Genomic DNA, 44,613 nt, shown 5'->3' on the forward strand with positions numbered 1-44,613 from the left:
CAGTATTCAAAACAACAAGATCAAATTGCCCATCTAGAATCTTTCATAAATAGATTTGGTGCCAAAGCCAGTAAAGCTAAACAGGCACAAAGCCGAGTAAAACAGTTAGCAAAAATGGAAACATTGCTACCTGTTATGGCTGCCTCAGAATTTAGTTTTGAGTTTTTTACGCCGCCTAAGTTGCCTAATCCATTGATTAAAATGGAACAGGTAAAAGTAGGATATGGCGATACTATCATTTTAGAAAAACTGCACTTAAACCTAGTGCCGGGGAGTCGCATCGGTTTATTAGGAAAAAATGGTGCGGGTAAATCTACTTTAATCAAATTGTTAGCCGGTGAAAAATCGCCTATGGAGGGCTTGTACGAAACCTCTGCGGGTTTGCGCATTGGCTACTTTGCACAGCATCAATTGGAATTTTTACGAGGTGACGACTCAGCCATTGCGCATATGCAAAGGTTAGATAAAAAGGCTACCGAACAAAGCCTCAGAGATTATTTAGGCGGTTTTGGTTTTCGTGGTGATAATGCGTTAAGCAAGGTAGCACCTATGTCAGGGGGTGAAAAAGCCCGTTTGGTATTGGCTTTAACCGTTTATCAAAAGCCTAACTTGCTACTACTAGATGAACCCACTAACCATTTAGACTTAGATATGCGACATGCACTGAATATTGCGTTGCAAGGGTTTGAAGGTGCCATGGTTTTGGTTTCGCACGACAGGTTTTTGCTCACATCAGTTTGTGATGATTTTTATTTAGTGGACTCCAAGCAGGTGCAAGCCTTTGACGGTGATTTAGACGACTACAAAGACTGGATCCTCAAAGGTGACAAAGGCACTGCCGCAGTTAGCGATAAAACCAGTGTGAAGCCTGATCGCAAAAATACTAAACGATTAGAAGCAGAATTTAGACAAGCTACAAAACCCATCAGAAAGTCCATTGAGAAATACGAAAAAACCATGGCGGATGCGCAAAAAAAACTAGCAGCGCTTGAACAGCAACTCGGTGATACTGAGTTGTACAACGCCGAAAATAAAACTCAACTCAAACAAGTACTAGCCGAACAAGCCAATAATAAATCTACTCTAGAAGAGGCAGAAATATGTTGGTTAGAGGCCCAGGAAGAGTTAGAGATTAAACAAAAAGAATTCGATCTTGAAAGTGTTGGTTAACACGATGTTTAGCGGACATTTATAAAGGTGGATAAACCAATTTCTGGTTACCACAAAGACGAAGAGGGCGACTGGGTAGCTGAATTGGCGTGTGGTCATTTTCAACACGTCAGGCATAACCCGCCTTGGGTGAGCCGCCCTTGGGTCATCACAGAAGATGGCCGAAACTTAATGCTGGGGCATAAATTGCCATGTAAAAAATGTGATTTACAGGCCCCTGTGGATATTATTTAGAATCGGTAGGACTAAAGATTTTCCATATACAGAAACGTGAAGCTAAAAGAGATTTTTATGTTTTAGTCCAATTAGGGTACCCTATCTTAATATTAATCTATGCCTTTGTTGTTGATGCTTCTCAAACCCCAAACCAATCAAAATGTCCGTTATGGTGAAATAGTCGAAAGCGACTTTATACCACCTTGGTGGGCTAAAAATAGACATGTGCAAACTATCTTCCCGCGTTTTATCCAAAAACGTGTCAAGCTTGATTATCGCAAGGAAAAGTTGGTCTTACCTGATGGCGACTTTGTTAATTTAATTTGGGCGGGTGATGTACAAAAATCATCAGGTTTAATTACTTTGTTTCATGGTTTAGAGGGCTCAATCCGCTCACATTATACCAACGACATGATGGCGAATTTTGTCAAACAAGGTTATGCAGTGGTGCTGATGCATTTTCGTGGTTGTGGCGGTGAGCAGAATATCACGCCTAGAGCTTATCATTCTGGCGAAACTGGTGATGCTTGGTATTTTTTGAACTGGCTTGAGCAGAAATTCCCTGAAACACGCAAAGCGGCTATGGGTTTCTCCTTAGGCGCTAATATGTTGCTTAAACTCTTAAGTGAACAACCTAAACAACAAATTGTAAAAGCCGCGATGGCAGTGTCTACACCTTTCAATTTAGCGATTTGTGCGAATAGTATTAATCAAGGTTTCTCCAGAGTTTATCAGGCTTATTTGTTGAAAAGCATGGTTAATAACCTGTTGATTAAAATGCGCAATATGGATTATGCCAAGTTGCTCAAAGTTACAGAATCACAAATTAAGCAGTTTAAGAGTTTTCGAGATTTTGATGAACATATCACCGCACCACTGCACGGTTTTGCAGGGGCAGATGATTATTATCAAAAATGTAGTTCGCAGAACTTTCTTAAGGGCATAGCCACGCCAACTTTGGTTGTACATGCTAAAGATGATCCCTTTATGCATGAGTGTATTGTGCCTAGTGCCGATACCTTATCGCCAAACGTGTGCCTTGAAGTGAGTGAAAATGGTGGCCACGTAGGTTTTATGCAAGGTACACCTTGGCGGCCCAAAATTTGGATGCAGCAAAGGGCAAATACCTTCTTTCAACCTTTTGTTTCTGACAAGGCCAAAAATATACTTGCCGGTAATACACTATGATCATTCCGATTGCAGACTTAACCGAAGAGACGTTACTGAATATCATTGAAGGCTTTGTATTGCGCGAAGGCACTGAATATGGAGAAGCTGATGTGTCACTGGAAGACAAAGTGCAACAAGTGTTGGCACAGCTAAAGTCAGGAGATGTGTTATTAGTCTATTCTGAATTGCATGAAACAGTGAACATTATCCCCAAGCAGCAGCTAGGGGAATTTGAATTATCAGAGACTCAACAGCAATAACCCATTCAGCTAGTGGGCTAAAAAGACTAAGTTAAAGTTGACCGGCACGGTTAACCCAATTGAACTTAACCCCGCCAGTTTTTGTAAGGTTTCAATCCCAGTCGTTAAAGCAAAATCTGCAGACGAAATTAAAATTGGCTGAGTGCTGGTGGCCACTATTCCATTATCCGCTTTACGTGTGACTTGCACAGAGACGTTAATTGTTTTGCTGATACCCATAAGGCTTAATTCTGCTGGAATTGTAACTGCAATCGAACTACCTTTTTCAAGGGCCAAGACACTATTCGGCAATTGAGCAGTTAAATTAGTCGAAGGAAATTTATCCACTAAAAACAGTTTTTCGCGCATACGCGTATCACGGATTTCGATGCCAGAATCAATACTTGTTAGGTCAATCTTAATCTGCAATTTCCCTTCAGGACTAAATTCACCTTTCAGAGCTCTAAATTGCTGTATTTCACTCACATGCTGATTTTTAGTTGAGACAAAATTTAAGCTCGACTCGCTTTCAACTAACATCCAATGTGCATTGGCTGAAAAACAACATAAAGACAAGCCAATAAAAATAGTGCGTAAAAGTAAAAAATTCATAAAAAACTCATTTGGTAGAAATGATGCTGTTATAAAGGCTGGTTGTCGTTGCCAAATTCACATTTCACTATGCTTGGCCAATCGACACTCTGGTCGCCCGTAATAAAAAAATCAGGGTTGATAACACTAGTACGTAGGTTGTAGCTTAAAGGTGTAAAATCATGTGCTAGGATTTTACCGCCCGCTTCGACCACTATGCACTGCGATGCACCTGTATCCCATTCACCGGTTACTCCAAAACGTAAAAATACATCCGCTTTACCTTCTGCAATAAAACAGGCTTTAAGTGAACAACTGCCAGCGGGCAGGGTTTGATATACACGATCTTCACTTAGGCTAGACATCACTTTTTCACGAGCTTGTCTGCGGCTGATAGCAATAATAAGCGGATCTTCATTAGGGGCTTTTAAGTTACGCACAAAAATTTGTTTGTTTTCTACAGGACATTCCTTAAACGCGCCATGACCTTTCAATGCAGAATACAATGTTTCACCAGTGGGCCAGTAAATCACCCCCATAATAGGTACATTGTTTTCTATTAATGCGATGTTTACCGCAAAATCACCACTGCGAGCGATAAATTCTTGGGTGCCATCAATAGGATCAATAAGCCAATATCGCGTCCACGTTTTACGTTCCGCTAATTCACCTAATTCGGTTTCTTCAGACATGATGGGAATATCGGGTGTTGCTTCTTGCAACAACGCCATAATCACTTCGTTGGCTTTGTAGTCAGCGGTTGTGACAGGAGAGTCGTCCTCTTTTTGAAAACTAGTAAAATCGCCGCTGTCGTATATTTCTAATACCACTTTGCCTGCTTTTACCGCGGTTTTTTTAGCGATCTCTAAAAGTTGTTGTGCGTTTTCTGTTGGCATTAGCGCGCCCTCTTCCATTTTTCAGCGAGTAACAATGCAGCAATACATCTTGCTTCTACAAAATCATCTTTGGCTAACAAAGCGTCAATATCATGAATCGACCATTTAACCACTTCTAAAGGTTCAGGTTCATCACCGGGCAGAACTTCAGGGTATAAACCTTCGGCGATAAAAATAGTCATTTTTGCATCAAAAAATGCAGGAGCCATATTTAGGCTATGCAATGGATGCAACACTTTGGCACCAAAACCTACTTCTTCTTTTAATTCTCTATCGGCGGCCACTTCTGCTGATTCACCAGGGTCAATCAAACCTTTTGGGAAACCCAATTCATAAGTATGGGTTCCAGCGGCATATTCCTTTACTAACAAAAACTCATCATCATTGATAAAAGGCACTATCATCACGGCGCCCCTGCCACTACCGGCCATACGTTCAAAAATTCGGGTTTCACCATTGGAAAATTCCAAATCGACTTGTTCTATTTTAAACAGTCCGCTTTTGGCAACCACCTTGCGCGAGTGAATTTTTGGTAGTGATTTTTTATTGTCAGTGTTGCTCATGAATTTTTCGCGTTAACATAGCTGCCGATTACTTCTGTTCAAATATGAAATGAACTTTAAATCGATGAATTTTCTAGTATTTTAAATATACCTGTTAAATAGAGGACATGCCACTTGTCAAAGCTTGCTTGGAAAGATATTCACACTGTGTTGCTCGATATGGACGGCACCTTACTCGACTTGCACTTCGACAATCATTTTTGGTTAGAACATTTGCCCGAAAAACTGGCCAAGAAGCATGATGTTTCATTACAAAAAGCCAAAGATATGATGGCGATTGAGTATGAACAGGTAATGGGCACTCTGAGTTGGTATTGCTTAGATTTTTGGGCCGAAAAATTAGATATTGATATTGTTGAGGCCAAGCGAGAAATCGAACATTTGATCAGTATGCGAGATGATAGCTTACCTTTTATCGACGCACTAAAAGCTTCAGGGCGTGAGGTGATATTAGTCACCAATGCTCATCCTGAGAGTTTATCTTTGAAAGTTGAGCATACTCAGCTTGATCAACATATTGACCAGTTAATTTCGACCCACGAATTCGCGGTCACCAAAGAATCTCAAGTTTTGTGGCAAAAATTACAGGAAAAACTGGGTTTTGACTCACAACACACATTATTTGTAGACGACAGCTTAGGGATCTTAAAAGCCGCACAAGACTTTGGAATCAAACATTTACTGGCAGTTAGTAACCCAGATAGCAAACAACCAACCAGAGATATTGTCGATTATCCTTCAATACAAGATTATCGTTATTTAATGGATGATATTAAAGCGAATCCGATTATTGGCTGAACGCCAATCCAACATTACTGAGGGTATTAACTGCGTTAAAACTTAATCGGATAATACCCATCTGTACCAGGCTTGCCAAAAAACTGCGCAGCTTGATGGACTTCTTTGGGTAAGTTGGCTTCAGGTTTAAAGCGACCTTCCACTGTAAAGCTCATGTCAGCTGGAATAAGCGTTTTGGCGGTTAAACCAAAACGGTTAGGTGGTTTAACATCGACCACTATACTGCCATTTTCACAGCTTAAGTCAGCATTAAAGTTACCTAAGTCAATTACACCAGTGGAGCCAGTAAAGTTAGCGTTTAACCATTGGCCTTTACCTGTGAATGTTTGACAACCCGCCTCATAGTCCACTTCATCTAGTTGCACTTTAAAACGTCCGTCGGCCTGCACGGGAATAGGCAAAGGTAACAAACTGATCACTAAATCGGTGGGTATGTAAGCCAATAAGTTTTCAACTTCTAGATGCTGGCCTTTAAAACTAATGTATCCGTTTGCCGATATTTGTTCGACATCTCGTATATTGCCAGCTTTTAGCTGTGCGCTTATCTCGCCTAATAACAGTGGGAAAAAAGAAAGGGTCCAGTTGACATCAGATACAGGCAGACCATTTATTTGTGCTCTTTGCGCATGACCATTCCAAATGGTGCCGGATATGCCACTCACACTTACCCCTTTGCCCAGTTGAATTTTTGATAAAACTTGAACGGCAGGTAAGTTAACGATTAAAAATACAAAATAAACCACTAGGCACAAACTGATCCATTTCAAAGCTGATTTCATGACTTACCTAACTTTAAACGACGAATTTTAACTTGTCCGGGTAAAGCAGATTCCACAATATCGATATCTAATATACTGACGCCAGTTTTTTCCAAGGACTGTAACCAGCTGAGTACGTCATTAAAGGGGGCTTGGTCTATCCATACTTGTAATTCATCACCTTGAGGTTGCATCCTAGAAATGGCAATTTTCATGCGACTGGCTGATTGATTCACGGCTTGAGGCAAAGAGCCTGAAAAAGAAGCTTTATTGCCACTACTACTGCGCAGCTGAACTGCCTTGTTGGCATTTTTTTGTACCCAAGCGAGTAACTCTGTTTGATTGTTAACTGCGTTTTGAGCTTTGTTTATAGAGGTGTTGAGCGGCGACCAAACCCCCCAATAAAATATGGCAACTAACAGCATAACCGCTGAAATAATCACTAAACGTTGTTCACGTTCACTGAGTTGTAAAAACGTACTTTTGAGCTTGTCCATATTAACTCCTAATCGACAAAGAGCCGATTACCTGATTATCTTTTTGGTTAATAGAGCCTTGCTCAACTGTAAAGCCTTGGGCTTCCGCTTGGCGCTTAAACTTGTCTAAGGCATCAAAATTACTGGCCACCACTTGCAGTCGTAATTCTGCACGAATACCGTCAAAACGCATGGTTTGTGGTTTTACCTGTGATGCTGCAAATGCGGGTTCGAGTTGACTCAACATAATTAACATTGATGCACCACCACCACCTTGTTCCAAGGTTTTCATTTGACGTGTCATAGTAGTTTTAAGATCGCGATAAGCACCAGCGTTAGGGAATGCACGTTTGTACTCGCTACTCACTTGTACTTTTAATGTGCTAAGTTGTGCATTTAGTCGATTCTGTTCTAGGCTTTTATCAATCAAAGTGGTGAACAGTGCAATCACTGCCAAAACCGCGGCTAAACGCCATTTTTTCCATTGGCCACCGACTTTGTTGTTAATTTTGTATTCGCCTTGCAACAAATTGAATGTTGCTGATTTCACCCCTTGTGCTAAGACTTTCATGGGTAATTCAAGAGGTTTTACCGACACCTCTAGATTCTCTATATTGGCTAAATCTGTAGCAGAATAATCATTAACTAAAAGTGCTTGTTCGGTTTGTTTAGCATGTTGTCGAGCCAGATGGTTAATGGCTTGGATTAGCCAGTCTCTTTCACCCTGTAAGCCTGCCCAATCATCTTTGCGGACCAACAGTTGTTCACCCAAGGCTAAGATAGACCATGCGTCTTTATCTGCTATGGGCAAGGCTAAAACGTCGGGTATGAGTTGATCGCAGGCTAAACCAGCTTGTTCAATTATGTTTAGCCAACTTCTTAATTTTTCTTTGTTAACTACGGCGACAGCCTGCTTGTTGCCGTCTTTTGGGCCTAAAGCAAAAAATTGCTGGGAGATATCACCACTTATTTCTTCTTCTAAAATAAACGGAATAGCGGCTATGGCTTTTCGCCCAGCCTTAGCCGGTAACTCAACCCACTTGAGCAATATGTCGCTGGTGGGCACTAAGGCGCAAATCGGTCTTCTGCCGGCCCTGTCTGCTAACGTGGCCAATTGCGTTGCGTCTGGTAATTCACCAGAGGCAATAATTTCGTCTTGTTGGCTAGACCACACAATCCAATGAATCGGTTCTTCTGGATTGGCGCCTAGGCGAACTACTAGCTGTTCCATAAGGTTAAGATACCTTGTTGGTTGTTATGGATGAATAAAGTTATGTTGCTAAAAACCACTAAAGTCACGCCTGATGATACTGACATTGTTACTTGAGTCGACTTTAAATAACGTTTGCATAGCAAAGGTTGCATCATTGTACTTGGTCTTAGTGTGTAAAATAAAATGGAATGTTTTTACATTGAACCATGTTTTTTGATCAGCATTCAGATCCAAGGCTTGGATGCTGGGTAAGGTTAAAAACGCATTCACGTCTTGAAAGCCTTCTGGATCACGACTGGCCAGTATAGATTTAGCGTCAGCTAAACTTAGTCCAGTGGCAGCAGCGAGTACAGCGGCATTTTCTTCACTCACGGTATTTACGTTGATTTCAAACAAACTGTCATTGGGCAATACACAGACTAATTTAAGTAAATCCCGCAGCCAAGAGACTTCTACCCCGTTGATTAAGCGTAACTCTGACTTGTGTACCATATAATTATTGGCCGTAATATAAGGAAATTGACGGCTTTCGTATTCGCTATCTTCAGCCCCTAAATTCTGAGGATTATCGTCTTCGTCTAACCAATCCGCGAGGGAATCTTGAACTATGTCACTGTTATAACTTGGGATTGCTGGTTCAACATTATCTAACAAGCGTCTGAACGCTTCTTTTCGTTTAGGCAACAAAGGTGTGCTGCTAGATGGAGCGCCTGTTCCAGTCGCAGGTTCTTTTAAGGCATTAAGGTTAAAACAGCTTTGCATATCCACGAGTTGCGCTTGAATGCCGCCACCTTCTATCGGATAAACAAATTCCTGATTCCACGGTTGTTCGAGGTGAATAACATCGCCGTCTTCATCCATTAGTCTTTCAATAGATTTGCGAGCATATTGCTCAGCGCCCATTGCATACCAATAGGCTTGATTGTTTTCTTTTATGTTAGACGCGCGTTTAATTTGTAACTGTAAACGGCCACCCATTTCTGTCGCCAGCACACTAACAATAGCTACAATGAGTAACACTATGATTAAGGCTACGCCCTGTTGTTTGCGTTTAAATTGACTCATATGCTGTTTGCCAAGATAAATTCACGGCGAATTTCACCAAAGGTTTTACTGACTAAAGTGATAGAAATTGCGATGGGTAAGTTTGCATTGGCATAGTTTTCCTCCCACTCTTCAGGATCTTCTAATTGCTCGACTTCCGTTAAAAAGCTGACTCGAAAATCCTCAATATCAGATAAAAGAATTTTAACTTTAGGTTCGTAGCCAATCACATTATCAACATAGTTTCCGTACAAACGTTGCAACTGTTGCTCTTGCACGCGATAACCTATGGCTTGCAGGGTGCTGCGAGGTAACAACATTTGTGGGTTATGCCAGCCAGTTCGCACAAAACCAAGGCCGTCGGCATCACTGTTTAATACATCTTCGCCACCGGATATCACCAATCCTATTGCTTCGCCGTTAACGCGCAAAGCCCGAGGCACAATTTGTAATATATCGCGCTCAATGGTCAGCATGGCCCTTTGTAATTCTTCCAACTTGGCAAAACGCTCAGAAGACAGTTGGTCGCTGTTAATGACTGAATTAAGCACGCCAGTACTCGCCAAACCAATAATAGAAAATATCGCCATGGCGACCAGTATTTCAATAAGGGTGAAACCGCGGCGGTGATGATTGGGTAGGTTGGTCATTTTGTGGTTTGCTTAGCAATAAAGGTGCTTGCTGAGGTCACCGAACCTCGATATTGCTGGTCTAATCCAACAGATACTAGTACTTGCACCATATCATTGTCATTGGTTTTGCTGACTCGCTGTTGCCAAAACCATTTTCGGCCAGCCATTTCTTGCTCACCTTTTTGATTGTTTTTTAATGGCCAAGTTTTATTTATATGAAGCTGCGTAAGACGATTGTTGGCCACCCAAGTGGCAAAGGTAATATCTTCAATTTGTCCAACCCCGGTTAGATGATCGCTAGCTGCCTTCATAATGGCTGTGCCGGTTAGCGCAAAAATGAACAATGCAATCAGGACTTCCAGCAGTGTCATTCCCGTTATGAATTTACCTTGCTTTGTAGGCTTAGTTGGGCGCATCTAACGGCCCTTCGCTGGTTAAAGGCGTACTGTCTTGGCCATCAATGCGATAATAGGCTGGTAACTCATTACTGAATTCTGGTTCATAGGCCAAGGTGATTGAAAAGGGGGTGATTTCGCCACTAGAAAAAATAAACACTTGTGGCGGGTCGAGTTTTTTTTCTTCTTCATTACCGATTTCTACCCCGTCACTGGATACCGACAGGTCTTCATCAAATACACCGCTACTAAACAGGCTTTCTTCGGTTTCCCAAGGTAAGTCGGTTAAAGATAATTTCAAACTGAATAACTCGGGTAGTTGATGCTCAGCAAAAGTGGTATCGAGTTCAAGCTTTTGCCATTCTTGTTCTTCATCGAGGTACATAAAATAGTAGCTGTTGTTTTCATCCTCGACCCGCAAACCCAATTGTCTTTGGTTTAGCACTGCGTAGTCTGATGCCATATTGAATACAACTTGCAAACGTTGAGTCTGTTTTTTGAGTAAATCTTTACCGTTTTCGCCAGAATAACTGAGTACCACAGCCCCCATTGCTAATCCCATGATAAGCAGCACCAGCATCACTTCAATTAGGGTGAAGCCAGTATATTTAGCAAAAGAAATGCGGCGAGTTGTCATTTTAGTGGTTGTTCAATTTATCTAATTTAAGTAGTCGTTTAGATTCCAATTCCCAATGTCGTCTTCAGTACCAGGTTCGCCATCAGGGCCATTAGAAAAAATGTCGATTTGGCCAAGCTCACCGGGGCTAAGTAATTGGTAAGGATTGTTCCAAGGGTCATTAGGCAGGCGGGTTATATAACCGTTTGCCCTGTAATTGCGAGGGATAGGGTCAACGGTAGGTTCGCTGACTAAGGCCTCTAATCCTTGCTCAGTAGTAGGAAACACATTGTTGCTCAACTTATACTGGGTTAACGCATTTTCTAAACTTTGAATATCAATAGCAGCAGTTTTAATTTGCGCTTCTTCTTGGTTGCCCAATATTTGCGGCGCGATCATGCCCGCCATGATGCCGATAATCAGCAATACCACCATGACTTCAATTAGGGTAAAGCCTTTGTTTTTTCGTTTGTACTTGTTTAAAGAATCAAGTTGTTTCATTAGATATTCACCATAGAGTTTAAAGCCATAATAGGTTGCAAGATCGCCAGTACAATAAACAGTACAACGGTTGCCATTGTTACGATTAATATAGGTTCGAATACTTTGAGTGATACACCGACCAAAGATTCAAATTGTCTGTCTTGATTATCTGCCGCGCGCCCGAGCATTTGTTGTAACTCACCACTGCGTTCACCCGATGCAATCATATGCATCATCATGGGCGGAAACATTTTGGTTTGTTCAAGTGAGGCTCTTAAGCTTGAACCTTCTTTAACAAACCCAGCAGCGGTATTGACCGCCGCTCTTATCTGTAAGTTCTCAAGTACTTCACTGGCAATGCGCATACTTTCTAACAGTGGCACAGCGCTTGACGTTAAAATGCTTAATGTACGAGCAAACCTAGCGGTGTTTAAGCCTTTTGATAATTTGCCAATAAAGGGTAAACCCAGAATAAACTTGTGATAGCGTTTTTTCATCACAGGTTGCTGTAACACTCGATTGACTATGACGATTAATATCACCAGCACTATGCCCAGCGCTAAACCATAAGCTTGTAAAAACTCACTCACATCAATCAATATTTGGGTAATGGTAGGCAAGTCTTGCCCCATATTTTGAAACTGTCCGACAATTTTCGGCACTACTACTGTTAACAGCAATAAAACGATAGCAAAGGCAAAAAACATCATGATGCTTGGGTACACCATGGCCTGAGTTATTTGGCTTTTGGTTTGTTGGCGTTTTTCGGTGTAATCAGCCAATCGATTAAGTACGGTATCAAGATGCCCAGACTTTTCACCTGCGGCAACCATCGCCCGAAATAAATCATCAAAGACGTGGGGAAATTCTGCCATAGCATCAGCCAAGGTATGGCCTTCAACAACTTTACTGCGTACCGCCATCATCATATTTTTTTGACGAGGCTTTTCACATTGTTCGGCAACCGCTAGCAAAGCCTCTTCAATAGGTAAAGACGCTTCAACTAAGGTGGATAGTTGGCGGGTAAGTAGCGATAAATCGGCTGCAGATATGGTGTTTTTAAATAAGCTAAACCCCGCTTGTGACTTGCGCTCTTTCTCAGCCACTTGGTCAACTTGCATGGGTATTAAACCTTTCTCACGCAATTGCTGACGTATTTGTCTTGGGTTATCGCCTTCTAAAACACCATTTTTGGTTTTGCCACCTTTATCCATGGCTTGATATGCATAAGCAGCCATTTAATCTTCCCTTGTGACTCGCAGCACTTCTTCAAGTGAGGTAAAACCTAACAATACTTTGCCACAACCATCATCACGAATACTCGGCGTAGTTTGTCGAATATGTTTTTCTATGGCTTGCTCACCATGCCCATTATGGATCAGTTCTCGTATACCTTCGTCTACCACTAATAATTCGTGAATACCGGTTCTGCCACGGTAACCAGTTTGATTACACGCTGCGCAGCCTTTAGGTGAATGAATGGCATGATTAGAGGCATCCGCTAATTTTATACCTAAAATTTCACACTCTTGCTCATTGGGAATATGTGGGGTTTTACAATCTGGGCATAAGGTACGTACTAGACGTTGGGATAAAACCGCCAACAAACTAGAAGATAATAAGAAGGGTTCAATACCCATATCTTCCAAACGTGTTATTGCGCCGGCAGCGGTGTTGGTATGCAAAGTCGACATAACCAAGTGACCAGTTAAACTGGCCTGTACACTGATTTGTGCAGTCTCTAAGTCGCGAATTTCACCTACCATCACTACATCAGGATCTTGACGCAATATGGCTCTTAATCCGCGAGCAAAGGTCATATCCACTTTTGCATTTACTTGGGTTTGACCAATGCCTTGTAAATCGAACTCTATGGGGTCTTCAACCGTTAGGATATTTCGGTCTTTAGAATTAATTTCACTTAATCCTGCATACAAGGTGGTCGATTTACCAGAACCCGTAGGACCTGTGACCAAAATAATGCCGTGGGGTTTACGTACTAAGCTAGAAAAGAAATCACGGTTGGTCTGGGTCATACCCAAATCTTTTAAGTTTAGGCGTACGTTGTTTTTGTCGAGCAAACGTAAAACCACTCGTTCACCATGGCTAGACGGCATAGTAGATACACGCACATCAACCGCTCTGCCTGCAATACGTAAGGTAATACGACCATCTTGCGGAACACGCTTTTCGGCAATATCCATTTTCGACATGACTTTAATTCGGGAGACCAACATCGAGGCCATTTTGCGATTCGGACGTAAAATCTCTCGTAATACACCATCGACTCTAAAACGTACTAAAAGTTGGGTCTCAAAGGTTTCGATATGAATGTCTGAAGCGCCTTCTTTGATGGCTTCGCCCAGCATTGCGTTAATAAGTTTGATTATAGGTGCGTCATCTTCACTTTCTAACAAATCTTCGGTATCGGGTAATTCTTCGGCAAGACTAAACAAATCACTTTCGTTGCCTATGTCTTCCATTAATTGTTTTGCGGCTGATGAATCTCGCTGGAAAGCATTCGTTAAAATGGATTCAAACTTATCAAGTTCGATTTCCTTAAGGCGAAATTCTGCACCTAAAAAACGCCTGACTTCAGCAAAAACCTGAAATTCAGTATCTTGGGTATGGTACAAAATAGCCGGGTTTTCGCCGGTATCAAGTAATACCTGATGACGCTTAGCAAAACTAAACGCCAATTGTTTGTGCTCGGGCTCGTCAATCGGCGTATCTAGATCGGTGCCGGACTCCAACAATGCCTGCTCTTCGGCTTCCGCTGCGCTTAGATGGGCGGCTGGCATAACTAGTCGTTATCCTTTTCTTGGTCTTTATTAAGAAGATAATCTTCAAATGACGGCGGTAAGCTGAGCCTATCATCCCATTCTGGAAGAGTTGGGCCATCAGTATTTGGCATTAACGGAATGCCTTGCGACTGACGATCTAACTGCTGAGCACGAATGTACTGATATTTCTTGTGACTAATCTCATTCATAGTCACACCATCACGTATTATGGTGGGACGAATAAATACCATTAAGTTACGTTTGCGCACACTGGTAGATGTCGACTTAAACAAGTGACCAAGAAGAGGTATGTCGCCTAATAATGGGACCTTAGAAACACTTTCTTGTACATCTTCATCGATTAACCCACCAAGCACTATCGTGCCACCGTCATCTACTATAACCGAGGTTTTAATTTCACGTTTATTGATAAGGATATCAACTGAAGTAGCGCCGCTGACGCTAGACACTTCCTGTTCAATTAATAACTGCACTGCATCGCCTTCATTAATCTGTGGGGTGACTTTAAGTTTTATTCCTACTTCTTGACGCTCTACAGACTGAAAAGGGTTTGAATTACTAGAACCCGTTGTTGAACCGGTAATAATAGGCACTTCTTGACCGACTATAAAAAACGCTTCTTCGTTATCCATAGTTGTTAAGTGTGGGGTAGCTAGAATGTTTGAATTAGTGTCTGTACTCACAGCTTGTAATACTGCACCCCAACCGCCTGAGACGCCACCAAGTAGAAATCCGTTTACGCCACCAAGTAAGGAGGCTAAAGAGGTTAAATCACCGAGCTGCGTTTTTTCCGTGGGTACAACTACCGTATCACCGTTAGACGTTGTGGTTATGGAATCTACAATAACTTTGTCTTGTGCTTGATCAACCGCCACAGCAAGGGACCCAATACCCACTACACCATTGTTAAATTGTGTACCGCCACCTTTTTCGTTAGCCCATTGCACACCTAATGTGGTGCCGTCGCCTTCAAATACTTCAACAATAATCGCTTCAACTTGCACTTGAGCACGGCGTACATCTAACTGACGAATGACTTCTTCAAGTGAACGCATCATATCTGGTTCAGCTGTTATTACTAATGCGTTTGAATCTTCATGTGAATCAATGCTGACATCACGACTGGTGGTCTGACGCCCCTTAGTTGAGCCCTTTTCTTCTGCTTGAATACTGGCGCTGACACCTTGTAGTACTTTGACTAAATCTTCTGATTTAGCGTAATTCAAAAAGATGACTCGCGTATTACCACTGGTTTCTAGTTCAGAATCCATGCGCTCAATTAAATTAATTAGGCGTTTACGGGCTTTTATATCACCACTGACGATAATGCTGTTGGTTCTATCATCAGCCACTACCCTTGGCGCTGATTTACCTGCTGTATTGGCTTTGCCTTGAGATTTATTAATGCTGTCGATAATACGCACTAGTTCTGTGGCTGAGGCATATTTCAATTTAATAATTTCGACTTCTTCGTCACCTGCTTTGTCTACTCGTTCAATTATTTCAACTAAACGATTAACCACGGCAGCGCGGCCGGTGAGCATCATGACGTTTGAGGCATCGTGACTGACTACATTACCACCGCCAGCAGTGTCGTTAAGCTGGCGTAACAAAGGGGCAAGCTCGCGAACTGGTACGTTATATACTGGCATAACGCGAGTGATCATCTCGTCACCATCAAATGGGCTACCTTCGACTACAGGTATGTTCGACGCTTTGGCATCTTTAGAACGAATAACTTTGATTACACCACTGGACATTGTCACTGCGGAATAGCCATACACTTGAAGTACATTTAGGAAAAATTGGTAGTACTGCTGTTCATTTAACAAATCATAACTACGAACGGTAATTTTACCGCGCACATTAGGATCAACAATGATGGTTTTTTTCAGGTTTTTACCCACTATATTGATAAATTCACTGATTTCAGTATTTTTAAAATTCGGGGAATAATCCGCTGCGGCCACTAGGCTTGAAACAGCAAAAAACGCACTGCCAATAACTAAGAGTAATCCTTTAAATACATTGGCGCGATTGCGTGACATACACTTCATGTTTCTGGTTCCTCTTCCCCATCGGGTAGATCAAGGTAAATAGTAATAAGTTCATCTTCGCGCTGTACTGACATTTGCAAAGATTGAAGTTCTTTAAGCATGTTCATTGCTTCCAAAGCTTGTTGCATATCAGTTAAATCTAAGCCATTTATATCGGTAATAACATCACCTGATTTTAGGCCTGCAGCTTTAAACAACGCTGGCTTTTTACCCGGACTGACACGATATCCTGCCAATTCGCCATCAGGGCGATGGGGTGAGACTGCAATGTAATCTATAAAACTCGCGGGTTGGTTTTGTAATTCTCTACTGGCTTGAATGGCGTCTTTAGATAACGTTCGGCGTTCTGGACCTCGGACACTGACTTGTGAACGCGTGGTTGGAGCCTGACGTGGTTGCTTGGTGTTTTTATTATATTCCACACCATCTAACATCAATGTTTCATTAGTCGGGCCATTTTTAATAATTACCCTGTCGGCATACACTTCTTTTAACGATGCGTTAGTGCCTTCAATTTTTTCACCTATACCATAAGTTTGTTGTTGGTTACGGTTTTCAATTATCGCTGCTCCTTGGTCTTTTGTTGAGCTAGCGACAACACCTGTTAAGGTCAAATTAAGTCTAGTAACGGGCGCATCTGTTACTACTTTCTCTGCCACTGGTTCGGCATTATAATCGCCAAATAAATTAAGCCGTTTGATGTCTGCTAAATTTAGTTTGTTATTCGAATTCTTTTGAGCAACTGATTGCCCAGTCGAAACATTTGCTATTTTGCCGTTGTCTGAGGGTTGAGGTAATAATCGCCAAGTTAATTCTGCTGCATAAGAAAGCAGAAAAATTGCCAATAGCACCACCACCAACATATTTATTTTTTGTTGGTTTTTGACTATTTGGAGCCATAATTGATTAGCGGTATGATTAACGACTGTCATTGTCTCTCGGTGAGATGTTTAAAAAACGTAACTTGTTCATGATAACCAGTAGGAACAGGTGCTACAACTTTAATCCACCTTCGTTACAAAAAAAGCACAAATTTAAAGAGTCTAGCCTATGCAAAAAAATCTCGAAGAAAGCAAAAGCGTTCGCTTAGATAAGTGGCTTTGGGCTGCTCGTTTTTACAAAACACGCTCCATAGCCAGAGATGCGGTGCAATCTGGCAAAGTACAATATAATGGACAGCGCAGTAAACCCGGTAAAATAGTAGAGTTGGGCGCTAGTATAAAAGTTCCCCAAGGTTTTGACCTTAAAAACGTAATAGTGCTGCAAGTAAAAGATCAACGACTTGGCGCACCCCTTGCGCAATTAATGTATGAAGAAACCCAAGAAAGTGAGGCGGTACGTGCAAGTAACATAGAAGCACGTAAACTAAGCGCTTTCCATAGTCCTAAACCCGACCATCGCCCCGATAAAAAACAGCGCCGTCAAATCATTCAATTTAAGCAACAGTAATTTTAAGGTAACCCACATGGCATTTGACCAACTTCATCGATATATATTTAACAAAGCCAACGTCCGAGGTGAGATGGTGCGTTTAGAGGCCAGTTATCAAGCTATTTTGGACTCGTATCATTATCCAAAGGTTATTCAAACGCTTTTAGGGGAATTGATGGCAGCCACTAGCATGTTGACCGCTACGCTAAAGTTTGAAGGTGATATAGCCATTCAAATCCAAGGAGAGGGTGCCCTTAGTTATGCTGTAATCAACGGCACGCATAAACAAGAATTACGAGGCGTGGCTAGGTGGGATGAAACACTTGAAGAATTGCCAAAAGAGTTCAGTGAGTTGGTGAAAAAAGGGGTGTTGGTAATTACCATTACTCCAGAACAAGGTGAACGTTATCAAGGTATGGTGGCACTGGATAAACCTACCTTGGCTGAATGTATCGAAGGGTACTTCGAACAATCAGAGCAATTAGCCACTAAGGTGATTTTACGCACTCAAATGAAGAATAATAAAGGCAAAGCCTGCGGCATGTTTTTGCAAGTTTTACCCACCAGTAGTCAAACAACTAATAAAGCCGACACTGACTTTGATCACCTGAGTACGTTAACCGATACCATCAAAGATGAAGAATTATTCGAGCTACCCGCGGAAGAAATTCTGCATCGTTTGTATCATCAAGATGATCTTGAATTATATCCGGCTAATAAAGTGGTATTTAAATGTAATTGCAGCAAAGAGCGCAGCGCAACGGCACTTTCTGGATTAAGCAAAGAGGAATTGTTGGACATTGTTGCCAAAGACGGTGACATTAAAATGAATTGCCAATACTGCCATACTGAATATAGCTTTGATGCGATTGATATAGAGAGTATTCATGCGGGCACCTTTAATATTCCGGTTGGGCAGAGTTAGTCATAGAGCTGTTCAGGAATTTTTGATAATAACGATTAGCCAGGCTCAGATATGAGTAAGGAAAGTTGAGTATTTATTGAAAAAATCAGGCATGAGATAACATTAAAAGCAGCCTTTTTAATGTTTTTCATGACGTCAGTGGCCACCATCATTAGGCCCATGATGATTGAGCAAGATATCTTATTTACTTATATCGGGATATTCAATTCACTGGTGATGGGGAGCGTATATTTTTATATAAAATACACCAAACCTAAATCATGGTATCCCATGTTATTTGCCTGTGTAGGTATGTTGGTATTAACTCCTATTGCGTTTGTTTCTGGCGGAGTGAATAGTCAATTTTCTTATATTCTTCCTATTATTCCTATTTTTATTGCCTTGGTCAGTAACGCTAAATATACCTGGCTGACTGGGTTTATGGTGATCATTGTGGTGATAGGTCTGTACTTAGGCGCCCATTTTTTTACAGATTTTACTTATGAAAATGTGCCTCAGAATAAAACCGCTTCCAGAGCTTTATGGTTATGCCTAGCAGCCTTAATGAGTACTAAATTAGGTGTTGAATTTAATCGGATTTATGGTGCTTTAGGTAACAAAATTAGTGAGCAAGCCGAGACTGACTTGTTAACCGGCCTTAAAAACCGCCGTTCTGTGATGGACTTTTTACAAACTTCGATCGACCAAGCCAAAATTGAAAATAAGCGTTTGTCGGTGATGATGATAGACCTCGACCACTTTAAAACTATCAATGACTCACATGGTCATTTGGCTGGAGATCTGTGTTTAAAACAGGTTGCGCAATTGATAAAGCATAATGTACGTAATGCCAGTGATTTGGCAGGGCGGTTTGGTGGTGAAGAGTTTATTGTGGTGATAAAAGATATCGACCCACAAAAAGCTAATGACATTGCAAATAATATTCGCACTAGTATTGAACGCGCAACAATCAGTTTAAACAATAACATTGAATTAAAAGTTACCGCCACTATAGGTATTTGTACACTTAATGCTGATCAACTCTCCTCTATTGAACATTGTGTGGATTTAGCTGATAAAGCTTTATATCAAGGTAAAAAAGACGGAAGAAATCGAGTCGTAATGAACTAAGGAAGTCAATTGAGTACAAACACAAACGATTTCAAATTGCCTGAATTAAATATTATTAAGTAACTTATGTGGAGAGCAATCTCAAACAGGTTAAGATGTTTGTCATACCAATACAGCATTGAATCATATGATGAAAATTGACCTCAGCACCTGGAATAGAAAAGAACATTTTGAATTTTATTCCACGTTTAAACAACCATTTTTCAATGTGTGTGCAACGATAGATATCACTAAAACTCTAAATTATTGTAAACAAAATCAGCTATCTTTCTTTATCTGTTCTCTGTTTCTTCTCGGATACACCGCAAATCAAATAGAATCATTTAGGTTGCGCATTAACAATGGCGAAGTCGACATTCATGATGCATTGGAAATAAGTTGTACTGTGTTAAACACTGATGAGAGTTTTAGTTTTTGCGAGTTTGGCGGGATGAGTAACTTTGATTTATTTTATCAGCGGGCGGTTCAACAATTAGATAAAATAAAGAACGGTTATAAGTCTTTAACGTCATAAAATAACCTAGACAATAAAATTTTCTGTTCGGTTTTACCTTGGCTACATTTCACCAGTTTTTCTCATGCTCAAAAACAAGACGAACATGACTCAGTACCTAGAATAGTGATGGGGAAATACAAAAAGAACCACAATGAAATAGCGATGCCTGTATCCGTAGAGGTCCACCATGCACTCGTTGACGGCTTACACGTGGGCCAATACTTCGAAAAGTTACAGCATAACTTTGATCATTTCTTTGCTCAGAAAGAGAATGCCGAATCTTAAACCGTCGATGAGTTTATTTTCAGTGTTGTGGCTCTTCTGCATCATCAACTATGCCTTCAGCTCGCATGACTGGGTAACCTAAGTTCATCCAACCAAAAATTCCTTCATATAAGACGGCAGTTTTACTGTAACCCAGCTCTCTAAGCTGATTTATTACGTGTTCTGTAGCCGCTCTTGGACAGGAACAATAACCCACAATTTGCACGTCTTTGGGTAAGTCTGTTGAGTGGCCTTCTAGCTCAGTGTAATAAGGAAACGGTATCGCGCCTTTAATATGGGCTCTCTGCCAAACTGAAGCGACGCGAGTATCCAGTAATATCATTTTCTTTTTATCTTGTATGGCTTGGTACAAATCTTTAGAAGAGACATACATACCTTGGTCTAAAGTGAAATTAGGATCGTCATTTTCTGGGTTGATTACGTATTGGTCTGGCGTAGGGAGTTCGCTCAATACTATTTTTTCAGCCTTCCATCCACTCGCTCGACTGCGGATAAATGCGGTGACATTGTCGATGTCGGCTGCGGTTAGTTTCTCATTAAAAGCTAACATAGGGGTATCTTGGCGCCCATGCTCAATTGCATAACGAATAAATTCATCTTTGTTGTGGGCTAACGCCGACTGATTGCCTAAAGCGGGTGCATTAACACCTTCACCATTTACTCCGTGACACGAAGCGCAGTTTTCTTGATATACCTCTGCTCCTCTAACGATATCGCCGTCTACTGGGTTTTCAGTTAGTTTTACTCGCTGTGCACCAGACTGCCAAAATAACCAATAAGTTAAGTCCCATACTTCATCAAGTGACATGGGGCCACCCATTTCATCTAAGTAACCTCCCATGGCTGTGCCTTCTCGGCCATAGGAAATAGGGCGTAATACTGAGTGTGGTACACCGGATTCAAATAAACTTTTAGCACGTAGAGATGGTGCGTGATCATTTTTGTGTCCTTCGCGGTTTTCCCCGTGACATAAAACACAATACTTTTGATAATTGGCTTTAGCAGTTGAGGCTTGTTCGAGAGTCAGTTCACGAGGAGGGCCTTGTTTTTCATAAACTTTTTTGGCAAAAGTTATATTCGACAACACTAAGCAGGTCATTGTTAATGCCGTTAGTTTAAATAGCTTACTCATTGTATCAATCCTTTAAAAATGGAAAACTATTGGGTCAACATATCCTAACCCATTACCTGGTAACCAATAGACACTGCGGCAATTAAGCCCCCTTGCGGGTGATTTTGCAACGTAACTTTTCCTGAGTGCATATCGACTATACGTTTTATTATAGCTAAACCTAGTCCTGAACCTAAACTACCTCTAGCTTTGTCTCCTTGAGTGAAGGGTTCAAAAAGGTTCTGTATTTGATCCTCTGGAATACCGGGGCCAAAGTCGCGAATAGCGAAACATAACTGCTTGTCTTTTTTATTGTGCCGAGAAGTGATTTCGATATTGTCGCTGCCATAACGAAAGGCGTTTTCGATTAAGTTATCTAGTACTCTTTTTAAAGCCACACGTCTAATCAGTGTTTTGGGAAGCGGATCCAAATCCAAGGTGATGATATGGTTTTCTTCTATATTTCTGGCTTGTGCGGCGTCTCTTATTAAATCATTTAAATTACTTTCTTCCATACATTCTTGTTGGTCTTGGCGCACATAATCGATAAATTGGTCAATGATTTCGTTCATATCTTCAATATCGTGGACTATGCCTTCTTTTACCCAGTCTTGTGATTCAGGTAACATTTCTGACGCTAGTCTGATGCGGGTAAGAGGCGTACGTAAATCGTGTGATATACCAGCAGTCAATAAAGCCCTATCATCTTCAAGTTGTTTGATGCCTTTCGACATTTGATTAAAAGCATGGGTTACCGCGATTAATTCAGTAGAGCCTTCTTCACTCAACGGTTTTGGCACTTGCCCTCGGCCTACCAGTAAAGCTGCATCTTGCAATGCTTTTAAAGGCCTGTTCAAGCGCCGCACAAAAATCAAACTACCGCCCACACTTAGGATCCCAATCATTAATAGATAAACCAAATGTGGTGAGCCGTCACCTTGTCCTAACCCCACCATGGGAATGGTGATCCAAATATTAGGGTTCTGTGGTGGGTTGATCCAATATAAATAAGGTTCGCCATGGGTGATTCTGACTTGTGCTGGCCCCCCTAAACTGTCTGACATTTGCCGTGACCAAGATTGGTAGGGAGTGGCTTGTTCTAAACCATGTTTAATCGCATCAGATTGGGTGTACACCAGCATGCCAGTCGCTTGGTAAAACCTTGAATCGAGTTCAGGTGTTTGACTGTCAATGTCTTCAACAAAAGCCAGTTTAATTTGTGTGGCCAGCAAATTATTGATTTGTTGCACATTAGGGCTAACAAAATAAAAAGTCACCGAGACCAAAGACACGACTTGGTTGATAAACAGTAAAATACCAATCAACAAAACGGTTTGGCCAAAGGCACTTTTGGGTAGAAATTTCACTTAAGGTTACGCTGGGTTGCTTTCACCATCGGGCACAAACACATAACCCAAACCCCAAACCGTTTGTATATAACGCGGATTTGCAGGATCTTCTTCAAGCATGCGGCGTAAACGTGATACTTGTACATCGATACTTCGTTCTAGCGCACTATAATCTCGCCCTCGTGCTAAGTTCATCAGTTTGTCACGAGATAGGGGTTCTCTAGGATGAGTGACTAAAGATTTTAGCACCGCGAATTCACCACTAGTTAGTGTCATAGCTTGACCGTCAACACTCATTTCTCTTGTGCCTAGGTTAAGTGAGTACTTACCAAATTCAATTATTTGCTCTTCAAAAGAGGGGGCGCCTGGTGCTTCTATTGTTTTACGGCGCAGTACTGCCTTGATTCTAGCGAGTAATTCTCTGGGGTTAAATGGTTTGGGAAGATAATCATCTGCGCCCATTTCTAAACCAATAATGCGGTCAACTTCATCACCTTTAGCGGTTAGCATTATAATGGGGATTTCGTTTTCTTTTTGGCGTAGGCGACGGCAAATAGTCAGGCCATCTTCACCCGGTAACATCAAATCAAGCACCATAAGGTGAAAGTTTTCACGTTCTAACAATCTGTCCATTTGTTCAGAATTGCCGGCAGCTCTGACTTGAAAACCTTGTTCAACCAAGTAGCGTTCTAACAGGCTGCGTAAACGCATATCGTCATCTACAACTAATATCTTTGTTGTTTCCTGCCCCATGACCTACTCCAAAATGTGTTACATAATTACACACACTATATGTGAAAGACTGTTAATTCAAAAGGTTGCGTTTATTTCAAAGCAGGATGGATTGTTACAAAGTTTGTCATTGGCTTAAACGTCGGGAGTAGGATGGGTGTTAAAAGAATTTTTTACCTGTTAAAGCCACATACATAGCGAAAATCCCCACCAATGAATAAATGACTTCGAAAAAATTGATTTCACCCGCTGTTTGTTTAATCAGCATAGAGACAATCATGGCCGCTAGAATCAGTGATGGTATTGCGATAATACCAATCAAAATTCGAATTTTAAGAGAAAGCTTTTGTTCAGTTTTCATAAGAGCTGTTTATTTTTCACTCACCCAATCCATTTGAAAACCTGCTCGACGTTTTTTATCCAACAACTCTTCTAAAAGTGGCATTAGGATAAGTTCCATGGCCAAACCCATCTTGCCACCAGGCACCACTATTGTATTGATGCGTGACATAAAGGATCCATCAATCATTTTGAGTAGATAAGGGTAATCCACATTTTTCATCTCACGGCGAAAACGTACCACAACAAAACTTTCGTCTTGGCTGGGAATCTCTCTGGCACTGAAGGGATTAGAGGTATCAACTGTGGGTACCCGTTGAAAGTTAACATGGGTACGTGAAAATTGTGGTGTGATGTATTTAAAATAGTCGTCTAGGCTACGTACTATGCTACTCATTACAGCTTCGCGAGAATGGCCTCTGTCTGTGGTATCTCGGACAATTTTTTGGATCCACTCCAAGTTAACTATCGGTACCATGCCGACCAACAAGTCTACGTGTTTGGCTACGTCAACATCGTCGTTGGCTACACCGCCATGTAATCCTTCATAAAATAGTACGTCTGTGTTTTCAGGCAAGTCTTGCCATGGCGTGAAAGTGCCGGGCATTTGATTAAAAGGTACGGCTTCGTCAAAAGTATGCAGATATTGACGGTGTTTGCCCATTCCGGATCCAGCATATTCAGTAAACAAAGATTCAAGCATTTCAAAGTCATTCGCTTTGGGCCCAAAATAACTGATGTGTCTACCTTGTTCTTGTGCTTTGCGGATCTCAACTTCCATTTCTGGACGGGTGAATCTATGGAAGCTATCCCCTGCCACTACAGCCGCATTGACCGACAAGTTACGAAAAATATGTCGTATGGCATTGGTGGTCATCGTTGTACCTGCACCAGACGAACCAGTGATAGCGATTATGGGGTGTTTTACTGACATTCAACGCACTTTGCTTGCTTAATGGATGTCATTTATAAGCAAGCTAGGCACACTGGTCAAGTGTTAGTTCCTTTTTAGCGATTTTAATCACCCCGAAAATAGCCTCTGGTTTGACTTTAAGCTGTCATTCGGCATTATTGGGTTATGCAAATTATTATCTTTGACACCGAATTCACTGCTTGGGAAGGATCGACACAACGTAATTGGTCTCTTGATTGGGAACATAGAGAGATTATTCAAATTGCCGCAGTGAAAGTCGATTTAAATCCAAATGGTGCACAAGTTATTTCTAGTTTTAATACCTTAGTGAAACCGGTCATCAATCCAATTTTAAGTGATTATATTATTCAACTAACAGGTATAGAACAGCATGTTTTAGAGGATATGGGCGTCGATTATCAAGCCGCTTTGTTGCAACTTTATTCCTTTTGTTCGCAAGGTACATTACCTTGTTATTCTTGGGGTAATGACAAACGTGTATTGATTGATAATTGTTTACTTAATGGAATTCAGATGCCTGATTTTTCGGCTGATTTTTATAATTTACATGGCATAGCCCGTGAGGCAAAAATTGATGGCGCGCATTTATGCAGTGGTGAATTGGCCAGTCATTTAGGTTTAGATCTGCATGGGCATATTCACAACGCTTTGTATGACGTGCGTAGCATCGCGTTGGCGCTTAATCAATGGATGGAAAGGGGGTTGTTAAAACCGTCATTATTTCAGACAAAAAACGCTATTCATTAGTTTTTGCTGGGACTATCACGAAATAAAACTGGTGAAGCTTGGGTCTTATCGTGTTCAATTACGGCATAAATGACTAAATCTACAACATTGACATGTCCACGTGTGCAATCAATGTTTCCAACCAAAGGATAAAACCAAATGAATCTTAAACGAGGCATACTGCTCGTCACTATTGCCATGATGATTGCTGCTTTTTTTATTTTTGATATAGGCCAGTATCTAACTCTCGAGAGTTTAAAGGCGCATCAACAAGATTTGGCTGAATACATTCAGTCAAATTGGTTGCAGGCATTCATTATTTATTTTGTAATTTACGTGACCGCTACAGCGCTTAGTTTGCCAGGGGCGATTATTTTAACCTTAGGCGCGGGTGCCTTATTTGGTTTAGGTTTTGGATTACTATTAGCGTCTTTTGCTTCTACTATCGGCGCAACACTGGCATTTTTGGTGTCACGATTTCTACTTAGAGATTGGGTTAAATCGACTTTTTCAGAGCGTATCAAAGCAATCGATAAAGGTGTTGAAAAAGACGGACCTTTCTATCTATTAAGTTTGCGCTTAGTGCCTATTTTCCCCTTTTTTGTTATCAACTTAGTGATGGGTGTGACCAGTATCAAAACGGTCACCTATTATCTTGTTAGCCAAGTGGGCATGCTTATTGGTACTGCGGTTTATGTTAATGCTGGTACTCAATTAGCCGAGATTGAGGCGGTTTCTGATATCGCTTCCAAAGAATTGATTTTATCTTTTGTTTTATTAGGAATTTTCCCCATTATTGCCAAATTGATTTTAAATTTCATCAAACAAAAACGGGTTTACAAAGGCTGGAAGAAACCAAAAACCTTTGACCGTAATATGGTGGTGATTGGTGCCGGTTCTGCAGGATTGGTAACCGCTTATATCGCAGCAGCAGTAAAGGCATCGGTAACCTTAGTAGAAAAACACAAAATGGGTGGCGACTGCCTCAATACCGGTTGTGTGCCTTCAAAAAGTCTATTACATGCCAGTAAATTAGCTCATACCCATAAAGTATCTGCCAATGCTGGTGTGACTTACCAAGCGCCAGAAGTAGATTTTAAAGCGGTAATGAGTCAAGTACACAGCGTGATCAAAACAATAGAGCCTCACGATTCTATCGAACGTTATGAGTCCCTTGGAGTAAAAGTAGTAACTGGTAGCGCAACTATTGTCTCACCATGGCAAGTTGATATTCAAACTGCAGATGGGGTGCAATCACTCACCACTAAAAATATTGTCATTGCTACAGGTGCCAGTGCATTTGTGCCACCTATTCCGGGTTTGCAGGATATTGATTACCTAACAGCCGATAACTTATGGGATTTAACCGAACAACCTAAACGTTTAGTCGTGTTAGGTGGTGGGCCGATTGGTAGTGAATTATCCCAAGCATTTGGTCGCTTAGGCACACAAGTGACGCAAGTAGAAATGTTGCCCCAATTACTGGCTAAAGAAGACCCAGATGCAGCGCAGTATTTGTATGAACAATTAATCCAAGATGGCGTTGATGTACGATTAAATACTAAAGCCACCGCCATTGAAAATACAGCTGAAGGTAAGTTTATTGTTTTGGAAAAAGACGGTAAACAAGAAAAATTACCCTTTGATGAGATTTTGATTGCTGTGGGTAGAATGGCTAACTTAAAAGGTTTTGGTTTAGAAAAACTAGGGATTGAAACCAATCGAGTGGTAGTGACCAATGAGATGTTACAAACTAAATACCCGAACATATTGGCCGCTGGTGACGTCGCAGGTCCCTACCAGTTTACCCATACCGCGGCTCATCAGGCTTGGTATGCTGCGGTAAATGCGTTATTTAGACCCTTTAAAACCTTCAAAGTCGACTATCGGGTTATTCCGTGGGCCACATTTACTGATCCTGAAATTGCCACTGTGGGTTTAAACGAGCAAGCGGCAAAAGAGCAAAATGTAGAATACGAAGTCACACGTTATGATATTGGCGGTTTAGACCGAGCCTTAGCTGATGATCATGCCCGTGGTTTTGTTAAAGTGCTGACGCCTCCTGGTAAAGATAAAATACTTGGCGCCACTATTGTCGGGGCACATGCTGGAGAACTTATTGCAGAGTTTGTCTTAGCGATGAAATACAACCTCGGTATGAATAAACTTCTCGGTACTATTCACATTTACCCAACTATGGCTGAAGCCAGCAAATACGCCGCGGGTAACTGGAAAAAAGCCCATACACCTGAAAAGTTGCTAGCCTTTGTAGAACGTTTCCATAAATGGCGACGTTCATAAGTGATGGGAAGATTAATTGATGGGAAAATCCTAGTTTGTTTATTTGCAGCCTTGTTTTTGATGAGTGCTTCTAAGGTGCAGGCATTTGACCATCAGCACCAAATGTTGACGCAGGTGCTGAACGAAGTAGTCAAGTTGTCGCCTAATAAAAAACAAACACGGGTCAATTATGCTCAGCTTTTTAAGCAGCCTGAACCGTTAAACCAATATTTGGCGCAATTATCTTCAGTCAAGCAAAGTGAATATCAGTTATGGACGAACGATGAACAACTGAGCTTTTTGATCAATGCCTATAACGGTTTTACCTTACAGCTGATTATTCAGAACTACGCTAAGTTTCAATCTGGCAAAGTAGAGTCAATTAAAGACTTAGGCAGTTTTTTTTCTAGCCCATGGAAACAATCTTTTTTTACTCTGCTTGGTAAAAAGCGTCATTTAGATAATATCGAACACGATATGATCCGCGTGTGGTTTGAGCGCCCACGTATACATGCGGCCTTAGTCTGTGCCGCAGTGAGTTGTCCGCCATTGAGAAACCAAGCTTTTGTTGCTGATAAACTGGAGCAGCAGTTAGACGATCAAATGACTCAGTTTTTATCGGATGATCAACGTAACACTATTAAGTTAAGCGATAATCGTGTGTATCTTTCGCCTATTTTTAAATGGTACGGCGAAGATTTTGAGAAGGGGCAGCAAGGATTTATAAACCTTAAAGACCTAATTAAAGTTTATCAAACTGATATGGCCGACGATCCTCAGCAACTGACTTGGTTGCAAAAACAAGACTTTGACATTCGTTACCTAGACTATGATTGGCGGTTAAATGACATCTCTACTTTTTAAGGGAATGGTTAGCAGTTTTGTTGTCTGTTGGTTGCTTTTGTCTGCCACTACGGCAAGTGCTAATCCCCAGTTAAAACCGGTTACTACTGTCCAAGAGAGCAGTGCCCAGTGGCAACAAACCTTAAACGCAGCAAAAGGACAAACGGTCTATTTTTACGCTTGGGGTGGTTCAAAGCCGGTGAACGACTATCTACGTTGGGCAACACGAGAAATTGCCCAGCAATATGGCATTCGACTCATGCACGTTAAAGTCACCGACCCATCTGAGCCTGTGTCACGGCTTACCGCTGAAAATGGTCGCACTAGTGCCATTGATTTAATGTGGGTCAACGGAGAGAATTTTGCTTATCTCAAACAGCAGGGTTTTCTGCTTGGTAATTTGTGGTCTGCTATTCCTAATGCTGCTTTTTTAGCGGTAGAGCATTTACCTATCACAGTTGATTTTGGTGAGCCGATGGATGGTTTTGAAGTGCCTTGGGGTATTGGCCAGTTTAATTTAATTGCAGAAAGTCAGGTTTACCCACAAGCAAAAATCAGTGCGCAATCCTTGTTAAATATTAGTCAAGCCAATGCCAACACAGTAACTTACCCAAGGCCACCGGAATTCCATGGCACTACCTTTTTAAAACAGTTGTTGGTTGATTTAAGCAAAGCAGATCCCCGCCTTTACCAGCTAGCAACACTGCCTGCCCAAGAAGCGTTATTACCTCTTTTATGGCAATACCTAGATCGACTTCACCCGCATTTGTGGCAACAAGGAAAAGCGTTTCCAAGTTCAGCAGCAGAACAATTGTTGTTGTACCAACAAAAAAGACTGTCAATGGCCGTGAGTTTTAACCCAAATCAATGGGTAAAAGAAAAAAGTAGCCAACAAATTTCTGAGTCGAGTCTTAGGCGTTATTTTTCTGATGGCGCGATAACTAATAGCCATAACCTTGCCATTCCTAAATCCGCACCCAGCCCAAATGCAGCAAAAGTAGTGATCAATTTTATGTTGAGTGAAAAGGCGCAGCAAGAAAAATTCACCGGGGTGTGGGGTGATCCATCAGTGATCCGCTCTTTGTTGAATGATAAAGCCACTATGCCTGCCCATCCCGAATTACACAGTTCATGGCATGTGCTTATTGAGAAAACATGGCAGCAACGATACGGCGGGTAGTGTGTATGATGCCGACAGCGCGAATACAGAAAATAGCGCTAACCAGCGGATGGTTTCTGATAGCTTTGATTTCTTTATTGCCAATATTGGGCATTGTTGTTGGGTTGTGGCCACCTGAGCAGATTTCATTTGCTGATGTTAAACCTTTTTTAGCCTACCAAGGTTTAGCTTCTTCGATATTCATGACCCTATTCAGTGCGATATTTAGCACATTACTCTCCTTGTATATTGCCTTTATGGTGTATAGCCAAGTACATCTAAGTCGACGTTTTCAATCCTATGAAAAGTACCTTGCGCCACTTTTGTCTTTACCCCATCTAGCGATCGCCTTAGGACTCGTATTTTTGTTCAGTGATGGCAGTTTGTTTTTTGCCGATTCGGGATTACCGCGCAAAGGTTTGTCTACTCTTATTCTGGCCATAGTCATCAAAGAAGTGCCTTTTTTCCTCTTGATCCTCAGTGCAATTGGCCGCCAGTTACCGATTAAATATTGGCTATTGCAGGGCAACGCTTTGGGTTATCAAAATTATCGTTGCTGGTGGTTTTTGGTGTTTCCGGCCCTACTTAAACAATCCCGCTTAGCCTTGCTGGCTGCTACCGCTTATACCCTATCGGTAGTCGATATCAGTCTGTTGGTGGGGCCGAATATACCAGAGCTATTTGCCGTGTCGGTTTATCGTTGGCAAACCAGTTTTGCTACAGGTGATCAGTCTCTAGCCTTTTGGGCCAACGTGTTATTACTGATGTTGCTAGCGGTGTCGGTATGCATTTTATATGCACACGAAAAACTTGCACACGCTGGATGTAAGGCGTTAGCAACCAAAGGTAGCCGCTTTTACATAGGCAGAATCAATCCAGCATTTAAACTTTGGTTACCTATGTTAGGTCTGCTAACGGCCATGATGGTGGTGGTATTTGTGTTATGGTCATTCGGCTTAAACTCCCAAAACAACAGCTTGGTTTTAACACAGCTACACACCAGATTATGGCAAGATGAATGGCTATTTTTTGAATTGCCATTACAAAATTCATTGTTGATAGCGTTATGCTCAGGCGTTCTAGGAATCGCTTTTGCTTTATTAGCGTTGGAGTTACAACGACAAAAAGGTCGTTACTGGCCTGATTATTTTTGGTTGTTAGCCATCATTTTACCTCAGCTAAGCATGGTTTTAGGCTGGCAGGTTATGCATATTTGGGCGCAAGGTGGTTATCATAGTGGTTGGATTGTTTTGTCACACTTACCTTTTACTTTTGCCTATTCATATCTTGTACTGAAAGGCCCGTTTCAGAATGTTGAATCACGATATGAGTTGTTGGCTGCAAGTTTTGGTTACTCAGTTTGGCAAAGCTGGTGGTTGGTGCGTTTTAGGCTGTTGCTTCCGGTTGTGTTTACGGCATTTGCCATCGCTTTTTCCGTCAGTATTGCCCAGTACATCCCCACTTTAATGATTGGGGCGGGACGGGTCACCACTATTACTACCGAGGCTTTGACAATTGGTACGGGTAGTCAGCAAGATCTAATAGCCTTATATGTATTACTACAATCTGTTTTACCTTTTATGGCATTTTTAATAGCCGCATTATTGGCTCGTAGATTTCGAGGAAGTATGGGAGAGGCCAAAATAGGAGAAGAGCGTGTTAGACATTATTGATTGCCAAATTAGCGCTAAAACATGGAAAATCAGCTTACCGGATATTCATGTGGATAAAGGCGAATTACTGGTGATAACCGGGCCTAGTGGTATCGGTAAATCAACCTTATTACATTGGTTATTAGGCAATAAACCACAACATGTGTTGATTGAAGGTCAGGTAGTGCTTTCAGGCTCGAATATTACTGACCTCGCTATTGAACAAAGACGTGTTGGGTTATTAATGCAGGATGTATATCTATTCCCCCATTTAAATGTACAAGACAATATTTGTTTTGCCTTACCTAAAAATCCGCAGCGCTCCTCTAAAAAACAAAGACGCGCCGTGGCTATGGATATGCTTGAACAAATTAACTTGGCTCATCTTGCCAGCCGTTTTCCGCAAAACCTCAGCGGTGGTGAACGATCACGAGTAGGTTTAATCAGAGCTTTAGCCAATCAACCACAGGTGATGTTACTTGATGAACCATTTGCGGCATTAGATCCCAGCACTCGAGAACAAATGGGGCGTTGGGCTTTTCAACAATTGGCCGAGCAAAACATCCCTAGTGTGATGGTGTCACATGACGTAGAAGATATTCCTGCTTCAGCAAAACAATTATGTTTGGCTGATTATTATCGAGCTATCAATCATGATTGACCCCTTGTTAAATAGGCTGCTCAGGCCATCATTAGCGTTAGTGGCTAAACCATTGGTTCACTTTGGTATTTCCGCCAACCAAGTGACTATTTTTGGTTTTGTACTTGGCATGTTGGCTGTGCCAGCCATTATTACTGAACACTTTACTCTGGCTTTGATTTTGATATTGATTAACCGTGTAAGTGACGGTTTAGATGGTGCAGTAGCTCGGCAAACTCAAACCACAGATGCAGGTGGTTTTTTAGATATTAGTTTGGATTTTATTTTTTATTCCGCCATTCCTTTTGCGTTTATTGTGAGTCACCCTGAGCAAAACGCCTTAGCGGGTAGCCTTTTAATGTTGTCATTTACCGCAACCGGTAGTTGTTTCTTAGCTTTTGCCATCATGGCCAGCAAACACAATATCGACAACCCGCAGTATCCAAATAAAAGTATGCATTATATGGGCGGTTTAGCCGAAGGTTTTGAAACCATAGTAGTGTTGTGTTTGTTTTGTTTGTTGCCCGAGCACTTTGTGCCTATAGCTTTGATTTATGCTGCTGCTTGTTGCATAACTGCTGGAGTGAGGATAGTGACGGGATACCAAACCCTTAAAAGCGTAGATTAATGGCCAATAGCGCGAATGACCGCTCCCACTTTGGTAAGTACGAACGATCATTCTTGGCTGTGGATTAGCTGGCTAGTTTTGTAGCAATCCAGTCATTCACTTTTGTTTCTACTACGTTAAGTGGCAGTGGACCATATTTTAGGATTTCATCATGGTATTCACGAATGTCGAACTTATCGCCTAATTTTGTTTTGGCCATAGTGCGTAGCTCTAGAATTTTAAGCATGCCTATTTTGTATGCCGTTGCTTGTGATGGCATAACAATATGACGCTCTACCATTTTCACTCCGTCTGATACTGCATTGGGTGTGTTCTCGGTGTAATAAGCAATGCCCTGTTCACGGGTCCACTTTTTAGCATGGATACCTGTATCCACTACTAAGCGGCACGCGCGCCATAATTCCATGGCCAAACGACCGAAGTCAGAATAGGGGTCTTGGTAAGCACCAAATTCTTTGGGTAGGTATTCTGAGTAAAGTCCCCAACCTTCACTGTAAGCGGTATATCCGCCAAATTTTCTAAACTTAGGCACATCTTGCAGTTCTTGTTGAATCGACAGTTGCATGTGATGGCCTGGAATACCTTCGTGATAAGCAAGGGCTTCCATTTGATAAGTTGGCATGGCTTTCATGTCGTATAGGTTGGCGTAATACAAGCCTGGGCGTGTGCCGTCTTCTGATGGGCGTTGATAAAACGCTTTACCAGCTGATTGTTCACGAAACGCTTCTACCGCTTTTACATTGAGTTCCGCTTTAGGCTTTGTGATAAACATGCCATCAAGTTTTAGTTTCATGTCGTCAATTAAGGCTGTGGCCTCACGTAAATAACGGGCTTTACCTTCATCAGTATTGGCGTAATAAAATTGATCGTCATCGCGCATAAATTGCATAAAGGCTTGCAAGTCACCTTCGAAGTTGACCTTGTCTTTGATGACACGCATCTCATCGTGAATACGCGCGACTTCTGTTAATCCTATGTCATGGATTTGTGCAGCAGTAAGGTTTGTGGTGGTGGTGCGTTTAAGCGCTACATTGTAAAAGGTATCGCCGTCTTTCCACTTCCATACACCGTCGTCTGTAGTGGCCTTGGTTTCAAGCTCTGTTAAGTGTGCCACCAATTTTTGGTAGGCTGGTTTGACTGCGTTGTTTAGCGCTAAAGTCGCTGCATCAAGCAACTTGGTTTTGTTTTCGTCAGTTAACTGACTGCCTTCTTTTTCACTAAGAGTCTGCAATTTTTTAGTGAAATCTGCCAATAAAGCGCTGGGCTCGCCATCGTCAAAAGGCGCTCCTTTAATGATGTTTTTGCTGTCGCGAATAACATGTGGGAACACAAATTTAGGTGGAATGATATTGGCAGCTGTGCGCGCTTCAATATTGGTAATTAATTGTTCAAATAATTTTGGCACACCCTCTAAACGCGCAATGTAGTTTTCCGCATCTTGGACTGAGTTGACTCTGTGTTGATTAATTAACAAAGAAACGACACCAGAATGACGGCCAAACATTTGATTAATTGGGTAATTGTACAAACGCCACTTATTATCGGCAATCTCATTTTCCATTGATTGAACCAATAGGTCGTAGCTTAATGCCGTGGCTGGATCCAGTTTGCTGCGATCAAAAGCCTGTAGTTCAACCAGCTGTTGCTTAGTGAATTCCATAGACTCATTTGCATAAGCCTCTGATAAATCGTTCCATTCATCAGCACGCTCTTTACGTCCAAGAGAAGTTAGATATTCAGGGTAACGAGCCACTGATTCTTCAAATACGCGCTCAAAAAAGGCATTGACGCGCTGTGATTCTGAAGTCGCTGTTGCAACAGGCGTTTGTTTAGCAACGGTTTCAGACGTTGGATTGGTGGTTTGTTCGGATGATGGAGTACATGCTGAAAACAGGACTGCAGCAACGGCGGCTGCACAATAAGATTTTAACAAAAGGGTTACCTTGAATAATTTAGATCCTTTTAGAATAAACGCCATGACTAACCGATGCAATACCACTTGGGTTTAGTGGCTTAATTTACAAGTTGAATGGATTATTTGGGTGGGTGCTTAAAAGGCATCAACAACAAAGCTTTCAGACTAGTATTGGCTTTAGGACTTGAATACTCTTTTAGTCCCAATTTAATACCATCATCACCGTTCTTAGCATCGGCGATATAACTACCAAATAACCTGTCCCAAATTGATAAATTAAAACCAAAATTGCTGTCCGTTTCTGACACAACTTGGCTGTGATGAATACGATGCATGGCTTGGGTTACGATAAACATTCTCAAAAACCTGTCTACCTTAACCGGAAGTTTGATATTGCTATGATTGAAAATCGCCGTGGCATTAAGTACTACTTCAAAAATTAGGATGGCCAACACCGGTGCTCCCAGCAATATTACGGCAGCAATTTTTACTACTAAACTCAGGGCAATTTCGATTGGGTGAAAACGTAATCCTGTTGATGCGTCGAGATGGGGGTCTGCATGGTGAACTCTATGAATTCGCCAAAGCATTGGAACACGATGAAAAACGCGATGTTGCCAGTAAATCAAACAATCAAACAACAATACTGAGATAGGTACACTTAGCCAAAGCGTCACTGAAATATTATTCCACACGCCTATCTGGTTATTTTGTGCATAGATAGCAATGGCCGCCAAACCTGTGGGTATGATTAACCTCGCTACCAATGCACCGAGTAAAACCATAGAAAAGTTGCTAAACCAGCGTTTACTAGCGCTAACAGGCGACAGACGATTGGGTTTTAGGTTTTCCCAAAGCATCATTATGGCCAGTACTGTTATGAAAACCCCTAGCCTAATCCACGTATCATTAATCATAGTCAGTGATGGTTACCCTTTAGATGAATCAATTAGGAATATAGTTTTAACTTCTATATTATCATTGAGTTAATAAATCACAGGTCATTTTATTTAAAGGACATTATTTTTATGAAAATTCTTACATTACTTGCAGGCGTATTGGCTTTATTATTATTGCTACTTTCTGGTCCACTATATCAGGCTGAAATACTGGGCCTTATGAATGCATTTTTTGCTATGCGAATTGCACTAATTTTAGGTGCAGTGGCGATTGTGTTGGCATTAATTCAAGTCATTTTTATGCGTAAAACTATCTCTTGGCCTGCTACTGGAGTGGCCGTCTTATGTGCTGCAATAGCGGTTTTCATGCCTCTTAGCATGATGAATAAAGCTAAATCAGTGCCGCCCATTCACGATATCACTACAGACTTAGTTAACCCGCCAAAATTTGTTGCCATTTTACCACTGCGAGCAGATGCGTCTAACCCCGCTGAGTATCAAGGTGAAGAGATAGCAAAACAACAACGCGAAGCCTATCCTGAATTACAAACACAAAAATATCAGAAAACATCAGACCAAGTATTTGATGCCGCGTTAGCTGCAGTTAAAGATATGGGCTTAGAAGTGGTTAACTCTGACAAAACCAGTGGTTTGATTGAAGCCTATGATACGACTACTTTTTTCGGCTTTATTGACGACGTAGTTATCCGCATTCAAAGCGAAGGTCAAATGACTATGCTCGATGCTCGCAGCAAATCACGTGTCGGTATGAGTGATATAGGCAAAAATGCTGAACGTCTTAATGCTTTAATCGCTGGGGTTAAAACAAACCTAAACTAATTTTTGTAGTATGCCTGCCTTTAGCTAAAAGGCAGGTAGTTCTCCCATACAAAATAGTCGTTTTTGTATTCTGTTAAACATCTATTTGAAAGTCTGCGCTTTTAAATTGATACGATGTTTAGAGCAGTATTTTCGTTATACTATGAACCAAAATGTCTTCGTCAGTCGTATAGGGTCAATAGTTTCTATGGAAAATTTTAATGACTAAGTTAAACGAAACAACAATCAAACAAGTTGTCGAAGGTATGCCGACCTCCGATGGTGCAGGTGTGAAATTAAAAAGAGTGTTAGGGCAACCTGCGCTGCAAAGATTGGATCCCTTTTTGATGTTAGATGAGTTTGGCTCAGAAGAAGCGCAAGATTACATTGCAGGTTTCCCAAAACATCCACACAGAGGATTTCAAACCGTTACCTATATGCTCAATGGTAAAATGGGTCACAAGGATTCTGTAGGGAACGAGGGACTAATCGAAGATGGCGGCTTGCAATGGATGAATGCGGGTAAAGGTATTATTCATGAAGAAATGCCGCTGCAAATTGAAGGTAAAATGCGCGGTTTTCAATTATGGGTAAACTTACCTGCAAATGAAAAAATGTCAGAGCCCGGTTACCAAGATATCCCAACCGCAAACATACCAGAATTAACCAATGATAATGGTTCACTAATAAGGGTATTAGCTGGCAATTACCACGACCAAGAAGGTGCGGTTACTACTCAAGCGGTTAAACCACAGTTTTTTGATTTTCACCTAGTGGCAAATGAGACACTGACTTTGGCTACTCAAAGTACCCATAATGGCTTTTTGTATGTTTATGAGGGTGAAGTAGATATTAGCGGTAAAACCCTTAAAAAGGGCCAGTTGGGTGTATTGGATTTTGCTGACCAATTAACCTTAAAAACTGACGATGCTGCAAGGGCGATTTTTGTGAGTGGCGAGCCAATCAACGAACCCGTTGTGCAATATGGACCGTTTGTGATGAACACTGAAGAGGAAATTAATCAGGCACTTCGTGATTTTCAGCAGGGTGTTTTGGCTTAGTTAGATTGGTTAGCTTAACTGCTTTTTGAGGGAAATAAAAAAAGCGCCTAAGCGCTTTTTTTCTCACTAAATAGCCGATTTTAGTTAGCTGTTTTGCTCACGGTCAATCGCACGATAAGCAATATCATCACGATAAAACATGCCGTTCCAGCTAATAGTTTTAGCCAGCTTATAAGCGTTTTGTTGGGCTTCGGTGACCGTGTTACCTAGGGCAGTAGCACAAAGTACGCGTCCGCCATTGGTGGTGACTTTGCCATCTATATTTTTGGTGCCAGCATGGAACACTTTGCTGTTGGCATTGCCAAGTTCTAAACCGTTGATCACATCACCTTTGTCGTAACTGCCTGGATAACCGCCAGCAGCAAGTACTACGCCTACAGCAGCTCGGGTATCAAATGCAGCTCGAATTTGGTTAAGTTTTCCATCAATGGCGGCTTCTACCAACTCAATTATGTCTGACTGCAAACGCATCATGATAGGTTGAGTTTCAGGGTCGCCAAAACGGCAGTTGTACTCAATCACTTTAGGCGTGCCATCGGCCATGATCATCAAACCGGCATATAGAAAACCTACATAAGTATTGCCTTCAGCAGCCATGCCTTTGACCGTTGGGTAAATCACTTCTTCCATTACCCGTAGGTGGATATCTGGTGTGACAACTGGTGCGGGTGAATAAGCACCCATACCACCAGTGTTAGGACCAGTATCACCGTTGCCAACACGTTTGTGATCTTGGCTGGTGGCAAAGGGTAAAACATTTTCACCATCAACCATCACAATAAAGCTGGCTTCTTCGCCGTCAAGAAACTCTTCGATAACCACGCGGCTGCCAGCTTCACCAAAAGCGTTACCCGCTAACATGTCTCGAATAGCATCTTCTGCTTCGGTCAATGTCATGGCCACAATCACACCTTTACCTGCGGCTAGCCCGTCAGCTTTAACAACAATAGGCGCGCCTTTTTCTCGGACATAGGCAATGGCTGGTTCAATTTCGGTAAAGTTTTGGTAGTCAGCAGTGGGAATATTGTGACGTTCTAAAAAGTCTTTGGTAAAGGCTTTTGAACCCTCAAGTTGCGCTGCAGCTTGAGAAGGTCCAAATATTCTTAATCCTTTGGCTTGAAACGCATCCACTACGCCTAACACTAGTGGTACTTCTGGGCCCACTATGGTTAAGTCTATTTGGTTTTGTTCTGCAAAGGCTACCAAGGCTGGTACGTCTTCTGCACCCACATCAACATTGGTCAGTTTGTCTTCCAGTGCTGTGCCGGCGTTACCTGGTGCTAAAAATACTTGGGATACTTTTGCCGATTGCGCGGCTTTCCAAGCTAGTGCATGTTCGCGACCACCGCCGCCAATAATCAGTACATTCATAGGGTTTGTTATTCTTTAGTTTTTTATTTAGGGCTTAACAAATTTAAGTGTCATACGTGTGCTTTCACCGATAGCTAAATATTTAGCTCGGTCTTTTTCGCCTAGTGCTAAGCTTGGTGGTAATGTCCAAACACCTCGCTCATGATCAGACGAATCTAATGAGTTGAGGTTAATATCACTCTCAGCGACTAAGGTTAAGCCGGCTTTTTGCGCAGCGGAAATGACTGCTGATTGTTTCATGTAACCCGAACTTTTTTGCATTTCATCAGACGCTGATTCTGGCAATTTGTGTTCAACCACGCCCACTATGCCGCCTTTTTTAAGGGCTTTAGCAAAACTGCTAAAAGCTTGTACTAAGCCTTCTTGTCCACCATCCATATACCAATTGTGCACATTGCGAAAAGTTAACACTCGGTCTAAAGAACCAGCAGGTGCAAAGTCCGGTGCCTTTTTGTGATGAAACGCTGTGACTTTAACATTCTTATAATTTGGGTGTGTAGCGACCGTTTTGTTAAAACCATCTAACAGGCGTGGGTAATAACTTGGTGCACCTTCATACAAGTAAAAATGGGCTGCATAAAACTGGCCTTTGTCTTTTAAAAGAGGGGCAAGAATGCCACTGTACCAACCGCCACCGGGTGAGATTTCTGCCACCGCCATATCTGACTGAACATCGAAGAAACGTAAGGTTTGTTGAGGATGACGATATTCATCTCTAGAACGCTCTTTAATTGGGCGGCTTTCATTGTTAACCGCATCGCTAAGTGCGTCAGCAAATACTAGAGGTGAACTAAGTAAAGATAGGGCAATAGCAACTTTTAAGGTTCGTTTAAACATAATATTCTCTCATTTAGGTAAAATGGATTTGAATAGATTGTAACGGTATTGCGTGTCATAGGTAACAAAAACCGGAGTCAATATTTTGCGTGATGACTCCGGATTTTAAGTTACACTATTAGTGTTTAAAATGACGCATGCCAGTGAAGACCATGGCAATACCATGCTCATCTGCTGCATCAATAACTTCTTGGTCACGCATTGAACCACCCGGCTGAATAATTGCACTGATACCAGCAGCAGCTGCAGCGTCAATGCCATCACGGAACGGGAAGAATGCATCAGAAGCCATTACCGAACCTTGCACTTGCAATCCTTCGTCAGCAGCTTTTATACCGGCTATTTTAGCTGAGTAAACACGGCTCATTTGACCCGCGCCCACACCAATTGTCATGCTGTCATTGCAGTACACAATCGCGTTTGATTTAACGTATTTGGCTACTTTCCAAGTGAACATCAAATCTTTTAATTGTTGTTCAGTGGGCTGTATTTTAGTGACCACTTGTAGTTCGTCTTCTTCAACCATACCAAAATCATGGTCTTGGACTAATAAACCACCGTTAACTCGTTTGAAGTCATGGCCTTCAGTTAACTGACCTTGCCACTCGCCGCACGCTAATAGACGCACGTTTTTCTTAGCAGACACCACTTCTACAGCCGCGTCACTAATAGACGGGGCGATTATCACTTCTACAAATTGACGGTCAACAATAGCTTGCGCTGTAGCTGCATCAAGTTCGCGGTTAAAAGCGATAATGCCACCAAAGGCAGACGTAGGGTCGGTTTGATAAGCGCGATTGTAGGCGCTTAGGATGTCATCACCTAAGGCTACACCACAAGGGTTGGCGTGTTTAACAATGACACAAGCCGGTACATCAAATTCTTTTACACATTCAAGTGCTGCATCGGTATCGGCAATATTGTTGAACGATAATTCTTTGCCTTGAAGCTGAGTAGCTGTGGCAACAGATGCTTCTTGAATAACATTTTCAACATAAAAAGCGGCACTTTGATGGCTATTTTCACCGTAACGTAAGTCTTGTTTTTTAGTGAACTGCATATTGTAAGTGCGCGGGAATTCGCTGTGCTGATGACCACAGTCTGTTGCACATTCACTTGATTCAATCATGGCACCAAAGTAGTTGGCAATCATGCCATCGTATTCAGCAGTGTGTTCAAATGCGGCAATGGCTAAGTCAAAACGTGTGGTTTTGGTCACCGAATTATTGTTTGCCTGCATCTCTGCAGTGACGCGGGCATAATCTTTGGCGTTAACCACAATAGTGACATCATTATGGTTTTTAGCAGCGGCGCGGACCATAGTGGGACCACCGATATCGATATTTTCAATCGCGTCTTCTAAGCTGCAATCGTCATTAGCAACAGTCGCTGCAAATGGGTACAAGTTGACTACTACTAAGTCGATAGGTTGAATGTTGTTATCAGCCATTACTTGTTCGTCTACGCCACGGCGAGCCAGAATGCCACCATGAATTTTTGGGTGTAATGTTTTTACTCGCCCGTCCATTATTTCTGGATGACCGGTGTAATCTGAGGCTTCAATAACGGTTAGGCCATTATCACTGAGTAATTTTGCGGTGCCGCCAGTAGATAATAGCTCAACACCTTGGCTAGCCAAGAATTGGGCAAACTCAAGTAAGCCGGATTTATCAGATACGCTTAACAGGGCGCGACGAATTGGTGTTGCAGGTAAGTCTTGTTGCATGTTTGTTCCATGTTTATTCCACTATTTTAGTGGCGAAGATTTGGCAATTTAATTCGTATGGTTGTTTGTGGACTATTTGGTCATGGTCAACACAAACAAAAAGAGCACCATATAGGTGCTCTTTACTTTAGGACAAAAACCTTAGTTCATGCCGTACTGTTTTAGTTTCTTACGCAAAGTACCACGGTTGATACCAAGCATAATTGACGCTTTAGTTTGGTTGCCGCGGGTGAAAGTCATTATTTCTTCTAACATTGGCGCTTCAACTTCGGCCATGACTAGCTCATACAAATTTTCGATATTAGTGTTATCAAGTTGTTTTAAGTACTTGTTTACCGCTTGTTTAACAGAATCGCGAAGAGGCTTTTGAGCCTGAGTTTGCGAAGGAGTCGTTACCGTAGTGGTAAATGGAGAAGTTACATTTTGTTCGAACATATACAATCTTGCTCTTTAAGTTAGTCATATTAAGCAGCAGGTGAAACCGGTTCGCCTGCCAATTTATCAAAGTACATAGTTAACACATCAAGTTGCTGTCCTGCATCTTCGATGGCGTTAAACTTTGCACGGAACAGCCTTTGCTGGTCGTGTTCGGCCAAATACCAACCCACATGTTTGCGGGCAATTCTGCATCCCATAAAATCACCGTAAAACTGGTGAACATTAGCGACGTGTTCAAGCAATACTTCGCTCACTTCGTCAATGCTGGGCGCAGCCAGTAGTTGGCCAGTTTGCAGATAGTGCAATATCTCTCGAAAAATCCAAGGGTGACCTTGAGCTCCGCGACCGATCATTAGCGCATCTGCTTCGGTATACTCCAAAACGTGCTTAGCTTTCTGCGCGCTTGTTATATCGCCGTTGGCAACAACAGGTATCGACACAGCTTGTTTAATAGCCTTAATGGTGTCGTATTCTGCGTCGCCTTTGTACATACAGGCTTTGGTGCGACCATGCACCGCCAATGATTGAATGCCGTTATCCTGTGCAATTTTGGCAATTAATAAGCCATTGCGGTTTTCAACATTCCAACCTGTGCGTATTTTTAAGGTAACAGGTACATCAACTGCTTTTACTACCGCCTGAATGATTTTCTCAACCAGTGGTGGGTCTTGCAGTAATGCTGAGCCTGCTAACTTTTTATTCACTTTTTTTGCCGGGCAACCCATGTTGATATCAACAATTTGTGCACCGTTACCTACATTAAATTGAGCTGCCTGTGCCATTAACTCAGGATCAGATCCCGCAATTTGCACAGAACGCACACCCTCTTCACCTTCATGATCCATTCGCTGCTTGGATTTATCTGAATTCCAAACCCTAGGATTAGAAGAGAGCATCTCTGATACCACTAAACCAGCCCCGAGACGTTTACATAGTTGTCTAAAGGGTCGGTCAGTTACTCCCGCCATGGGAGCCAGCATCAAATTATTTTCTAACGCATATGGACCAATTTGCATAATATAGAATGATTATCCTTCACACTTAATTGTGCAAAAATCGTCCGTGGTCTAAAAAGGGGCGCAAGTTTAAGGGTTTTTTGTTGGCTTGGAAAGGCTAGTAATCAAACAATTTTGTACTTTTTTTAAACAAATCATATTGACATTAATAAAACAGTCGATTTAGAGCTGGTTAACCAGTTGTTTGATTAAAATCGTTATCAAAAAGTAGACAAAAGGTACCAATCTTTAACGTTTGATGTTCCCGAGTAAAGTATCTTTAAACATCACCCAGTCACCTAACAGACTATAAAGTGGGTATTTGAACGTGGCGGGTTTGTTGTGTTCAAAAAAGAAATGACCTACCCAAGCAAAACCGTAACCCAAAATAGGTATGAACCATAACAACATCCATTGCTCGGTAAGAACAACGTAAGCAATTAATGCCAAAATTAAAGCCGAACCAATAAAATGCAGGCGGCGACATGTTAGGTTTTGATGTTCGGATAAGTAATAAGGATAAAATTCGGCAAAACTGCTAAATGTAGTGGTGGCTTGTTGTGTCATGACTGATAACTTTTAGCTTACTGTTTATATATAAATTTAGCATAGCGAATGCGCACAAAATGTCTACTAGGCGACAGTTTAAATTTGAGCTCAAATGAACGAGCTGCTTGAATTTTAATGATTTGACCCCATCAAAAGTTGCATACAGAAGACGGAGTAGAACTTTCAATGCACAACATCATCGATATTACCCCAGAAAATTTCCAACAAGTTATTTTGCAAGATTCACAAACCCAGGCTGTGATGGTGGAGTTTTGGGCTGAAGGTTATGAACCTAGTCAACAACTGGCGCCAGTAATAGAAAACGTGGCAGCTAACTTCAGTGGTAATGTGATCCACGCCCGTGTTGATTGTCAGCAACAGCAAGAAATCGCTGGGCAATTTGGTGTGCAAAACTTACCCACAGTGATTTTAATTAAAGAAGGTCAACCGGTTGAAGGTTTTGCTGGTATGCAAACTGAAGAGCAAATTATTGCTACCTTTGAAAAGCATTTGCCTAAGCCTGAAGATGGCTTATATGAACAGGCGGTTGAACTGGTTAGCGCTGGTGATTATCAACAAGCTTATACTGTGCTTAAGCAAGCTCAAGAATTAGATGCCCAGCGAGCAGACATTAAGTTGTTACTTGCCGATTGCCAAGTTGAGCTTGGTCAGGTTAAGCAGGCCAAAGCACTATTAGAAACAATTGGTTTGGTTGATCAAGACGCTTTATACAATAGTATTTTAGGTAAAATTGAATTGGCCGAACAAGCCGCTGAATCACCTGAAATTAAGGCGTTACAAGAACAGTTGGAACAAAATCCAGATGACTTAGAGCTGAAAGTGAAACTTGCCGTGCAATTGCATCAAGCTAATCAAATCGAAGAAGCGTTAGAACTCATTTTGTCGGTTTTATATAAAGACCTTAATTTTGGTGAAGCTAAAAAGCTTACTTTGGATATGATTAATGCACTGCCAGATGGTGATCCTTTGAAGTCAAAGTATCGACGTAAGGTGTATAGTTTACTTTATTAAGCCATGCCTTAGCTTTTGCTAACAGATATTAAGAATTGAATGGAGAACCGGCGAAAGCCGGTTTTTTATTGTTTAGGATAAATTCAATCAGAGGCCGCGGTTTTCCTGGCTGATTATTCCTTCACAAGTTTATTTAACCTGAATCCTGTTTAAGAAATTGAACTAAATGCCTGTTCCAAGATCCGATCTTTCGACCAAGAGAGACCAATC

The 44,613-nt window shown here is 41.6% G+C and carries 46 protein-coding genes and 1 pseudogene; 19 read left to right on the forward strand and 28 right to left on the reverse strand.

Features of this window, described 5'->3' with window-relative positions; all coding sequences use genetic code 11:
• From QZ488_RS07945 to QZ488_RS07960, 4 genes are all read left to right on the forward strand, one after another.
• Window positions 1-1,170: ATP-binding cassette domain-containing protein (locus QZ488_RS07945; RefSeq protein WP_293747337.1), on the forward strand; the 1,170-nt coding region annotated here is incomplete at its 5' end.
• Between the two features lie 27 nt (window positions 1,171-1,197).
• Window positions 1,198-1,404 (forward strand): DUF3565 domain-containing protein, encoded by a 207-nt coding sequence (locus QZ488_RS07950; RefSeq protein WP_293747339.1) that lies wholly within the window; start codon window positions 1,198-1,200, stop codon window positions 1,402-1,404.
• A gap of 114 nt (window positions 1,405-1,518) precedes the next feature.
• The gene (locus tag QZ488_RS07955; RefSeq protein WP_293747341.1) at window positions 1,519-2,574 is read left to right on the forward strand and encodes a hydrolase; all 1,056 of its coding nucleotides are present in this window, start codon (window positions 1,519-1,521) and stop codon (window positions 2,572-2,574) included.
• Window positions 2,571-2,816 carry a YheU family protein gene (locus QZ488_RS07960; RefSeq protein WP_293747343.1) on the forward strand — a complete coding sequence of 82 codons (246 nt, stop codon included), beginning with the start codon at window positions 2,571-2,573 and terminating at the stop codon, window positions 2,814-2,816. The genes QZ488_RS07955 and QZ488_RS07960 overlap by 4 nt, the downstream gene beginning before the upstream one ends.
• A gap of 9 nt (window positions 2,817-2,825) precedes the next feature.
• Here QZ488_RS07960 and QZ488_RS07965 read toward each other — a convergent pair whose 3' ends face one another.
• The 3 genes from QZ488_RS07965 to nudE are packed head-to-tail and all read right to left on the reverse strand — an operon-like array spanning window position 2,826 to window position 4,845.
• Window positions 2,826-3,407, reverse strand: coding sequence for a YceI family protein (locus tag QZ488_RS07965; protein WP_293747345.1), 582 nt, complete (start codon window positions 3,405-3,407; stop codon window positions 2,826-2,828).
• 29 nt (window positions 3,408-3,436) lie between these two features.
• Window positions 3,437-4,282, reverse strand: a complete 846-nt coding sequence (gene cysQ / locus QZ488_RS07970; protein ID WP_293747347.1) for a 3'(2'),5'-bisphosphate nucleotidase CysQ — start codon at window positions 4,280-4,282, stop codon at window positions 3,437-3,439.
• Window positions 4,282-4,845, reverse strand: a complete 564-nt coding sequence (gene nudE / locus QZ488_RS07975; RefSeq protein ID WP_293747349.1) for an ADP compounds hydrolase NudE — start codon at window positions 4,843-4,845, stop codon at window positions 4,282-4,284. The genes cysQ and nudE overlap by 1 nt, the downstream gene beginning before the upstream one ends.
• Window positions 4,846-4,959: 114 nt before the next feature.
• On the opposite strand from nudE, the gene yrfG reads away from it, so the two are divergent.
• The gene (gene yrfG / locus QZ488_RS07980; RefSeq protein WP_293747351.1) at window positions 4,960-5,643 is read left to right on the forward strand and encodes a GMP/IMP nucleotidase; all 684 of its coding nucleotides are present in this window, start codon (window positions 4,960-4,962) and stop codon (window positions 5,641-5,643) included.
• Between the two features lie 35 nt (window positions 5,644-5,678).
• Here the strand turns inward: yrfG and QZ488_RS07985 are convergent, their stop codons facing one another.
• From QZ488_RS07985 to gspC, 12 genes are read right to left on the reverse strand one after another with little or no spacing between them, the layout of a single operon-like run.
• Window positions 5,679-6,422 carry a type II secretion system protein N gene (locus tag QZ488_RS07985; protein WP_293747353.1) on the reverse strand — a complete coding sequence of 248 codons (744 nt, stop codon included), beginning with the start codon at window positions 6,420-6,422 and terminating at the stop codon, window positions 5,679-5,681.
• Window positions 6,419-6,898 carry a type II secretion system protein M gene (locus QZ488_RS07990; RefSeq protein ID WP_293747355.1) on the reverse strand — a complete coding sequence of 160 codons (480 nt, stop codon included), beginning with the start codon at window positions 6,896-6,898 and terminating at the stop codon, window positions 6,419-6,421. Before QZ488_RS07990 ends, QZ488_RS07985 begins: the two co-directional genes overlap by 4 nt.
• Before the next feature lies 1 nt (window position 6,899).
• Window positions 6,900-8,108, reverse strand: coding sequence for a type II secretion system protein GspL (gene gspL, locus QZ488_RS07995; RefSeq protein WP_293747357.1), 1,209 nt, complete (start codon window positions 8,106-8,108; stop codon window positions 6,900-6,902).
• 48 nt (window positions 8,109-8,156) lie between these two features.
• Window positions 8,157-9,155: a type II secretion system minor pseudopilin GspK gene (gspK, locus tag QZ488_RS08000; RefSeq protein ID WP_293747359.1), complete on the reverse strand. Its 999-nt coding sequence runs from the start codon at window positions 9,153-9,155 to the stop codon at window positions 8,157-8,159.
• A complete protein-coding gene (gspJ, locus tag QZ488_RS08005) occupies window positions 9,152-9,784 on the reverse strand; it encodes a type II secretion system minor pseudopilin GspJ (protein ID WP_293747361.1) in 633 nt (210 codons plus the stop codon). Before gspJ ends, gspK begins: the two co-directional genes overlap by 4 nt.
• Window positions 9,781-10,182: a type II secretion system minor pseudopilin GspI gene (gene gspI, locus QZ488_RS08010; protein WP_293747363.1), complete on the reverse strand. Its 402-nt coding sequence runs from the start codon at window positions 10,180-10,182 to the stop codon at window positions 9,781-9,783. Before gspI ends, gspJ begins: the two co-directional genes overlap by 4 nt.
• Window positions 10,169-10,798 carry a type II secretion system minor pseudopilin GspH gene (gene gspH / locus QZ488_RS08015; RefSeq protein WP_293747364.1) on the reverse strand — a complete coding sequence of 210 codons (630 nt, stop codon included), beginning with the start codon at window positions 10,796-10,798 and terminating at the stop codon, window positions 10,169-10,171. The genes gspI and gspH overlap by 14 nt, the downstream gene beginning before the upstream one ends.
• 21 nt (window positions 10,799-10,819) lie before the next feature.
• Window positions 10,820-11,278, reverse strand: coding sequence for a type II secretion system major pseudopilin GspG (gene gspG, locus QZ488_RS08020; RefSeq protein WP_293747365.1), 459 nt, complete (start codon window positions 11,276-11,278; stop codon window positions 10,820-10,822).
• Window positions 11,278-12,498, reverse strand: coding sequence for a type II secretion system inner membrane protein GspF (gene gspF / locus QZ488_RS08025; protein ID WP_293747367.1), 1,221 nt, complete (start codon window positions 12,496-12,498; stop codon window positions 11,278-11,280). The genes gspG and gspF overlap by 1 nt, the downstream gene beginning before the upstream one ends.
• Window positions 12,499-14,061 carry a type II secretion system ATPase GspE gene (gspE, locus tag QZ488_RS08030; RefSeq protein WP_293747369.1) on the reverse strand — a complete coding sequence of 521 codons (1,563 nt, stop codon included), beginning with the start codon at window positions 14,059-14,061 and terminating at the stop codon, window positions 12,499-12,501.
• 2 nt (window positions 14,062-14,063) lie between these two features.
• Entirely contained in the window at window positions 14,064-16,121 is a 2,058-nt protein-coding gene (gene gspD / locus QZ488_RS08035) for a type II secretion system secretin GspD (RefSeq protein ID WP_293747371.1), read from the reverse strand.
• Entirely contained in the window at window positions 16,118-17,053 is a 936-nt protein-coding gene (gene gspC / locus QZ488_RS08040) for a type II secretion system protein GspC (protein WP_293747373.1), read from the reverse strand. Before gspC ends, gspD begins: the two co-directional genes overlap by 4 nt.
• Window positions 17,054-17,171: 118 nt before the next feature.
• Between gspC and hslR the strand changes: the two genes are divergently transcribed.
• The 4 genes and pseudogenes from hslR to QZ488_RS08060 all read left to right on the forward strand — a co-directional run bounded on the left by hslR (window position 17,172) and on the right by QZ488_RS08060 (window position 20,368).
• Window positions 17,172-17,570: a ribosome-associated heat shock protein Hsp15 gene (gene hslR / locus QZ488_RS08045; RefSeq protein WP_293747375.1), complete on the forward strand. Its 399-nt coding sequence runs from the start codon at window positions 17,172-17,174 to the stop codon at window positions 17,568-17,570.
• Between the two features lie 16 nt (window positions 17,571-17,586).
• Window positions 17,587-18,477: an Hsp33 family molecular chaperone HslO gene (hslO, locus tag QZ488_RS08050; RefSeq protein ID WP_293747377.1), complete on the forward strand. Its 891-nt coding sequence runs from the start codon at window positions 17,587-17,589 to the stop codon at window positions 18,475-18,477.
• Window positions 18,478-18,597: 120 nt separating this feature from the next.
• A complete protein-coding gene (locus QZ488_RS08055; protein ID WP_293747379.1) occupies window positions 18,598-19,587 on the forward strand; it encodes a GGDEF domain-containing protein in 990 nt (329 codons plus the stop codon).
• Between the two features lie 130 nt (window positions 19,588-19,717).
• Window positions 19,718-20,368, forward strand: a pseudogene (locus tag QZ488_RS08060) (chloramphenicol acetyltransferase).
• A gap of 19 nt (window positions 20,369-20,387) precedes the next feature.
• Here the strand turns inward: QZ488_RS08060 and QZ488_RS08065 are convergent.
• The 5 genes from QZ488_RS08065 to QZ488_RS08085 form a co-directional block, all read right to left on the reverse strand.
• Window positions 20,388-21,500, reverse strand: a complete 1,113-nt coding sequence (locus tag QZ488_RS08065) for a c-type cytochrome (protein ID WP_293747381.1) — start codon at window positions 21,498-21,500, stop codon at window positions 20,388-20,390.
• Window positions 21,501-21,544: 44 nt separating this feature from the next.
• Window positions 21,545-22,846: a two-component system sensor histidine kinase EnvZ gene (gene envZ, locus QZ488_RS08070; protein WP_293747383.1), complete on the reverse strand. Its 1,302-nt coding sequence runs from the start codon at window positions 22,844-22,846 to the stop codon at window positions 21,545-21,547.
• A gap of 6 nt (window positions 22,847-22,852) precedes the next feature.
• On the reverse strand, window positions 22,853-23,581 hold the full coding sequence (gene ompR, locus QZ488_RS08075) for a two-component system response regulator OmpR (protein WP_293747385.1): 729 nt from the start codon (window positions 23,579-23,581) through the stop codon (window positions 22,853-22,855).
• 139 nt (window positions 23,582-23,720) lie between these two features.
• Entirely contained in the window at window positions 23,721-23,921 is a 201-nt protein-coding gene (locus tag QZ488_RS08080) for a hypothetical protein (RefSeq protein WP_293747387.1), read from the reverse strand.
• Between the two features lie 9 nt (window positions 23,922-23,930).
• Window positions 23,931-24,833: a phosphoribulokinase gene (locus tag QZ488_RS08085; RefSeq protein WP_293747389.1), complete on the reverse strand. Its 903-nt coding sequence runs from the start codon at window positions 24,831-24,833 to the stop codon at window positions 23,931-23,933.
• A gap of 144 nt (window positions 24,834-24,977) precedes the next feature.
• Here QZ488_RS08085 and QZ488_RS08090 point away from each other — a divergent pair, with 144 nt between their 5' ends.
• The 7 genes from QZ488_RS08090 (at window position 24,978) to QZ488_RS08120 (ending at window position 32,761) form a co-directional block, all read left to right on the forward strand.
• Entirely contained in the window at window positions 24,978-25,580 is a 603-nt protein-coding gene (locus QZ488_RS08090) for a 3'-5' exonuclease (protein ID WP_293747391.1), read from the forward strand.
• A gap of 138 nt (window positions 25,581-25,718) precedes the next feature.
• The gene (locus tag QZ488_RS08095) at window positions 25,719-27,860 is read left to right on the forward strand and encodes a bifunctional TVP38/TMEM64 family protein/FAD-dependent oxidoreductase (protein WP_293747393.1); all 2,142 of its coding nucleotides are present in this window, start codon (window positions 25,719-25,721) and stop codon (window positions 27,858-27,860) included.
• Between the two features lie 3 nt (window positions 27,861-27,863).
• Window positions 27,864-28,703 (forward strand): DUF547 domain-containing protein, encoded by an 840-nt coding sequence (locus QZ488_RS08100; protein ID WP_293747395.1) that lies wholly within the window; start codon window positions 27,864-27,866, stop codon window positions 28,701-28,703.
• On the forward strand, window positions 28,684-29,862 hold the full coding sequence (locus QZ488_RS08105) for an ABC transporter substrate-binding protein (RefSeq protein WP_293747397.1): 1,179 nt from the start codon (window positions 28,684-28,686) through the stop codon (window positions 29,860-29,862). Before QZ488_RS08100 ends, QZ488_RS08105 begins: the two co-directional genes overlap by 20 nt.
• Window positions 29,838-31,514 carry an ABC transporter permease gene (locus tag QZ488_RS08110; RefSeq protein ID WP_366508992.1) on the forward strand — a complete coding sequence of 559 codons (1,677 nt, stop codon included), beginning with the start codon at window positions 29,838-29,840 and terminating at the stop codon, window positions 31,512-31,514. Before QZ488_RS08105 ends, QZ488_RS08110 begins: the two co-directional genes overlap by 25 nt.
• Window positions 31,498-32,154 (forward strand): ATP-binding cassette domain-containing protein, encoded by a 657-nt coding sequence (locus tag QZ488_RS08115; RefSeq protein ID WP_293747399.1) that lies wholly within the window; start codon window positions 31,498-31,500, stop codon window positions 32,152-32,154. Before QZ488_RS08110 ends, QZ488_RS08115 begins: the two co-directional genes overlap by 17 nt.
• Window positions 32,147-32,761, forward strand: a complete 615-nt coding sequence (locus QZ488_RS08120) for a CDP-alcohol phosphatidyltransferase family protein (RefSeq protein ID WP_293747401.1) — start codon at window positions 32,147-32,149, stop codon at window positions 32,759-32,761. Before QZ488_RS08115 ends, QZ488_RS08120 begins: the two co-directional genes overlap by 8 nt.
• A 64-nt stretch (window positions 32,762-32,825) precedes the next feature.
• Here QZ488_RS08120 and QZ488_RS08125 read toward each other — a convergent pair whose 3' ends face one another.
• Complete coding sequence (locus QZ488_RS08125) at window positions 32,826-34,739, reverse strand: DUF885 family protein (RefSeq protein WP_293747403.1); 1,914 nt, start codon at window positions 34,737-34,739, stop codon at window positions 32,826-32,828.
• A 56-nt stretch (window positions 34,740-34,795) separates the two neighbouring features.
• Window positions 34,796-35,593: a sterol desaturase family protein gene (locus tag QZ488_RS08130; RefSeq protein ID WP_293747405.1), complete on the reverse strand. Its 798-nt coding sequence runs from the start codon at window positions 35,591-35,593 to the stop codon at window positions 34,796-34,798.
• Window positions 35,594-35,704: 111 nt separating this feature from the next.
• Between QZ488_RS08130 and QZ488_RS08135 the strand changes: the two genes are divergently transcribed.
• Both QZ488_RS08135 and QZ488_RS08140 read left to right on the forward strand, forming a co-directional pair.
• Window positions 35,705-36,415, forward strand: coding sequence for a DUF1499 domain-containing protein (locus QZ488_RS08135; protein ID WP_293747407.1), 711 nt, complete (start codon window positions 35,705-35,707; stop codon window positions 36,413-36,415).
• 200 nt (window positions 36,416-36,615) lie between these two features.
• Window positions 36,616-37,455, forward strand: coding sequence for a pirin family protein (locus QZ488_RS08140; protein WP_293747409.1), 840 nt, complete (start codon window positions 36,616-36,618; stop codon window positions 37,453-37,455).
• Between the two features lie 84 nt (window positions 37,456-37,539).
• On the opposite strand, the gene purD is transcribed toward QZ488_RS08140, so the two are convergent.
• From purD to QZ488_RS08170, 6 genes are all read right to left on the reverse strand, one after another.
• A complete protein-coding gene (purD, locus tag QZ488_RS08145; RefSeq protein WP_293747411.1) occupies window positions 37,540-38,826 on the reverse strand; it encodes a phosphoribosylamine--glycine ligase in 1,287 nt (428 codons plus the stop codon).
• Window positions 38,827-38,853: 27 nt separating this feature from the next.
• Window positions 38,854-39,663, reverse strand: coding sequence for a methyltransferase (locus QZ488_RS08150; protein WP_293747413.1), 810 nt, complete (start codon window positions 39,661-39,663; stop codon window positions 38,854-38,856).
• A 118-nt stretch (window positions 39,664-39,781) separates the two neighbouring features.
• Window positions 39,782-41,389 (reverse strand): bifunctional phosphoribosylaminoimidazolecarboxamide formyltransferase/IMP cyclohydrolase, encoded by a 1,608-nt coding sequence (gene purH / locus QZ488_RS08155; RefSeq protein ID WP_293747415.1) that lies wholly within the window; start codon window positions 41,387-41,389, stop codon window positions 39,782-39,784.
• A 141-nt stretch (window positions 41,390-41,530) separates the two neighbouring features.
• A complete protein-coding gene (gene fis, locus QZ488_RS08160; protein ID WP_293747417.1) occupies window positions 41,531-41,824 on the reverse strand; it encodes a DNA-binding transcriptional regulator Fis in 294 nt (97 codons plus the stop codon).
• Between the two features lie 29 nt (window positions 41,825-41,853).
• Complete coding sequence (gene dusB, locus QZ488_RS08165) at window positions 41,854-42,843, reverse strand: tRNA dihydrouridine synthase DusB (protein WP_293747419.1); 990 nt, start codon at window positions 42,841-42,843, stop codon at window positions 41,854-41,856.
• A gap of 228 nt (window positions 42,844-43,071) precedes the next feature.
• Window positions 43,072-43,389, reverse strand: coding sequence for a DUF962 domain-containing protein (locus tag QZ488_RS08170; RefSeq protein ID WP_293747421.1), 318 nt, complete (start codon window positions 43,387-43,389; stop codon window positions 43,072-43,074).
• Window positions 43,390-43,557: 168 nt separating this feature from the next.
• Between QZ488_RS08170 and QZ488_RS08175 the strand changes: the two genes are divergently transcribed.
• Window positions 43,558-44,403: a co-chaperone YbbN gene (locus QZ488_RS08175; protein WP_293747423.1), complete on the forward strand. Its 846-nt coding sequence runs from the start codon at window positions 43,558-43,560 to the stop codon at window positions 44,401-44,403.
• Window positions 44,404-44,613 lie beyond the last annotated feature (210 nt).

This window comes from uncultured Paraglaciecola sp., from assembly GCF_913020055.1.
In the GTDB taxonomy this organism is placed as follows: domain Bacteria; phylum Pseudomonadota; class Gammaproteobacteria; order Enterobacterales; family Alteromonadaceae; genus Paraglaciecola.

Bases quoted from the DNA above. Each gene is read 5' to 3' on its own strand.
- dusB (WP_293747419.1), bottom strand. From the start codon at position 42,843: ATGCAAATTGGTCCATATGCGTTAGAAAATAATTTGATGCTGGCTCCC.
- QZ488_RS08175 (WP_293747423.1), top strand. From the start codon at position 43,558: ATGCACAACATCATCGATATTACCCCAGAAAATTTCCAACAAGTTATT.
- purD (WP_293747411.1), bottom strand. From the start codon at position 38,826: ATGAATGTACTGATTATTGGCGGCGGTGGTCGCGAACATGCACTAGCT.
- QZ488_RS07985 (WP_293747353.1), bottom strand. From the start codon at position 6,422: ATGAAATCAGCTTTGAAATGGATCAGTTTGTGCCTAGTGGTTTATTTT.
- cysQ (WP_293747347.1), bottom strand. From the start codon at position 4,282: ATGCCAACAGAAAACGCACAACAACTTTTAGAGATCGCTAAAAAAACC.
- QZ488_RS08090 (WP_293747391.1), top strand. From the start codon at position 24,978: ATGCAAATTATTATCTTTGACACCGAATTCACTGCTTGGGAAGGATCG.
- hslR (WP_293747375.1), top strand. From the start codon at position 17,172: ATGCAAAAAAATCTCGAAGAAAGCAAAAGCGTTCGCTTAGATAAGTGG.
- QZ488_RS08055 (WP_293747379.1), top strand. From the start codon at position 18,598: ATGTTTTTCATGACGTCAGTGGCCACCATCATTAGGCCCATGATGATT.
- purH (WP_293747415.1), bottom strand. From the start codon at position 41,389: ATGCAACAAGACTTACCTGCAACACCAATTCGTCGCGCCCTGTTAAGC.
- gspE (WP_293747369.1), bottom strand. From the start codon at position 14,061: ATGCCAGCCGCCCATCTAAGCGCAGCGGAAGCCGAAGAGCAGGCATTG.
- QZ488_RS08170 (WP_293747421.1), bottom strand. From the start codon at position 43,389: ATGACACAACAAGCCACCACTACATTTAGCAGTTTTGCCGAATTTTAT.
- QZ488_RS08135 (WP_293747407.1), top strand. From the start codon at position 35,705: ATGAAAATTCTTACATTACTTGCAGGCGTATTGGCTTTATTATTATTG.
- nudE (WP_293747349.1), bottom strand. From the start codon at position 4,845: ATGAGCAACACTGACAATAAAAAATCACTACCAAAAATTCACTCGCGC.
- QZ488_RS08125 (WP_293747403.1), bottom strand. From the start codon at position 34,739: ATGGCGTTTATTCTAAAAGGATCTAAATTATTCAAGGTAACCCTTTTG.
- QZ488_RS08110 (WP_366508992.1), top strand. From the start codon at position 29,838: ATGGCAGCAACGATACGGCGGGTAGTGTGTATGATGCCGACAGCGCGA.
- gspJ (WP_293747361.1), bottom strand. From the start codon at position 9,784: ATGACCAACCTACCCAATCATCACCGCCGCGGTTTCACCCTTATTGAA.
- QZ488_RS08105 (WP_293747397.1), top strand. From the start codon at position 28,684: ATGACATCTCTACTTTTTAAGGGAATGGTTAGCAGTTTTGTTGTCTGT.
- QZ488_RS08120 (WP_293747401.1), top strand. From the start codon at position 32,147: ATGATTGACCCCTTGTTAAATAGGCTGCTCAGGCCATCATTAGCGTTA.
- hslO (WP_293747377.1), top strand. From the start codon at position 17,587: ATGGCATTTGACCAACTTCATCGATATATATTTAACAAAGCCAACGTC.
- gspK (WP_293747359.1), bottom strand. From the start codon at position 9,155: ATGAGTCAATTTAAACGCAAACAACAGGGCGTAGCCTTAATCATAGTG.
- gspG (WP_293747365.1), bottom strand. From the start codon at position 11,278: ATGAAACAACTTGATTCTTTAAACAAGTACAAACGAAAAAACAAAGGC.
- QZ488_RS08100 (WP_293747395.1), top strand. From the start codon at position 27,864: ATGGGAAGATTAATTGATGGGAAAATCCTAGTTTGTTTATTTGCAGCC.
- QZ488_RS08085 (WP_293747389.1), bottom strand. From the start codon at position 24,833: ATGTCAGTAAAACACCCCATAATCGCTATCACTGGTTCGTCTGGTGCA.
- QZ488_RS07990 (WP_293747355.1), bottom strand. From the start codon at position 6,898: ATGGACAAGCTCAAAAGTACGTTTTTACAACTCAGTGAACGTGAACAA.
- gspL (WP_293747357.1), bottom strand. From the start codon at position 8,108: ATGGAACAGCTAGTAGTTCGCCTAGGCGCCAATCCAGAAGAACCGATT.
- QZ488_RS08140 (WP_293747409.1), top strand. From the start codon at position 36,616: ATGACTAAGTTAAACGAAACAACAATCAAACAAGTTGTCGAAGGTATG.
- gspI (WP_293747363.1), bottom strand. From the start codon at position 10,182: ATGCGCCCAACTAAGCCTACAAAGCAAGGTAAATTCATAACGGGAATG.
- fis (WP_293747417.1), bottom strand. From the start codon at position 41,824: ATGTTCGAACAAAATGTAACTTCTCCATTTACCACTACGGTAACGACT.
- QZ488_RS07965 (WP_293747345.1), bottom strand. From the start codon at position 3,407: ATGAATTTTTTACTTTTACGCACTATTTTTATTGGCTTGTCTTTATGT.
- QZ488_RS08150 (WP_293747413.1), bottom strand. From the start codon at position 39,663: ATGTTTAAACGAACCTTAAAAGTTGCTATTGCCCTATCTTTACTTAGT.
- QZ488_RS07955 (WP_293747341.1), top strand. From the start codon at position 1,519: ATGCTTCTCAAACCCCAAACCAATCAAAATGTCCGTTATGGTGAAATA.
- QZ488_RS08080 (WP_293747387.1), bottom strand. From the start codon at position 23,921: ATGAAAACTGAACAAAAGCTTTCTCTTAAAATTCGAATTTTGATTGGT.
- gspH (WP_293747364.1), bottom strand. From the start codon at position 10,798: ATGACAACTCGCCGCATTTCTTTTGCTAAATATACTGGCTTCACCCTA.
- gspD (WP_293747371.1), bottom strand. From the start codon at position 16,121: ATGAAGTGTATGTCACGCAATCGCGCCAATGTATTTAAAGGATTACTC.
- QZ488_RS08065 (WP_293747381.1), bottom strand. From the start codon at position 21,500: ATGAGTAAGCTATTTAAACTAACGGCATTAACAATGACCTGCTTAGTG.
- ompR (WP_293747385.1), bottom strand. From the start codon at position 23,581: ATGGGGCAGGAAACAACAAAGATATTAGTTGTAGATGACGATATGCGT.
- QZ488_RS08130 (WP_293747405.1), bottom strand. From the start codon at position 35,593: ATGATTAATGATACGTGGATTAGGCTAGGGGTTTTCATAACAGTACTG.
- QZ488_RS08095 (WP_293747393.1), top strand. From the start codon at position 25,719: ATGAATCTTAAACGAGGCATACTGCTCGTCACTATTGCCATGATGATT.
- QZ488_RS07960 (WP_293747343.1), top strand. From the start codon at position 2,571: ATGATCATTCCGATTGCAGACTTAACCGAAGAGACGTTACTGAATATC.
- gspF (WP_293747367.1), bottom strand. From the start codon at position 12,498: ATGGCTGCTTATGCATATCAAGCCATGGATAAAGGTGGCAAAACCAAA.
- gspC (WP_293747373.1), bottom strand. From the start codon at position 17,053: ATGACAGTCGTTAATCATACCGCTAATCAATTATGGCTCCAAATAGTC.